The sequence below is a fragment of the Ahrensia sp. R2A130 genome, from assembly GCF_000179775.1.
GTDB lineage: Bacteria > Pseudomonadota > Alphaproteobacteria > Rhizobiales > Rhizobiaceae > Pseudahrensia.
This window is the reverse complement of sequence record NZ_AEEB01000020.1, coordinates 56,550-114,220: the sequence shown is the minus strand read 5'-3', so window position 1 is coordinate 114,220 and position 57,671 is coordinate 56,550. Positions and strand designations below refer to the sequence as shown.

52 protein-coding genes and 1 riboswitch (1 of these 53 only partly in view) are annotated in these 57,671 nt (G+C 58.5%); of the genes, 12 read left to right on the top strand and 40 right to left on the bottom strand.

The window, feature by feature from the left end; all coding sequences use genetic code 11:
- Positions 1 to 269: 269 nt before the first annotated feature.
- Positions 270 to 1,016 carry a phosphate/phosphite/phosphonate ABC transporter substrate-binding protein gene (locus R2A130_RS12925; RefSeq protein ID WP_009464951.1) on the bottom strand — a complete coding sequence of 249 codons (747 nt, stop codon included), beginning with the start codon at positions 1,014 to 1,016 and terminating at the stop codon, positions 270 to 272.
- An 18-nt stretch (positions 1,017 to 1,034) separates the two neighbouring features.
- Positions 1,035 to 2,198, bottom strand: coding sequence for a patatin-like phospholipase family protein (locus R2A130_RS12920; RefSeq protein WP_009464950.1), 1,164 nt, complete (start codon positions 2,196 to 2,198; stop codon positions 1,035 to 1,037).
- Positions 2,199 to 2,332: 134 nt separating this feature from the next.
- A riboswitch (SAM riboswitch) is annotated at positions 2,333 to 2,410 on the top strand.
- Positions 2,411 to 2,453: 43 nt separating this feature from the next.
- Here R2A130_RS12920 and metA point away from each other — a divergent pair.
- Both metA and R2A130_RS12910 read left to right on the top strand, forming a co-directional pair.
- Positions 2,454 to 3,383, top strand: a complete 930-nt coding sequence (gene metA / locus R2A130_RS12915) for a homoserine O-succinyltransferase (RefSeq protein WP_009464947.1) — start codon at positions 2,454 to 2,456, stop codon at positions 3,381 to 3,383.
- Positions 3,383 to 4,570 carry a VWA domain-containing protein gene (locus R2A130_RS12910; protein WP_009464946.1) on the top strand — a complete coding sequence of 396 codons (1,188 nt, stop codon included), beginning with the start codon at positions 3,383 to 3,385 and terminating at the stop codon, positions 4,568 to 4,570. Before metA ends, R2A130_RS12910 begins: the two co-directional genes overlap by 1 nt.
- Before the next feature lie 10 nt (positions 4,571 to 4,580).
- Here the strand turns inward: R2A130_RS12910 and R2A130_RS12905 are convergent, their stop codons facing one another.
- Both R2A130_RS12905 and R2A130_RS12900 read right to left on the bottom strand, forming a co-directional pair.
- On the bottom strand, positions 4,581 to 4,850 hold the full coding sequence (locus R2A130_RS12905; RefSeq protein ID WP_040305959.1) for a hypothetical protein: 270 nt from the start codon (positions 4,848 to 4,850) through the stop codon (positions 4,581 to 4,583).
- A complete protein-coding gene (locus R2A130_RS12900; RefSeq protein WP_040305958.1) occupies positions 4,843 to 5,712 on the bottom strand; it encodes a hypothetical protein in 870 nt (289 codons plus the stop codon). The genes R2A130_RS12905 and R2A130_RS12900 overlap by 8 nt, the downstream gene beginning before the upstream one ends.
- A 553-nt stretch (positions 5,713 to 6,265) precedes the next feature.
- On the opposite strand from R2A130_RS12900, the gene R2A130_RS12895 reads away from it, so the two are divergent.
- Positions 6,266 to 6,538 carry a cystinosin/ERS1p repeat containing protein gene (locus R2A130_RS12895; protein WP_009464943.1) on the top strand — a complete coding sequence of 91 codons (273 nt, stop codon included), beginning with the start codon at positions 6,266 to 6,268 and terminating at the stop codon, positions 6,536 to 6,538.
- 111 nt (positions 6,539 to 6,649) lie between these two features.
- On the opposite strand, the gene R2A130_RS12890 is transcribed toward R2A130_RS12895, so the two are convergent.
- Entirely contained in the window at positions 6,650 to 8,047 is a 1,398-nt protein-coding gene (locus tag R2A130_RS12890) for a dipeptidase (protein ID WP_009464942.1), read from the bottom strand.
- A 138-nt stretch (positions 8,048 to 8,185) separates the two neighbouring features.
- Between R2A130_RS12890 and polA the strand changes: the two genes are divergently transcribed.
- Positions 8,186 to 11,122: a DNA polymerase I gene (gene polA, locus R2A130_RS12885; protein WP_009464941.1), complete on the top strand. Its 2,937-nt coding sequence runs from the start codon at positions 8,186 to 8,188 to the stop codon at positions 11,120 to 11,122.
- 89 nt (positions 11,123 to 11,211) lie between these two features.
- The gene (gene betC / locus R2A130_RS12880; RefSeq protein WP_009464940.1) at positions 11,212 to 12,753 is read left to right on the top strand and encodes a choline-sulfatase; all 1,542 of its coding nucleotides are present in this window, start codon (positions 11,212 to 11,214) and stop codon (positions 12,751 to 12,753) included.
- Between the two features lie 87 nt (positions 12,754 to 12,840).
- Here the strand turns inward: betC and R2A130_RS12875 are convergent, their stop codons facing one another.
- The 3 genes from R2A130_RS12875 to R2A130_RS17695 all read right to left on the bottom strand — a co-directional run bounded on the left by R2A130_RS12875 (position 12,841) and on the right by R2A130_RS17695 (position 18,179).
- The gene (locus R2A130_RS12875; RefSeq protein WP_009464939.1) at positions 12,841 to 16,041 is read right to left on the bottom strand and encodes a bifunctional cytochrome P450/NADPH--P450 reductase; all 3,201 of its coding nucleotides are present in this window, start codon (positions 16,039 to 16,041) and stop codon (positions 12,841 to 12,843) included.
- Positions 16,042 to 16,130: 89 nt separating this feature from the next.
- Entirely contained in the window at positions 16,131 to 17,378 is a 1,248-nt protein-coding gene (locus tag R2A130_RS12870; protein ID WP_009464938.1) for a M24 family metallopeptidase, read from the bottom strand.
- Positions 17,379 to 17,648: 270 nt separating this feature from the next.
- A complete protein-coding gene (locus R2A130_RS17695; RefSeq protein WP_009464937.1) occupies positions 17,649 to 18,179 on the bottom strand; it encodes an EF-hand domain-containing protein in 531 nt (176 codons plus the stop codon).
- A 246-nt stretch (positions 18,180 to 18,425) separates the two neighbouring features.
- Between R2A130_RS17695 and R2A130_RS12860 the strand changes: the two genes are divergently transcribed.
- Complete coding sequence (locus R2A130_RS12860) at positions 18,426 to 19,139, top strand: response regulator (RefSeq protein ID WP_009464936.1); 714 nt, start codon at positions 18,426 to 18,428, stop codon at positions 19,137 to 19,139.
- On the top strand, positions 19,136 to 20,479 hold the full coding sequence (locus R2A130_RS17690; RefSeq protein WP_009464935.1) for an ATP-binding protein: 1,344 nt from the start codon (positions 19,136 to 19,138) through the stop codon (positions 20,477 to 20,479). Before R2A130_RS12860 ends, R2A130_RS17690 begins: the two co-directional genes overlap by 4 nt.
- Here R2A130_RS17690 and R2A130_RS12850 read toward each other — a convergent pair.
- From R2A130_RS12850 to R2A130_RS12830, 5 genes are read right to left on the bottom strand one after another with little or no spacing between them, the layout of a single operon-like run.
- A complete protein-coding gene (locus tag R2A130_RS12850; protein WP_009464934.1) occupies positions 20,476 to 21,798 on the bottom strand; it encodes an FAD-binding oxidoreductase in 1,323 nt (440 codons plus the stop codon). The two genes, R2A130_RS17690 and R2A130_RS12850, sit on opposite strands and share 4 nt — an antisense overlap.
- The gene (locus tag R2A130_RS12845; RefSeq protein WP_009464933.1) at positions 21,795 to 22,931 is read right to left on the bottom strand and encodes a Gfo/Idh/MocA family protein; all 1,137 of its coding nucleotides are present in this window, start codon (positions 22,929 to 22,931) and stop codon (positions 21,795 to 21,797) included. The genes R2A130_RS12850 and R2A130_RS12845 overlap by 4 nt, the downstream gene beginning before the upstream one ends.
- Before the next feature lie 9 nt (positions 22,932 to 22,940).
- Complete coding sequence (locus R2A130_RS12840; protein ID WP_009464932.1) at positions 22,941 to 24,302, bottom strand: L-fucose/L-arabinose isomerase family protein; 1,362 nt, start codon at positions 24,300 to 24,302, stop codon at positions 22,941 to 22,943.
- A complete protein-coding gene (locus R2A130_RS12835; protein ID WP_009464931.1) occupies positions 24,302 to 25,330 on the bottom strand; it encodes a tagatose 1,6-diphosphate aldolase in 1,029 nt (342 codons plus the stop codon). The genes R2A130_RS12840 and R2A130_RS12835 overlap by 1 nt, the downstream gene beginning before the upstream one ends.
- Before the next feature lie 19 nt (positions 25,331 to 25,349).
- Complete coding sequence (locus R2A130_RS12830) at positions 25,350 to 26,693, bottom strand: cytochrome-c peroxidase (RefSeq protein WP_009464930.1); 1,344 nt, start codon at positions 26,691 to 26,693, stop codon at positions 25,350 to 25,352.
- Between the two features lie 69 nt (positions 26,694 to 26,762).
- On the opposite strand from R2A130_RS12830, the gene R2A130_RS12825 reads away from it, so the two are divergent.
- Together R2A130_RS12825 and R2A130_RS19095 are read left to right on the top strand one after the other, a co-directional pair.
- The gene (locus R2A130_RS12825) at positions 26,763 to 27,296 is read left to right on the top strand and encodes a tetratricopeptide repeat protein (RefSeq protein WP_009464929.1); all 534 of its coding nucleotides are present in this window, start codon (positions 26,763 to 26,765) and stop codon (positions 27,294 to 27,296) included.
- A 19-nt stretch (positions 27,297 to 27,315) separates the two neighbouring features.
- On the top strand, positions 27,316 to 28,227 hold the full coding sequence (locus R2A130_RS19095; RefSeq protein ID WP_083804314.1) for a GGDEF domain-containing protein: 912 nt from the start codon (positions 27,316 to 27,318) through the stop codon (positions 28,225 to 28,227).
- 67 nt (positions 28,228 to 28,294) lie between these two features.
- On the opposite strand, the gene dctP is transcribed toward R2A130_RS19095, so the two are convergent.
- From dctP to R2A130_RS12805, 3 genes are all read right to left on the bottom strand, one after another.
- On the bottom strand, positions 28,295 to 29,356 hold the full coding sequence (dctP, locus tag R2A130_RS12815) for a TRAP transporter substrate-binding protein DctP (protein WP_009464927.1): 1,062 nt from the start codon (positions 29,354 to 29,356) through the stop codon (positions 28,295 to 28,297).
- Between the two features lie 90 nt (positions 29,357 to 29,446).
- On the bottom strand, positions 29,447 to 30,931 hold the full coding sequence (locus tag R2A130_RS12810) for a TRAP transporter large permease (RefSeq protein WP_009464926.1): 1,485 nt from the start codon (positions 30,929 to 30,931) through the stop codon (positions 29,447 to 29,449).
- Complete coding sequence (locus tag R2A130_RS12805; RefSeq protein WP_009464925.1) at positions 30,931 to 31,551, bottom strand: TRAP transporter small permease; 621 nt, start codon at positions 31,549 to 31,551, stop codon at positions 30,931 to 30,933. The genes R2A130_RS12810 and R2A130_RS12805 overlap by 1 nt, the downstream gene beginning before the upstream one ends.
- A gap of 201 nt (positions 31,552 to 31,752) precedes the next feature.
- Here R2A130_RS12805 and R2A130_RS12800 point away from each other — a divergent pair, with 201 nt between their 5' ends.
- The gene (locus R2A130_RS12800; protein ID WP_040305999.1) at positions 31,753 to 32,130 is read left to right on the top strand and encodes a rhodanese-like domain-containing protein; all 378 of its coding nucleotides are present in this window, start codon (positions 31,753 to 31,755) and stop codon (positions 32,128 to 32,130) included.
- A 77-nt stretch (positions 32,131 to 32,207) separates the two neighbouring features.
- On the opposite strand, the gene deoC is transcribed toward R2A130_RS12800, so the two are convergent.
- Genes deoC through R2A130_RS12740 form a run of 12 tightly spaced genes read right to left on the bottom strand, consistent with a single transcriptional unit; the run spans position 32,208 to position 41,321 of the window.
- Entirely contained in the window at positions 32,208 to 32,966 is a 759-nt protein-coding gene (gene deoC, locus R2A130_RS12795) for a deoxyribose-phosphate aldolase (RefSeq protein ID WP_009464923.1), read from the bottom strand.
- Positions 32,963 to 33,754, bottom strand: a complete 792-nt coding sequence (locus R2A130_RS12790; protein WP_009464922.1) for a purine-nucleoside phosphorylase — start codon at positions 33,752 to 33,754, stop codon at positions 32,963 to 32,965. The genes deoC and R2A130_RS12790 overlap by 4 nt, the downstream gene beginning before the upstream one ends.
- A gap of 2 nt (positions 33,755 to 33,756) precedes the next feature.
- Positions 33,757 to 34,143 carry a cytidine deaminase gene (gene cdd, locus R2A130_RS12785; protein WP_009464921.1) on the bottom strand — a complete coding sequence of 129 codons (387 nt, stop codon included), beginning with the start codon at positions 34,141 to 34,143 and terminating at the stop codon, positions 33,757 to 33,759.
- A gap of 2 nt (positions 34,144 to 34,145) precedes the next feature.
- Positions 34,146 to 35,108, bottom strand: coding sequence for an ABC transporter permease (locus tag R2A130_RS12780; RefSeq protein ID WP_009464920.1), 963 nt, complete (start codon positions 35,106 to 35,108; stop codon positions 34,146 to 34,148).
- A gap of 56 nt (positions 35,109 to 35,164) precedes the next feature.
- On the bottom strand, positions 35,165 to 35,515 hold the full coding sequence (locus R2A130_RS12775) for a DUF1428 domain-containing protein (protein WP_009464919.1): 351 nt from the start codon (positions 35,513 to 35,515) through the stop codon (positions 35,165 to 35,167).
- 22 nt (positions 35,516 to 35,537) lie between these two features.
- Positions 35,538 to 36,650, bottom strand: a complete 1,113-nt coding sequence (locus tag R2A130_RS12770; RefSeq protein WP_009464918.1) for an ABC transporter permease — start codon at positions 36,648 to 36,650, stop codon at positions 35,538 to 35,540.
- Positions 36,647 to 37,546 carry a hypothetical protein gene (locus tag R2A130_RS12765; RefSeq protein ID WP_009464917.1) on the bottom strand — a complete coding sequence of 300 codons (900 nt, stop codon included), beginning with the start codon at positions 37,544 to 37,546 and terminating at the stop codon, positions 36,647 to 36,649. Before R2A130_RS12765 ends, R2A130_RS12770 begins: the two co-directional genes overlap by 4 nt.
- 39 nt (positions 37,547 to 37,585) lie before the next feature.
- Positions 37,586 to 38,173 (bottom strand): cysteine hydrolase family protein, encoded by a 588-nt coding sequence (locus R2A130_RS12760; RefSeq protein ID WP_009464916.1) that lies wholly within the window; start codon positions 38,171 to 38,173, stop codon positions 37,586 to 37,588.
- Entirely contained in the window at positions 38,170 to 38,622 is a 453-nt protein-coding gene (locus R2A130_RS12755) for a VOC family protein (protein ID WP_009464915.1), read from the bottom strand. The genes R2A130_RS12760 and R2A130_RS12755 overlap by 4 nt, the downstream gene beginning before the upstream one ends.
- A 9-nt stretch (positions 38,623 to 38,631) precedes the next feature.
- Positions 38,632 to 39,549, bottom strand: coding sequence for an SDR family oxidoreductase (locus R2A130_RS12750; RefSeq protein WP_009464914.1), 918 nt, complete (start codon positions 39,547 to 39,549; stop codon positions 38,632 to 38,634).
- Between the two features lie 10 nt (positions 39,550 to 39,559).
- Entirely contained in the window at positions 39,560 to 40,627 is a 1,068-nt protein-coding gene (queG, locus tag R2A130_RS12745) for a tRNA epoxyqueuosine(34) reductase QueG (RefSeq protein WP_009464913.1), read from the bottom strand.
- A gap of 10 nt (positions 40,628 to 40,637) precedes the next feature.
- The gene (locus R2A130_RS12740; protein ID WP_040305956.1) at positions 40,638 to 41,321 is read right to left on the bottom strand and encodes a glutathione S-transferase family protein; all 684 of its coding nucleotides are present in this window, start codon (positions 41,319 to 41,321) and stop codon (positions 40,638 to 40,640) included.
- Positions 41,322 to 41,398: 77 nt separating this feature from the next.
- Here R2A130_RS12740 and R2A130_RS12735 point away from each other — a divergent pair, with 77 nt between their 5' ends.
- Positions 41,399 to 42,298, top strand: a complete 900-nt coding sequence (locus tag R2A130_RS12735; protein ID WP_009464911.1) for an undecaprenyl-diphosphate phosphatase — start codon at positions 41,399 to 41,401, stop codon at positions 42,296 to 42,298.
- A gap of 164 nt (positions 42,299 to 42,462) precedes the next feature.
- Positions 42,463 to 42,861 (top strand): hypothetical protein, encoded by a 399-nt coding sequence (locus R2A130_RS18705; RefSeq protein WP_009464910.1) that lies wholly within the window; start codon positions 42,463 to 42,465, stop codon positions 42,859 to 42,861.
- 126 nt (positions 42,862 to 42,987) lie between these two features.
- Here R2A130_RS18705 and R2A130_RS12725 read toward each other — a convergent pair whose 3' ends face one another.
- The 12 genes from R2A130_RS12725 to R2A130_RS12670 all read right to left on the bottom strand — a co-directional run.
- On the bottom strand, positions 42,988 to 43,965 hold the full coding sequence (locus R2A130_RS12725) for a DMT family transporter (protein ID WP_009464909.1): 978 nt from the start codon (positions 43,963 to 43,965) through the stop codon (positions 42,988 to 42,990).
- Positions 43,931 to 45,481 carry a UdgX family uracil-DNA binding protein gene (locus R2A130_RS12720; protein ID WP_009464908.1) on the bottom strand — a complete coding sequence of 517 codons (1,551 nt, stop codon included), beginning with the start codon at positions 45,479 to 45,481 and terminating at the stop codon, positions 43,931 to 43,933. The genes R2A130_RS12725 and R2A130_RS12720 overlap by 35 nt, the downstream gene beginning before the upstream one ends.
- Positions 45,482 to 45,628: 147 nt before the next feature.
- A complete protein-coding gene (locus tag R2A130_RS12715; protein WP_009464906.1) occupies positions 45,629 to 47,197 on the bottom strand; it encodes a sodium:alanine symporter family protein in 1,569 nt (522 codons plus the stop codon).
- An 11-nt stretch (positions 47,198 to 47,208) separates the two neighbouring features.
- The gene (locus R2A130_RS12710; RefSeq protein ID WP_009464905.1) at positions 47,209 to 47,646 is read right to left on the bottom strand and encodes a universal stress protein; all 438 of its coding nucleotides are present in this window, start codon (positions 47,644 to 47,646) and stop codon (positions 47,209 to 47,211) included.
- Positions 47,647 to 47,944: 298 nt separating this feature from the next.
- The gene (locus R2A130_RS12705) at positions 47,945 to 48,715 is read right to left on the bottom strand and encodes a MauE/DoxX family redox-associated membrane protein (protein WP_009464904.1); all 771 of its coding nucleotides are present in this window, start codon (positions 48,713 to 48,715) and stop codon (positions 47,945 to 47,947) included.
- Positions 48,712 to 49,776, bottom strand: coding sequence for a Gfo/Idh/MocA family protein (locus R2A130_RS12700; protein WP_009464903.1), 1,065 nt, complete (start codon positions 49,774 to 49,776; stop codon positions 48,712 to 48,714). The genes R2A130_RS12705 and R2A130_RS12700 overlap by 4 nt, the downstream gene beginning before the upstream one ends.
- Before the next feature lie 27 nt (positions 49,777 to 49,803).
- A complete protein-coding gene (locus R2A130_RS12695) occupies positions 49,804 to 50,547 on the bottom strand; it encodes a pentapeptide repeat-containing protein (protein WP_009464902.1) in 744 nt (247 codons plus the stop codon).
- The gene (locus tag R2A130_RS12690) at positions 50,544 to 52,355 is read right to left on the bottom strand and encodes an adenylate/guanylate cyclase domain-containing protein (protein WP_156798516.1); all 1,812 of its coding nucleotides are present in this window, start codon (positions 52,353 to 52,355) and stop codon (positions 50,544 to 50,546) included. The genes R2A130_RS12695 and R2A130_RS12690 overlap by 4 nt, the downstream gene beginning before the upstream one ends.
- Complete coding sequence (locus R2A130_RS12685) at positions 52,352 to 53,728, bottom strand: adenylate/guanylate cyclase domain-containing protein (RefSeq protein WP_009464900.1); 1,377 nt, start codon at positions 53,726 to 53,728, stop codon at positions 52,352 to 52,354. The genes R2A130_RS12690 and R2A130_RS12685 overlap by 4 nt, the downstream gene beginning before the upstream one ends.
- A gap of 48 nt (positions 53,729 to 53,776) precedes the next feature.
- Entirely contained in the window at positions 53,777 to 54,631 is an 855-nt protein-coding gene (locus R2A130_RS12680) for an MBL fold metallo-hydrolase (RefSeq protein WP_009464899.1), read from the bottom strand.
- Positions 54,632 to 54,634: 3 nt separating this feature from the next.
- Positions 54,635 to 55,114: a cyclic nucleotide-binding domain-containing protein gene (locus R2A130_RS12675; protein ID WP_009464898.1), complete on the bottom strand. Its 480-nt coding sequence runs from the start codon at positions 55,112 to 55,114 to the stop codon at positions 54,635 to 54,637.
- A gap of 175 nt (positions 55,115 to 55,289) precedes the next feature.
- On the bottom strand, positions 55,290 to 57,671 hold the 3' portion of the coding sequence (locus tag R2A130_RS12670; protein WP_156798515.1) for an ABC transporter transmembrane domain-containing protein. It continues 423 nt past the right edge of the window; the window shows 2,382 of its 2,805 coding nt (coding positions 424-2,805); its start codon lies beyond the right edge, outside the window — the gene reads right to left on this strand; its stop codon occupies positions 55,290 to 55,292.

The following is a 57,671-nucleotide window of genomic DNA, read 5'->3' as shown; positions in this document are numbered from 1 at the left end:
GTCCCGAACAAACAAGCTACAAGATGCGTGAACACGGTTGTGTTGTGCCAAATGTGGCATGCGCGCCACGGTTTCTCGCGCTGACGTGAGATCAAAGCGATGCAAAAAAAGTAGAGGGATACATATAGAAGGATTTACATGACGCTGTTCACCCACGACACTGATCTACAATCTGCAACACACTGATATGTTTGTAGGCGGACGAAATTTTGGCGATGAACGTGTGACATTGAACCAGGAGTAAATTCCGCGATTGGATGTTCTGTTGATCATAAAACGGCAGCGTAGCGAGACGCCGGAATGTCGACCATTCCGCGAATGAGCAAGGCTTCGCGATCATCAATTGAAAGCGCGTCGATGCTTTGGCGCACCGCGTTCAGGATCGTTGTGCGGGGCGCGTCCAGCGAACAGATGTAAGGCAGTCCGGGCGTTGGCGGCGTGTGCGTCAAAATTCGTAGCTTTTCGGTCCAGCTGCGGTATCTGCACAGATGCTGGAAAGTCACCGCGTCAATGGCGGCAACGTCTTCGCGGCCCTCAGCTACCGCGAGGGCGGAGTTCTCGTGACTGCCCGTTATCTGCGGAATACGCAGCGAACTTCCGATATTTTCCAGAGCCTTGGTCAAAGCCTTGTAGCCTGACTGACTACCGGTGCTGTTGACCGCAAAGCGGGCGCTTGCGAAATCAGCGAACGTTTCGCGCTCATCATCGGCTCGTATGACGATTGCGCTGTGGTAATAGCCCGGCGGGCAGCTCTCCACCCCATAGTCCGGCGTGCCGACAAGCTGAACCTTTCCATGCAGGTCGCGCGCATAGGGCAATCCGCAGGTTTGGGAGAGGATAAGGGCCGCGTCGGTCCAATGGGACATCGTCTCGCCACCAAGCGAGAGACTATCTGGCGCATTGACACCTTCAGCGTGAATATTGTCCCGAATGGCGACCCAGAACCGATCATGCGCTTCACGCAGTTCGGGGAAGTCGTACATTGGCAGACTGGCAACCGGTGATGAGTGTTCCATCACTGCAACCTTGCTTTGCTAACGCTGCGCACTCCGCGCCGCCAGATCCAGTCCGGGCGGTGTTTTCTGCCAATCGTAGCCTTTTAGGCCTTGCAGATAGCCGACCGCGTAAAGTGCTTTCATATATTTTGGATCGAAAGGCTCATCTTCGACCTTGTCAAAACTCGACGGCACTGTAGCAAGGTTGTAGTCGATCTTGTCGCGTTCGGCTGTCGCGTAGAGACGGTAAAGATCGCCAATGCCCTGGTTCTTTGTCAGCGTACCAATTGTGCGTGACAGGATTTGCCCGAAAGTTTCGGTGACCACATATTCCGGCGACACCTTGCCGTTGCGAATGACGTAGAGCGTGCGGGTAACACCGGCGCGCTTGTCGAAATCTTGCGGGCGCACCTGCGGTGGATAAAGGAAAACCTGATTGGTAACGCCACCGTCGACGTGGAGTTCATCGAAGCTCCCGTTGACACCATCAACCTTGATGATGACCGGCTCGAATGCGCCGGGAATTGCAGCAGATGCGAGAAGAATGTCGCGGAAAAGCTGAAGCTTCTTGGGGTACGTAGAAATCGCCAACGCCCCGATATCCCAAATGATGGGCCGCTGCGCATCAAGCTGCGTGGTGCCAATCAACAACTTGCGCCCCTTGCGGTGTTCGGTCGCGATAGCCGCCAGCATTTCTGCGTCGGCATAACCGGCAATAAGCTTTCGGAAGGGTTCACTAGACGCGATGGATCCACGCCCAAAAGCGCCTTTAAGGTCGATGGCGACGAGGTCTTTGGCCGAAATAGTGGTGAAGATGCGCGATAGCTGCACATCATATTTTCCGCCCAAGAACGCGAAGGGCGCGGTGATCGCTCCAGCAGAAATACCGGTCACCAGAGAAAATTCAGGCCGCGTTCCGGACTCGCCCCATCCCTTAAGCAACCCTGCGCCAAAAGCGCCGTCGGAACCACCACCGGAAATCGCAAGGTAATACTGCTTCTTCGGCGCGCCCGCTGGTGCCCGTAATGTCTTGCGGATTTGTTCCCAACCCTCGGGCGCTTCATCGCCGAAATAGCGCACTTGTTGACCACCGATCACCTGCTGCGAACCCAAAAGTTCGATCGGTAGCGGCTGGCGTGCAATCGTCGGCACGCAACCGGCAAGCGGAAACAGCACAAGCAAAATGAGCGTCACGAGGCGCATGAAAGGCTGCCGTTTTGGAGAAGCGGGAATGAAAACAGACTATGCTTGTAGGCACAGCTCTGCAATGGCCGTGAGTAATCGAGAATTGTCCGACGTACTTTATGCCGATTGACGAACGTGAGCGACACTCCTAATTTATTGTTTGTGGTGATTTGGCCGGTCGGCTTGCAGCCACGTTAAACAAGTCGCTAAAGGGCCGTTTCGCTGACAACCAGTGATGCACACCCCGCGCGACCCGCTCGCGAGGTTTTTCATATGCCCATCCGTATCCCCAACCGTCTGCCAGCTCGCGCTCAATTGGAAGCGGAAGGTGTGATGGTGCTGAACGAGCGCACCGCGAACCGACAGGACATTCGGCCCATGCGGATCGGCCTGCTGAACCTGATGCCCAACAAAATCCGTACAGAAACGCAGATCGCGCGGTTGATCGGCGCGACGCCATTGCAGGTGGAGATGACCCTCATTCGCATCGGCAGCCACGTTTCGCGCAACACCGAAGAAAGCCACCTCATCGACTTCTACCGCACCTTTCAGGAGGTGAAGGACGAGAAGTTCGACGGCTTCATCATCACCGGTGCGCCGATCGAAAAGCTGGCCTTCGAAGACGTGACCTATTGGGAAGAGTTGCAGGAGGTTTTCGAATGGACGCGTACCAACGTGCATTCGCTTTTCAACATCTGCTGGGGTGCCATGGCCGCTGCCTATCACTTTCACGGCGTGCCGAAGCACGAGTTGGAGACGAAAGCATTCGGCGTTTACCGCCACCGCAATCTCGTGCCAACTTCGCCATATCTCGCGGGCTTTTCCGACGATTTCTCCATTCCCGTATCGCGCTGGACGGAAATGCGGGCTGCCGAGATCAAGGCCGCGCCCGGCCTCGAACTTCTCATGGAAAGCGACATCACCGGCCCATGCCTGATCTCGGAAGAAGAGGGCAACCGCCTCTACATCTTCAACCACATCGAATACGATTCCACGTCGCTGAAGGAAGAGTACGACCGCGACATCGCCAACGGCACACCCATCGACGTTCCGCACAATTACTACCCCGCCGACGACCCCACCATGCCCCCCTCCAACCGCTGGCGCAGCCACGCGCACCTGCTGTTCGGCAACTGGATCAACCGGATGTACCAGACCACGCATTATGATTTGGCCGAGATTGGCCATGCGAAAGAAGACTGATGTTCCTAGACCTCTTCACCGGCTTACGCGCTGCCCATGTTCCTGTTTCGCTGCGTGAATATCTCACCCTGCTGGAAGGCATGGAACGGGGCGTGGCCATGTGGGATGTGGAGGCGTTCTATTTCCTTGCCCGCGCCGCGCTGGTGAAGGACGAGCGGCATATCGATCGCTTCGATCAGGTGTTCTCCCAGGTCTTCAAAGGGCTGGAGGCTGTGTCCGGCGCGGGGGACGAAATCGCCCAGCAAGAGCTGCCGGAAGAGTGGCTGCGGAAGATGGCCGAGAAGCATCTCACGCCGGAAGAAAGAGCCGAGATCGAGGCTGCCGGTGGGTTCGAGGAATTGATGAAGCGGCTGGCGGAACGCCTCGCCAATCAGGACAAGCGCCATCAGGGTGGATCGAAAAATATCGGCACGGCGGGCACCTCTCCCTTCGGGGCCTATGGCTACAATCCCGAAGGCGTTCGTATCGGGCAGAATGAATCCCGCCACCGCCGTGCGACCAAGGTTTGGGACAAGCGCGAGTTCAAGGATTTTGACGACACCCGCGAGCTGGGCACCCGCAACATCAAGGTTGCGCTTAAACGCTTGCGCCGCTGGGCGCGGGATGGCGAGGCGGAGGAGTTCGACCTCAACGGCACCATCCGCGCCACCGCCGAGAACGGCTATCTGGACGTCAAAACCCGCCCCGAGCGGCGCAACGCGGTGAAGCTGTTGCTGTTTCTCGATGTTGGCGGGTCGATGGACGGCCATATCCGCGTGGTGGAGGAGCTGTTTTCCGCCGCCAAAGGCGAGTTCCGGCAGATGGAGTATTTCTACTTCCACAACTGCCTCTACGAAGGCGTGTGGAAGGACAATTCGCGCCGCCGCACCGCGCAGCTGGACACCCACGAGGTGCTGCGGACCTATGGCCCGTCCTACAAATGCATCTTCGTGGGCGATGCCGCCATGAGCCCCTACGAGATCGCCTATCCCGGCGGCGCGGTGGAACACTGGAACGCGGAAGCCGGCGAGACTTGGCTACGCCGCGCCACCGCCCAATGGCCCAGCACCGTCTGGCTCAACCCCACCCCAAAGGACTACTGGAACTACACCCAATCCACCGCAATGATCCGCGAGATCATGGACGAGCGCATGTTCCCACTGACGTTGGCAGGGCTGGGCGATGCGATGAAGGAGTTGGTGCGGTGAGGGGCTTGGTCTAAAATTCAAACTTTGAGCGGTTATTGTCCAACCAATTCATCCAAAGCTTACGGCGAATTTCTATTTCAGACTTCAACAGCATCACGTAGTTTTTCCCTCGGTCAATTTTCAATAAAGCTTCGACCTCCCACGTCGCACTCTTTATAAAGTCTGATCCGAGCTTGAAGCCTCGTTCGTTTTCTGCAAAATTTTCATCTGACGAATTAACCTTACCCAATTCGTCAACAATTTTTTCTGCTTCATACAAAAAATAACTATCTTTAATCAATACTATACTTCCTACTAATAATCGAATTTTTGTTGTTGATTTTCCCGCCGTCCTCAGACATCCAAGGAAGCGGATCTATAAATTCTTCTTTGGTTAGGCCAAGTTCCCCTAGGCATATATCTATTGATTTTCTGCCTGACTGCTTCTTTATGGTCTTCCACTCATCATCGCAATCAATTTTCCGAAGGAAAAGTCGGGCTAATGTTGGGGTGTCATCGGATTCAACGAGACAAATGCCGTGACGATAAGGTCTATCATCCGAAGGCTTTCGAATTGAAAGAATGTTAATGTATCTTCGGTCTCTTCTGCGCCCAAAAAATAGATAGTCACTACCGAATGGAACGATTACCCCATAATAAAACTGAAAAGGTTCACTTTCGTAAACGGAATGCACGTTGGACCAAGTTAAAATTCTACGATCCTCGTCATAGACCACATCAATTGCAGAGACATAGACATGGTCGTCGTTCGGCAGTCGTCGAAACGAGACATATCGGCCTTCGATTTTATCAATCTCGTCTTGTAGTGGTAAATGAGACTCGATCATCGAGGTTATTTCGAATGGATAAAGGGCATGGTCAGGTGAATCGCTACGCGTAATGCTCGCCGAACGGACTAACTCGACATACATCGCTCGCTCCGCAAGCGTGAATTGTGAGTTTTCTGCAAGCATGTCAACAGATTCGATAAATTCAAAAAGCTTGATCAACTCAGACGCTCGGAGATCTGCTGTAGCGCGTAACACTCCATCACCTCTTATGCCAGGTACGCCGACGAACGACTTGACCTTGTCTCGACCGACTGAAGTGTTTCGAGCGATCCCAGAAACTGTCGCATTCTTATTTTCAATCATCGCGGTCATGAGATCTCTCATTTGCGAAATTAGCGACTCAAAATGCGAAGAAATATTAGACAAAATGCCAGCTTGATGTTGAATGCAGTCACAATTGCAGACCACATAAACTACGGCCAAGCAATCCAGATTTGTGTGAAAATCACGCTTCTCTGTGGAATTCCGCCTCTGCGTTGGTAGTTTCCCCCACGCCATAGGCCAAACACACGTTGCCTAAGTTTAACGGAGAATGGTTGGGTAGTTGCCGGGAGCTCTGCTTTGTGGGTCGAGACTCCCGACAACCCAGATGCGCTTTGTGGCGCGGCCTCGCCGTATACGCGATTTAGTCAAGCCGCAATCACGCGCCTCTATAGGAGGAGACTAAAGTGACGTATTCGAACCCAAGGCAAGGTAGTTGTTGTAAAACCGCAACACATCAGCCTACCATTATCCATATTCACATTCATGTGTTCTGCCCGGATGGCGAGCAACTCAAAGAGACTGCAGCAGCCGACGAACAGGACATTTGGTCAGGATTGTCAGGTCCAATAACATGGCCAAAAAAGCCGCCATATGGTGATGCATGTTGAGCGTCGTTTCGTTGATTGGAATTTCTGCTGGTGCCATCAATGTTGCTAGTTCAGCTCCTCAGATTCTGCAAAACATCAAACAACCATTGAAAGCGGCCCACCAGAGCCCGCTGCGCAATGCAATGCAAATGTGTGGAAATATACTTTGGCTAACCTATGGCCTGCTTCTTGATGCGCCAGTTTTGATAGTTTTCTCGACGTTTGGAGCGGGGTTGGCATTCATATTGCTTCTCCAGGTTTTGAACGCTCGTATCAAATTCGGTTAAATGTCGAAGTGAAAAACAGGATGAGCATGGGCGGGTATGTTTATGTACCCGCCCACGCTTCAACAAACGACTAATTGTTAGGATCGGTGAGTTCTATGAATTGCACGATGCTCACCCCGCCAACGCATCCATCACCCGTACCCAGCTTCGTATCCCTTTCCGAAAACTCTTCATCTGATATTTTTCATTCGGTGAATGGATTGCGTCGCTGGCCAGCGCGAAGCCTATGAGCAGGCTGTCCATTCCCAGTTGGCGTTTGAAGTTGCCGACGATGGGGATGGAGCCGCCGCCGCCGGTTAGTGCGGCTTGTTTGCCCCATTCATCGGTGAGCGCGGAGGCTGCTTTTTGCAGTTCGGGCAGGTCCCAGGCCAGTTGGGTGGCGGGGTTGCGGCCGTGGGGGTGCCAGTGGGCTTCGCAATCTTCCGGCAGGCGCTCAGCCACATGTTTGCGGAAGGCGGCGGCCACCGCGTCCGGGTCTTGCTGGCCCACGAGGCGGAACGACACTTTGGTGGATGCCTTGGCGGCGATCACGGTCTTGAAGCCTTCGCCCGTATAGCCGCCGGTGATGCCGTTGATCTCTGCCGTCGGGCGGCTCCACGTCTGTTCCAGCACCGAGCGGTTGGCCTCGCCGGACGGCATGGACAGGCCGACTTCGCCCAAAAAGTCCTTGGCGGAAAAGTCGAGCTTTTCCCAAGAGCGTTTCACGTCTTCCGGCACGTCTTCGACGCCATCGTAAAAACCGTCCAGCGTCACCGAGCCGTCTTCGGCGTGCAGGTCCGCGATGATTTTCGACAGCACATGGATGGGGTTGGTGGCGGCGCCGCCGTAATAGCCGGAATGCAGGTCGCGGTCGGCGGCCACCAGCGTCAACTCGTCCGACGACATGCCGCGCAATGTGGTGGTGATGGCGGGGGTGTTCTCGTCCCACATGGAGGTGTCGCAGACGAGGGCGAGGTCGCAGGACAGCTCTTCCTTGGCAGCTTCGAGGAAGGGTTCCAGCGAAGGTGAGCCGCTTTCCTCTTCACCCTCGAACAACAGCGTCACCTTCAACGGCAGATCGCCTGAGGTCTCGATCCAGGCGCGGCAGGCTTCCACGAAGGTGAGCAACTGGCCTTTGTCGTCGGACGAGCCGCGGGCGTAGATTTTCGCGTCATCCCCATCGCCAACCACGGTGGGTTCGAACGGGTCGGTGTTCCACAATTCGATAGGGTCCACCGGCTGCACATCGTAGTGGCCGTAGAACAGGACGTGGGGAACTTTGTCCGCGCCTTCTTTCGGGCCGGGATGATGCGCGACCACCATGGGATGCCCCGGCACCTCGCGGGCGCTGGCGTCGAAACCGAGGGCGTTCAACTGCTCCACCAACGTGTCGGCTGCGCGCTTGCAGTCGTCTTTGTAGGCGGGGTCGGTGGAGATGGAGGGAATCCGCAGCAGGTGGAACAGGCGGTCCACAGAAGCGTCGAGATTGGTGTCGGCCTTATCGAGGGCTGCATCTAGCTTGTCGGTCATGTCTGAATCGTCCTGATCGCGTTTGCGCCACCGTCGCGCAACGGGCAGTGGGGATGCAAGTCTATTCACCCTTCCGCTGGCGCGCCGGTCGTGCGAAACCGATGGCGAAACGAACAATGAACACACGGAACGGCGGCCATGAAGAAGGGCGATCATCTCTACCTGGTGGACGGCTCCGCCTACATCTTCCGCGCCTACCACGCGCTGCCGCCGCTGACGCGCAAGAGCGACGGTCTGCCCATCGGCGCGGTGTCCGGTTTCTGCAACATGTTGTGGAAGCTGCTGGACGAAGCCCGAGACACGGCACGAGGCGTGGTGCCGACGCATTTCGCGGTGATTTTCGATTATTCCTCCACCACGTTCCGCAACGAGCTTTACCCTGAATATAAAGCCAACCGCTCCGAGCCGCCGGAGGATTTGCGCCCGCAATTCGCGCTCATCCGCCAGGCCACCCGCGCCTTCGATGTGCCGTGCATCGAGACGGAAGGGTTCGAGGCCGACGACATCATCGCCACCTACGCGAAGCTTGCGACCGAGGCCGGAGCGGACACAACCATCGTGTCGTCCGACAAGGACCTGATGCAGCTCATCAACCCGCAGGTGGTGATGTACGACACGATGAAAGACATCGTGGTTGATGAAGAGGGCGTGTTCGCCAAGTTCGGTGTGGACCCGTCCAAGATGATCGACCTGCAGGCGCTGGCGGGGGATTCCACGGACAACATTCCAGGCGTCCCAGGCATCGGCCCGAAGACGGCGGCGCAGTTGTTGGACGAGTACGGCACGTTGGAAGAGCTGCTGGAACGGGCAGGCGAAATCAAGCAGAACAAGCGCCGCGAGAACATGATCGAACACGCCGATCTGGCGCGGATTTCCAAGCAGCTTGTGACGCTGCGCGATGATGTTCCGCTGGATATGCAGTTGGACGAATTGGCGCTTGATACGGTGAATGGCCCGCGGCTCATCGCGTTTCTAAAAGGTATCGGCCTCAACTCGCTCACCCGTCGCGTGGCCGTCGATACAGATACGGATGCAGCAAATGTCGAAGCTGAAGAGGTGGGTGTCGAAGGCTACGAAATGCGCGGGCCGGATATGGACGCGCCGCAGAGTATCGACGGCGATCACACTCAACCGCAAGATGACAATGGCGACGGCCCGCCCTACCGACCGTCGAAGCTGGTGGAAGAACTGACCGCCAAGGTTGCTGCCGAGAAAATCGAGCATTCCGCTTACGAAACCGTTCGTGATGCCGAAGCTCTCAAGCGCTGGATCGCTGAAGCCCACGATCTCGGTCACGTCGCGGTGGACACGGAAACCACATCGCTGGACGCCATGGCCTGTGATCTCGTGGGGGTGTCGCTCGCCACAGGCCCGGGCCGCGCGTGCTATATTCCACTGGCGCATCTGAAAGATGGTTCATCCGACGACGGCGACATGTTCTCGGAAGGGCTGGACCCCGACCAGATGGATTTGAAGGAAGCGCTGGCTCTGCTCAAGCCCATGCTGGAAGCACCTAGCGTGTTGAAGATCGCGCAGAATTTGAAATACGACTGGCTGGTGTTGTCGCGTTACGGCATCGAAGTCGGCCCCTTCGACGACACGATGCTGCTGTCCTATGTGCTGGATGCCGGTCGTGGAAAACACGGCATGGACGCACTGTCGCTCGCCCATCTCGACCATACACCGATCCCGTTTAAAGAGGTCGCCGGTTCCGGTAAATCCATGGTCACGTTCGACAAGGTGAGCATCGAAAAAGCGTCTGCCTACGCGGCAGAAGATGCCGATGTGACGTTGCGGCTTTGGACCTTGCTGAAGGCGCGGCTGGTGGCGGAAAAAATGGTCACCGTTTACGAACGCCTCGAACGCCCGCTCGTGCCGGTGCTGTGCCGCATGGAAGCGCGGGGCGTGGAAATCGACCGGCAAATCCTGTCACGCCTTTCCGGCGAGTTGGCGCAGAAGGCCGCCGGTATCGAAGCTGACATTCACGAGATGGCGGGCGAACCCATCAACATCGCGTCGCCCAAACAGTTGGGCGAATTACTGTTCGGCAAGATGGAACTGCCCGGTGGCAAAAAGACGAAAACCGGTCAGTGGGCCACCGGCGCGCAAGCGTTAGAAGACCTTGCCGCCGAGGGCCACGAATTGCCCCGCCGCATCGTCGATTGGCGCCAACTGACAAAGCTGAAGAGCACCTACACCGACGCGCTGCCGACCTTCATCAACAAGACCACGGGCCGCGTTCACACGAGCTACGCCATGGCCTCCACGACAACGGGGCGCTTTTCCTCGTCCGAACCGAACTTGCAGAACATCCCCGTCCGTACCGAAGCCGGTCGAAAAATCCGCACGGCGTTCATTGCGGCTGACGGGCATAAACTCGTCTCCGCCGACTACAGCCAAATCGAACTTCGGGTGCTCGCCCATATGGCCGACATCTCGCAGCTAAAGCAGGCGTTCGCGGACGGCATCGACATTCATGCAATGACGGCAAGCGAGATGTTCAACGTGCCGGTGGAAGGCATGGACCCGTCCATCCGCCGTCAGGCCAAGGCGATCAATTTCGGCATCATCTACGGCATCTCCGCCTTCGGACTCGCCAACAATCTTGGCATCGATCGCGGCGAGGCGTCGGACTATATCAAGATGTATTTCGAGCGCTTCCCCGGCATCCGCGACTACATGGACGAGACGAAGAAATTCGCCCGCGAACATGGCTATGTGGAAACCATATTCGGTCGCCGCGCCCACTACCCGGAAATCAAATCATCCAACCCGCAGATGCGCGCCTTCAACGAACGCGCCGCCATCAACGCGCCCATTCAGGGTTCCGCGGCAGACATCATTCGACGTGCCATGGCGCGGATGGAGGGTGCGTTAGCAGCGGAAAAGCTGTCCGCGCAAATGCTGCTGCAAGTGCATGATGAGTTGATCTTCGAGGTGCCAGACGACGAGGTGGACGCGACGATTGAAACGGTGGTGAAGGTGATGGAAGACGCGCCGATGCCTGCGCTATCGCTGTCCGTGCCGCTGCAAGTGGATGCGCGGGCTGCGGAAAACTGGGACGAGGCGCATTAAGTTCAACGCATTCGCCCGTCGCATTTGAGATGACGCAATGGCAACTTGCGCTGTAGTGTTCCCACACGCTTTTCGGGGGAACTCCGCGCATGACCAAACCCAACATTCTCATCATCATGGCGGACCAGCTCGCCCCGCAATTCACTGGCGCGTATGGCCACCACCAGGTGAAGACGCCGCATATGGATGCACTCGCGGCGCGTGGTGCGCGGTTCGATGCGGCTTATTGCAACGCGCCGCTTTGTGCGCCGTCGCGCATGGCGTTCATGACCGGCCAACACGTCACGCGCATCGCGGCTTATGACAACGCGTCGGAGTTCAAGGCCTCCGTTCCATCCTTCGCACATTACCTGCGCCGCCTCGGTTACACGACCTGCCTTTCCGGCAAGATGCACTTTGTCGGGCCGGACCAGATGCACGGTTTCGATGAACGCATCACCACAGATGTCTATCCCGCAGACTTTGCGTGGGTGCCGGATTGGGAAGCTGCCGACGAGCGCATCGACGACTGGTATCACAACATGGATTCCGTGCGCGAAGCGGGGCTGGCGGTGGCCTCGGTACAGATGGATTTCGATGAAGAAGTTGCTTTCCACGCCAAACGCAAGCTGTTCGATTACGCCCGAAAGGGCACTGCGCCGTTCGCCATGGTGGCCAGCTTCACCCACCCCCACGACCCGTATGAAGCGCGGCCGGAATTCTGGAACCTCTACGATCACGATGCCATCGACATGCCGAAGAATGTTCTGGCACCCGAAGACCAGGACCCTATGTCGAAGCGCTTGATGGACGGCATCGAAGCGTCGAAAGTCGAAGTGACCGAAGAGCAAGTCCGTAACTCGCGCCACGCCTATTTCGCCAACATCTCCTATTTCGATTCCAAGGTCGGAGAGTTGGTGCAGGTGCTGGAAGAGAGCGGGCAGTTGGACGACACGGTGGTCATCATCACCGCCGACCACGGCGATATGCTGGGCGAGCGCGGCCTGTGGTACAAGATGAACTTCTTCGAACATTCTGCGCGCGTGCCGCTCATCATGGCCGGTCCCGGTATCGCCAACACGACCGTTGCCGACCCGTGCTCACTTGTGGACATCTTGCCGACCTTGCTCGACCTTGCAGGCGAACCGAGCCCCAGTTACGGCGAGCCTATAGATGGCCGGTCACTGGCCCCACAGGCGCGCGGCGAAGCGGCCAACGAGCAGGCAACCGCAATCGGTGAATATTGTGCCGAAATGACGCCGTGGCCAGTGCTGATGATCCGGCGCGGCCAATACAAGTACATCCATTGCGACGTAGATCCGCCGCAGCTTTTCGACGTTGTGGCCGACCCCTATGAGATGAACAATCTGGTCGATGATCCCGCCCACACCGACCGCGCTACAGCGTTTGCTGCAGAAGTTGCCGAGCGTTGGGACAGTGCCGCAATCCGTGCCGACGTGATCGCCACGCAGCACCAGCGGCGAGCGGTTTATGAGGCGATGCAGAAGGGCCAGCCGAAGCATTGGGACTACACGCCACCGCGCGATGCGAGCGATGAATATGTTCGCAATCACATCACCTGGGTGGATGCAGCGGTGAAGGCGCGGGTGATGCCCGGTGGTGTGCCGAACCCTTATCTGGATAAAGAGTAGGCGGCTCGGCCTACATAAAACCGGTTGTCATCCCCGCGCGAATGCGAATGACAACCGAGCTTTCGGGATGGCTGTTTGCGTCAGCGCCTAGTTGCTCACCCAAACGTCCATGACGTAATCCTGCTTCGCTATCATGTCTGCGAACCATGCGTCTGCTTCATCGCCCGACACGTCTTTCTCTTCCATATAGATTCGGGTGAGTGCGCGGCGCACGTCCGGCTCCATGTGGCCACCATCGCCGCAGACGTAGATTTTGGCTCCGGCTTCGATCATCGGCCAGATGGAGGCGCGTTGTTGGCGCAACACGTCTTGAACATAGACGCGTTCCTTGTCGGCGCGGGAGAAGGCGGTGTGGAGATCGCAGACACCTTGCTCGGACCAAGCTTCCAGTTCCTGACGGTAGATGAAGTCTTGGTCGGGATGGCGGCAGCCGAAGAACAAAGCTGCGGGGCCGAGGTCTATACCAGCTGCCATGTCGGCAGCACGGTCCTGCAGGAAACCGCGGAATGGCGCGATGCCCGTGCCGGGGCCGATCATGATGACGGGGCGCAGCGGGTCTTCCGGCAAGGTGAAGCCTGCGGACGGCTGGCGGGTCGCCGCATGGAAGGACGAGCCTTCCTTCAGCCCTGCCAGATAGTTGGAGCAGGTGCCGAGATAACGGCCCTTCCCGTTGCGGGCCACATCATCCACCACGGCGACCGTGATGGAGCAGCGGTCGGAACCGGCCTTGGGCGACGACGAGATAGAATAGTAGCGCGGCACCATGTTGGGGCACGTTTCCAGATAGACCGCGAAGGGCAATTCGCAAGCTGGAAACTCCTCCAGCAGATCGAGAATGCTGGTGCGTGTGCCCTGCACTTTGTCCTTGAAATCGTCCCCCGCCAACGCTTCCAGCTTCGGTTTGGAGTCAGGGCATCTTGTGTGTTTGACCAGAAGCTGAACATCGCGACGGCTGGCCGGGGACTGCAGTTCCACAAGGTCTTCCAGCAGCGTGCGAAGCTCGATGGGCCGACCGGTGGGCAGCGCGGAATGGCCTTCGTTGGCGCTGTTCAACCGCACGAGGCTGGCCGATTGCAGGCCGAAGCGAAGTTCGACACGGCGCACCAGATCGGGCGAGTTGCGCGGAATGACCGACAGATGATCGCCTGCAGTATAGCTTTGGCCCGGCGCAAGTTTCACGCGGATGTGGCGGGTCGAACGTTCGGACGGCACGGGGCCGGATTTGGAATGCAGTTCGCGGGTGCGGCGCACGACGACCGGCTTCGCGCCCATCTGTTCGACCAACGGATTCTGGCTGGCATCCTTCAAGAACGTGACTTCGTAGAGCGGTGCATCGTCCAGCGTTTCTTCAAAGTCCACATCGAGGCCGAGCGCCTTGCCCGTGTGCTGCCAGACGGGGCCGAACCATGTGTCGAATTCCGCGTCGAGGTCTTCCTTGGCATCGCCCTCGCCGGTCTCGACATAAGCGGTCGCACCGGCGCGTTTCATGTGCTCGTCGATGATACGTGGAGTGGCCTGGAACGTGGCGGACCAGTCGCTGTGGCCGCAGCCGAACAGCGCATAGTTGATACCGTCCATCGAGCCTGCGGGTTGCTCCTTCACCCAGTCCACGAACTGCGCGGCGTTGTCCGGTGGTTGTCCGTTGTAAGACGCACAAGCGAGCAGCAGTGCGCCTTCCTTCGGCATGTTCCCGACAAGTTCATCGAGCGTCTTCAGCTTCACATCGAAGCCGTTTGTCTCGGCAGAACGGGCCATATCGCGGGCAATTTCTTCTGTGGTTCCGAGGTTGGAGCCGAACGCAATAGTGACCTTGCCGCCGTGTTTCTCACGGTTGTTCTCGCCAGGCTTTTTCGCATCTGTCGTGTCAGCGTCAGCGGTGGGGCCCTTCGCGGAATACATGACATCAGGGCGCAGCTTCACCTTCATGGTGAAACCATCGGGCTTGATGGACAGCGATTCCTTGATCTTCAACTGGTAGTTCTTGTGATCGTCCAACTGGAAGCGCTGCAGGATCATGCCGATAACGAGGTTGGCTTCCTGCATGGCAAACTGGCGGCCGATACACGCCCGCTGACCGTTGCCGAAGGGCTTGTAGGCGTTGAACGGCCGCGCCGCGATGGCTTCCTTGGTAAAGTGTTCGGGATTGAACGCTTCGGGATCATCTCCCCACACGCTCTCGTCCCGGTGTAACATGAGGGACAGAACGGTGGTGAACGTGCCTTTTTTGATCTTATATTGGCCGCCGACGATTTCGTCTTCGTATGGCGCAAGACCAAGCGCAGGTGCGGTGGGCCACAGGCGTAGCGCCTCCGACAGAACCTGATTGATGTAAGTCAGCTGGTTGACCTTGGAGAGATCCGGCGGGCTGGAAATATCGCGGCCCAAAACACGGTCCACCTCTTCGTAGCAGCGGTCCAGAATGTCGGGGTGCTGCAGAAGGTAGTAAAGCGTGAAGGACATAAGGCCGGATGTCGTCTCGTGGCCCGCAATCAAAAACGTGTTGATCTGGTAGCGGATATTTTCATCCGACAGGCTTTCGCCCGTCACCTTGTCGACACCCGCCAGCATGTAGTTGAGCAGGTCTTTCTGGGACGTATCGCCCCGCCCGGACCGGCGCTCGCGGATGATGTCATCCACGAGATTGTTCATGAAATCGACATCGGTTTCCATCTGGTGCAGGCGCTTGCGAAGGAGTGTCTCCTCGAAGGGCAAGCCGCGCTGCATCATGCAGGTTTCCAGCGTGCGGTTCAGGGCGTCGATGAAGGGGTGGTAGTCGCGGCGGTAGAAGGAGTTGAAACGATAGTCGAAGCCGCAAATGCCGATCGTATCCAGCGCCACGGCTGTCATGTCGTGAACGACGTCGATCTCTTCATCAGCGTTCATGCGCTCCCACTTGGTGCACAGCTGCGTCGCCACATCCTGCATCATGGGCATATAGCCCTTCATGGCGGAACCGGCGAAGGTGGGCAGCAGAATGCGGTGGGCTTTTTGCCAGTTGTCATCGCTGGTGTTGGCGGTAAACAGCGCGTCGCCACCAACGGCACGAATGCGGCGCAGCGAACCGCGCACGGCCTTGTCGAAACGGGCCTCGTCGCAAAGTTCGTTGACGATATCGTAGCCCGACGCGATGACCATGGGTGTGCCCATCATGTCCATTCGGAAGATCGGCCCCAGTTCCCGCGTCATTTCCATCAAACCCTGCAACGGCTGGTTGGCGTCGATGGAGAGCATGTTGCCGATGAACGGCTGCTTCTTCGGTGTCGGAATGCGAACGGTGGTCTGGCTCATGCGCTTGGTGCCCCTTGGCAGTGGAAGGCTTACCTTAAGGTCAATCCCCGCCACCGCAAGGGCACCTGTGTACCCTTGCGGTCCTGCCATCATGCAGAAATGACATTGCTTTCCGGCCCATATGGAAAGCCGGTGATGTTGTGGGCACCGTTTTCATCAATCACCACGATGTCGTGCTCACGATATCCACCCTCGCCTGCCATACCCTGTGGTATGGTGAGCATCGGCTCCATGGAGACAACCATGCCGGGCTTTAACACGGTGTCGATGTCCTCGCGCAGTTCGAGCCCCGCCTCACGGCCATAGTAATGCGACAGCACACCGAAGGAGTGACCGTAGCCGAAGGAACGATATTGCAGCAGGTTTTCAGAGGCGAAAAAGCGGTTGATCTCGTCGCAAATACCGGAGCACGTCGCGCCTTCCTTGATGAGCGACAGGCCCAACTCGTGGGCAGCGACATTGGCCCTCCAGATGCGGAGGCTTTCCGTATCCGGCTCGCCGATGAACAAGGTGCGCTCCAACGCGGTGTAGTAGGCGGAGATCATGGGGAACGTGTTGAGTGACAGAATATCACCAGCTTTCAGCGCCCGTGTCGTGACCGGATTATGGGCACCATCGGTGTTGATGCCGGACTGGAACCAGACCCAGGAGTCACGAATTTCACTGTCGGGGTGGGAACGGGCGATTTCCAACTCCATCGCATCGCGTCCGGCCATGGCGACGTCGATCTCGCGGGTACCAACGCGAATGGCATCGCGGATAGCTTCACCGCCATGGTCGGCAATGCGCGCACCTTCGCGGATGAGGGCAATTTCCTCGGCGGATTTTATCATGCGTTGCGTCATGGAAGCCTGCGCGCAATCGGTCAGGGTCGCGTCCAGCGCGGTGGCAAGACGGTCGTGCATGGCAAGCGTCAGGTGATCGCGCTCGACACCAACCGTGCCACCGGTGCCGATGAGATGGCGGATGGTGGCTTCGAAATTATCGCGCTGCCAGTCGGTATAGGTGATGTTGTCGCCAAAGCTGCGCCGCCACGGCTGGCCCGCATCGATACCGGCGGAAACCGTGGTGCAGGCGTCTTGGGTAACAACGCAGGCATAGGGGCGACCGAAGCTGCAATAGAGAAAGCCGCTGTAATACGCGACGCCGTGCATGGATGTGAAAACGCAGGCGCGCTGACCAGCAGCAGCCATATCTTCGCGCAGCCCAGCAAGGCGGCGTTCGTATTCGGCATGAGAGAACGGCAACGGCGCTTTTTCGCCCGCCGCGCTATTGGCATGGGAGCTGACCATGCGTGTGGAATTGAACTGGGTGGTATCGAATTTGATGGCTGACATGATGTCGGGCCTCCGGTTTGCAGCCGGACCGACAATGCGAGCCCGGACGAAAAATCCGGGCGTTCAGGACGTGGCGGCATATAGGCCGCACGAAGGGCAACATGGTGTTGTCCGGGGCCACGCCATGGCCCCGCTCGCAGAAAGAGAATTAGACCGAAATTCGAACTTCGCCAAGCCCCATTCACGACACGAAAAAGGCCCGCATCCGACAGGACACGGGCCTTGATGCAGTGTAGCTGGGGCAAGCTACGCTACAAACCGATCGACGGCTTAGTCGTTGTTGCGGTCCCGGCGGCGATCGCCTTTGCGACCACGACGGTCCTCGCGGCTCAATTTGCCGTCGCCGTTGCGGTCCATCCGCTCAACCAGCCCGGCAAAACGCTCGTCGCGTTCGGCCTTGGTGATGACGCCGGAAGCGTCAGTGTCGAGGCGCTGGAACATCCGCACGGTCTGGCGCTTCATCAGTTCGGCATAAACTGTCTTGAACTCTTCGACGGTCAAATCGCCATCGTCGTTGGTATCCGCTGCGGAAACCTGTTTGGCTATGAAGGCGTCGAGTTCGCCCTGCGTCAACGCACGGTCGTTGTCGGTATCGGCCTGACGCAGAAACTGCATCATGGCGCGGCCACCACGGCGGCCCTGTTTGCGCTTGCCGTGAAAGGCCGCATCGACAACCGGCACATCGCCGATGGATTGCGATGCCGTAAACGGCGCAGGCACTTTCTGAGCGAAAGCGGCAGGGGCCATGGTGGCAACGATTGCGGCACCGGCGGCGAGTGAAATGAGAGTGATACGGGTCATATGTTTTCCTTCGGGTGAGGGTCGTTGATGTGAAAACCGCTTCGGAGGAAATGAGGCGGGTCGGGAACACCCCTCATTTGGCACGCCGCTTTCGAAAATGTTTGTCGGGATTGGGCGCGATTGTCGCGCCGCGTCGCAGGGTGGGGTTTGTGATACATCTTGCGACAATTGCCGTGTTCGGTAGCTCTTCGTGCGGTGAAAATGACAGGCTAGAACTGCCGCACAGCAATAAAGACAGGCCGACCCATGGGTGAACCACATATTCTGATCGTCGATGATGCCCGCGATATTCGCGAGCCACTGTCGCAATATCTGCGCAAGCACACATTCCGCACCAGCCTTGCAGCAGATGCCGCGCAGGCGCGGGCTGCCGTAGAACAGGGCGCTGTGGATCTCGTGGTGCTCGACATCATGATGCCCGGCGAAGACGGCCTGTCCGTCTGCCGGTGGTTGTCGGATCGTGGAGGCCCGCCGGTCATTCTGCTCACCGCAATGGCGGATGATGCCGACCGCGTCATCGGGCTGGAACTGGGGGCGGATGATTACGTCGTCAAACCCTTCAACCCTCGCGAACTGCTGGCCCGCATCCGTGCTGTGCTGCGCCGCGCGCCGCCAGCACCCGCCAAGGTGGAAGGCGGCGCACGCAGTTTCGGCCCGTGGACGCACCGCCCGGACACCGCGCAGCTGGCCCACGAAGACGGCTCGAAGCTCGCACTGACCTCTGCTGAAAACCGCCTGCTTGGTGTCTTCCTCGACAACCCGCGTACGGTGTTGTCCCGCGACCGCTTGCTGGACGTTACCGCCGGACGTGAGGCCAAGGCCTATGATCGCGCCATCGACAACCAGGTCTCCCGCCTGCGCCGTAAAATCGAAGTCGATCCGAAAAAACCGACGCTGCTGATGACAGAATGGGGCGGTGGGTACCGTCTCGCAGCCAACGTTGAAACGGCTGGCGCATGACGCAGCCTTCCCGCCCGAAAAGATTTCGCATCGGTTGGCCGCGTTCCATGGCGGCGCAGCTCATGCTGCTTCTCGCCGCCGCGCTCATTCTCGCCAACATCGTGACAATGATTGTTCTTGGCTTCGAGCGCGGCCGTGCTCTGCAAGATGTCCAACGCGATGCCAAGCTGGCCCGTGTTGCCGATCTTGTGGCTACGCTGCAAAAAGTGGACCGTCCGCAACGCGAAGCCATCGTTCGCGAAGGGCGCAACAAAGGGCTTCGCCTGCGCCTTGCAGAGCGGCCTATCTGGGCGCGCCGCCGCGTTTCCGAAATCGATCTTCCACCGAGAGAACGCGCCCTTGCGGAACGTTTCGCCAGCATCGCCGGTGTAACGCTGCGCGATATTCGCGCCCGTCCGCGTGGGCCACGACAGTTCAATTTGGCCATTCGTTTGAATGACGGGCAATGGCTCAACGTCCGCCTCACCCGTCCGCCCGGTGCTGGCACAGGCGTTGCGGTGTTGGCAGCCTTGATCCTGTCATTGCTCGCCGTGTTGCTGGCCGCGTTCCTGTTCGTGCGCCGTATCGTGCGTCCTCTCAACGCCCTCACCACCGCGATGGAAGGAGCTGGCGCTGGAGACCGCGAAGTTCGTGCGCCGGTGGCAGGAACCTTGGAAACGCGAACGGCCGCCACGACCTTCAACGCCATGCAGGACTCCATCGCGGCTTTCGAAGCAGAGCGCGCCCGCACGGCTGCCGCCATCGGCCACGACCTGCGAACCCCGATCACCAGCCTACGCATCCGTGCCGAAATGCTGGACGACGACGCCCTGCGCGACCCGATGATTTCCACGCTGGACGACATGCGCGTGATGGCCGATGGCCTGCTGGGTTGGGGGCGCAGCGGTGGCGAGCGTGAAGACAGCGTCGATGTAGATCTGACCGCCCTCGTGCGCGATCTTGCTACGAGCAATGGCAATGCATCGGCGGTGTCGATTCAGCTCGATGACATCACCGTTCGCGGCCGCCCCGTGGCGTTGCGGCGCGCGATCGGCAATCTCGTGGACAATGCGTTGCGCCACGGCGGCAGTGCTGAGGTTGTTGTTGCTCAAGACAACAATCGTGCGGTCGTTTCCGTTTCCGACAATGGCCCCGGCCTGCCGGACGACATGCTGGAGGCGGTGTTCGAACCCTTCATACGTGGCGACGTTGCCCGCTCACCGCAAGAAGCGGGCGAAGATGGCGGCACAGGTCTCGGCCTGTCCATCGCTCGCACAATCGTGCGCGCACACGGCGGAACGCTGGTGTTGGAAAATCGTGAAAGTGGCGGATTGATCGCCCGCATTGAACTTCCGCTTTAACCGCGACGGTCCCGCTCGATCTGCCGTGTTTCCAAACGGTCGACCACATGGTTCCACCACGGACTGGCCAGCTGCAGGAACCACGGCTTGCCGCCGCGGTGGTAAAACCGGCTTTCCAATCGCGTGCGGGCATATGCGGTTTCACCTTCGGGATCGCCCAGCGCACGCAACGCAATTTTGCGTCCGAGCCATGGGGAAAGTGCCACGCCATTGCCACAATAGCCGTAGGCGAAATGCGCTCCTTCATGTTCGCCAACGTGAGGGATACGGGCAAAGGTGAAGCCGGTGCTGCCCTGCCAGCAATGGGTGATGCGCCACGCCTCCGCCTCCGGCCAGATGTCCGCCATTGTATCGTGCAGCCGCCTTGCAGCACGTGCCGCGTCAGTGGGCACCATCGAAGCGCGCCCCCCGAACAAGATGCGTTTGCCGTCCGGTGACGGGCGGAAATAGCTGTGGCGGGCGCGGCTTTCCACCATCATGTGCAGCCCCGGCGCGACACGGCGCACTACGTCTTCACCCAGTTCTTCAGTGGCCACCATGAAACTGGTGAGCGGAAAGATACGCCGTGCCAGATGGCGGGAAACGGAGGGCGTGGTATAGCCGTTGGTGGCGATGACGAGGCGCTTGGCGGTGAGCTTGCCTTTGATGGTCGCCAGTTCGAAACCGGTCGCCGTGCGCGTGATGTTCGTCACGGCGCAAGGCGCGCAAACGGCCGCTCCAGCGTCCATCGCCTTTTGCAACAAACCGCCATGAGCTTTGGCCGGCTGGATGCTGCCATGGTCGGGGTAGAGCAGCCCACCATGATAAATGTCCGATGCGATATGCTGCGGCAGTGCATCGCGTTCCACTATTTCCACCTGCCCCGCGTCAATGCCGTTCAATATTTTCGCGCGGTCCTTTTGCGCTGCAAAATGCGCTCGCGAGTTGGCCAGTTGAATGCGCCCGCTTTCGCGGAAGCCTGCATCGAAGCCGCTGTTCTCGTAGAGATCGCGGCTAAAGGCGTAAGCCTCCATCCCCTCGTGGGCCAGCGAGTAGCCGGTCTCTTCGCCGTAGGTTTTCAGCTCTTCCACGAAGCCGGGGCGGTGGGGCGCACCGATCATTCCGGCATTGCGGGTGGATGCGCCATGACCAGGCAGTTGCGCGTCCAGCACCGTTACCTGCGCGCCACGCTCGGCGGCGGTCAGTGCTGCGGACAATCCGGTGAAGCCTGCGCCGATGATGGCGAGTTCGGTTGTTTGCGGCAAGTCACGGTCAGTGGCAGGCGGGGTGGACGCATCCTCCCACCACCACGGGTTGGTGTTGAGCGGAAGGTTCTTCACAGATGCACGGACTCGCCGGTGCGGGCGGAACGTTCCGCCGCCTCACCCACCCGCAGTGACCACAAGCCATCATCCAGGGAGACGTCCGGTTTGCCGGAACCTTTCCTTACAAGATCGCAGAACGCCTTGTGCTGGTAGAAAGTCGAGCCGTGATGATCGCCCGCTAAGAGCAGCGTGGTGTCCACTGGAATTGGACGTTCGGTCTCACGCTTCGTCGCGCGATCTGACACCACCAGTTTCGCCTCGTGGGGTCGGCCATCGGGGTCGAAGCGCGCGGGGCCGGGAATGAAGGCTTCCACCCGCGCCTTGGGGCCGGTGACGGCAAGTTGTTCCTGCCAGCGCGAGCCTTCGGCGAACATGCAAAGGTCCAACATGCCCCGTGCGCCGTTATCGAAATCGACGATCACATAAGCGTTGTCGATGATGTCCGGCATCTTGCCATCGTAGCGTTCATCAAGGTGGTTCGCATCCATGGCAGCAGAGGCGAACACGCGAACGGGGTCGGCTTGGAGAACCAGCCGCATGAGATCCCAATAGTGACAGCATTTTTCCACCAAGGTGCCGCCGGTGCGCTGTGAGAAACGGTTCCAGTCGCCGACCTTTTCCAAAAACGGAAAGCGGTGTTCGCGGATGGCCATCATGCGCGGCGCACCCGTGACGCCCTCACGCACGGCTTCAAGCAGCGCCTGCACGGGGGGCATGTAGCGGTATTCCATGGCGACCCAGACCGAGTCCTCGCGGCCATCGGCCAACTCGATAATCTCTCGGGTGTGCTCGACTGTGGTGCAAATGGGCTTCTCGCAAAGCACGGGTTTGCCGTCGGCGAACACGCGTTCGAGAATAGCGCGGTGGGTGTCGTTGGGCGCGGCAATCAGATGAACATCGTAGCTGTCGCCAGCCACGAGATAGGCGTCGAGCGAGGCGAAGCCCCGCACGTTTTCAGCAGCGCCCGATTGCAGTTTGCCGAACAACACGCCTTCGCTCGGGCCTTCCGCGGCCAGACACGACAGGCGCAACTGTTCGGCGTCCGGCTCGCAGATCGCTGATACCGTTGCACCTTCGAGCAGGGCGATGTTGGCGATGTGCTCGCGGCCCATCATGCCGCAACCGATGATGCCGTATCGAATCGTCATGCCGCTATCCTAAGCAAGCCGCGTGACGCCAAGACCCAGCGTTTTCGCAGCAGCCTCCAGCGCATCGGCGTGGTCGCCGTAAGCGAGCGCCATGTGGTGTTCTAATCCGCAACCGATCATGGACGGCAGCACATCGGTGATTGGCTTGTCGAAACGCACGACACCTGATGTGCCGGTATAGGCCATGGGCCGTTCCAGCATTTCGCCGGACGCCAGCACCATCGATGTTTCACCAAACGCCTGGCTGATGCGGACGAAGGTCACGCGACCCGGCTTCAGCGCGAATTGCGCCAGCAGCGGCATCTTGCGGTTGGTGTGTATGGTGGCGGATGGCGGGGTCTCTTCCGCCGCCATGGACAGCGGCGCCTGCCCGCAATGCCACACGACGCCGGTGTCGTCGGCCTCGTCCATGTCCACGATGTCGGTGAGAAAGACAGGCGCTTCGGCCACTTTCTGCAACAACAGTTGTGTCACCGCGCCATAGACGTCGGCCTCGCAGGCACACGGCACGCGGGCTTCGCCAAGTAGCGAAACCGGGCCACAAACCGCGCCGCCATATTCGGTGAACGTCTCCGGCCAGCAGCGGATGGCGAAGGCGTCGTAGCCGTTCTCTTCGCGCAAGCTGTCGAGTGCGAGTTTCAGGCGCAGCGATTTGTCGAGCTCGCCAGCATCCACATCGTCCATGCCACCAATGGCGTAACGTGCCGTTTCATCCAGCGCGGCAACCTCGTGGGCGGGCTGTTCTTTGGCGCGGGAAAACAGGTCGTCGAGTTCCAACGCGTCAACTTTCACGCCAGCCAGCCCGGACAGTGCGTCATCGTCATAGGCGCAGGTGTCGAAGCCGTCGGGATGTGCGCCGATGCGGGCGATGCGACGGCCTTCCAGCGGACTACGGCCTTCGGCTTTCGGCGCTGTGGGAGCAGCAATAGGCGCGACCCAACAGGTCTCGTCCAGCAGCGCGTCGAGATCGGCTGCGCCGCCTTCGGCATAGGCCCAGCCAAAGCGGCGGTGGTTGAGACCAAGTGCGTGGCTGGCGAGGTTCAGCCCGCAGAAAGCGTTCAGCCGCAAGCGTCCACCGGTGCGGGGTTCCGGCACGGCCCAGATCGCCATGGGCGAATCCACATTACGTGCCGCTTCCACGGTCATGGCCGCGTCAGTGAAAGTGATCTGCAGGATGAGCAAGCGGTCGGGGTTGGCGTCCGCCGCGTCGCGGATGGCAGTGAGCGTGGCTTCACCATCCAGCAACAGTTCGCGGGAGCCAATGATCTCGTGCTCGCTCGAATCCAACTGCGCCAAGACGGCGTCTAGCTTTTCGCGGGCGTAATCGACATCGAAGGTCGGGCGACCCAGCGGCAGGATGGCGATACGCATCAGGCAGAATACCCTTTGCGGAAAGACGCATCGCGGGGCGCAAATTGTGCGCCACCTTCGCCATAGACCTCATGGGTGTTCCACGCGGTTGCCTGCGCGTCGGCCATGGCGGAAATCTTCGCCATATAGTCGGCACTTTCGCCTTCCAACTCGGCGCGCATCTTGTCCCAATCGGGGTAGGCCTGAAAGGCATCTAACCAGATGGCGCGGCCAGCAAGGAAGCCGGAGGCACCGGCCTTGAAGGCGTGGTCCAAGACATTCGCAAATTCCGCCTTGCCCGCACCTGCTGACAGCATCACCCACGGGCGACCGGACAGGCGGCCCATCTCATCGAAAAGCGCCTGTACATCGGCGGAACCATCGGCATCTGCCGCGTTGACGGGGCTTTCCAGTTTGAAGACGTCGACGCCGTAATCGGGCTTGGCGAATTCTTCGACCGATTGCAGAACGTGGTCGGCCTTTTTGCCCTTCTGTTCTACGTAATCGGTGGTCTGGTTAGCGTCGCCCGCCAGCGGATAGACCAGCAGCTCGAACAGGAAGGGAATGTCGTGCTTGGCGCATTCTTCGCCGATGCGCTTGGTGTAGTCCTGCTGGGCCTGACAGTTTTTCGGGTCGGCGTCGGGACGATACCAAGCCAACACTTTGACGGCATCGCCGCCCATACGTTTGATCTTGGCGACGGACCATTCGTCGATGTCCGACGACAGGCGACCGCCGGGCGTTTCTTCGAACAGCGAGTCTTCCAGCGTGACGATCAAACCCTTGGTGGGAGACAGGGCGTCGATGGCGTGAGGGATGGCGTAATGGGGGTCCAGCAGCATGGCGGTGGATTGGTCCTGCAAAGTTTCCACCAGCAGGCGCTTGAAGCCTGCGACCTCTTCCCACGGCGCTTCCGCAGTTCCGTGATGGGCAGCGATGGGGTTCTTGATCGGCGGGCGCTGGTCCACGGCGGTCATTTTGAACAGGCCGTTTTCATCGGCCATGCGGCGCATACCCCAGAGTTTTCCGGGCGTCAGTTGAATGGTCATATCGTATCCTTTGTGCCGCTCAATCGACGGGCAATCCGCTTGGCACCCTTTTAGGCTTACCAAGACGACCTGCAAGGGCTGTCGGGTCATCAAGCGTTTTTAGGAATTCCACAAGCGCTGCAATTTCCGGGTCCGTGAGCCAAACGGGTTCGATATCGACGCTCCGTTTCAACCGCGCCATCTCGCGGGCATCGTCCCAGATCGCGAAGTCACCGGCAGTGAAGCGGGCTTGTTCCGGCAGAACGACTTGGTCGCGGTTCCAGCTTTCCAGCGCAGCGATCGGGTCGAGATGATGGCGAATAATACCATCCAACGTGGCGTAGGCACCGTTGTGACCGTAGGGGCCGGTCCTGGAAATGTTGCGGAGTGACGGCGTACGGAAGCGGTAGGCGTCGGCAAGATCATCCGTCTCTGCCATGCGACCAACGTCGCGGGCATAGGGGTCGAAGGGGCGAATGCGGCCAGGGCCGAAGGGCGGCAGGGCGAGGGCATAGAATTTCTGGTTCGTCAGCAGCGCGCCGGAGTGGCACGAGGCGCAATTGCCCTTGTCGTAGAAGATATCCGCACCTGCATTCTGCTGTGGCGTGAAAACGGTTTTGTTGCCCTTCAGCCAAGCGTCGAACGGCGCGGTGTCGGAACGCCATTCGGAGATGATGAAATCGCCGATGGCGTTGGCGATATGCACCATCGTGATGTCGCCACCCTGCACACCGAACGCGGCTTCGAACCGCTTGCGGTATTCAGGAATGGTGGACACGCGCCGCGCGATTTTCGGCCAAACATGGTCGATGCGCTCGCGGCGGGACGCGGCGATGTCGTTCTCGGCTGGGTCGCCTGCCATCTCCACCCGCGATGTGATCGGGAACATGGCCTGCGCCGCCGCGATGCTGGTCAGCCCTTTGGGAAACCATTCTTCGGCGGGGGTGTTGAAGCGGTTGCCGTAAGTGTCTTCCGCCGACAGCCGCCCGTCGTGAAACAACACGCGAAAGTCCTTGTGGCCAAGATTGAACAGCGCATTGGCGTTGCGTGGCACGCGCTTGATGGCAAGATCGCGCCCTTCGCCGAAGCGCCGTTTCGGCCCTAGCCCGATACCACCCTCGCCTACCCCCAAAGACAAACCGTCGGCAGTGGCGTGGTCATGGCTGTGGCAGGTGCCGCAGGAGATGTTGCGGTTGCCGGACAGGATTTTATCGTAGAACAGCAGTTGGCCGAGTGCAGCACTTTTCGGATCGACCTTGCGGAAGTCCCCATCAACGATTGGCGACGGCTTTACGATCTCACTCGCATGGACAGGCAGCACCAGCATCGTTGCCGTAACAACAGCGCAAACCTGCTTCCAAACTGACCGGCAAGCGTAAAACACGCAGCTCTCCCTCTTCATCCGCACGGCGCTGCTTGACAGAACCGGGCCGTCGCGGTGTCTCATGTCGCCATGATTTATGCACCCGAACGAACCAGCACTGTAGCTGCCCATCTGCGTGCGGCAAGTCTTGCAGTGGTTCTTCTTTCCGCTTGTCTGATGCCCGGACCAGCCCATGCCAATAGCGCGTTGGAAAAGGCGCGCGATCTGATGGAGGCCAGCCAATTCGAAGACGCCCGTAAGCTGATGTTGCCGCTCGCCCGCTCCGGCAATGCCGATGCCGAAGAGCTGATCGGCGTTATGTACGCACTTGGTCTTGGCGTCGAAAAAGACGACCGTCGCGCTTTTGAGTGGTATCTGCGCGCTTCGCTGAAAGGCCACCCCGGGGCGCAGTCCGGCATCGGCTGGTACTACGAAGTAGGCCGCGGCCTTCCCGCACCCGACAAAGTGCGCGCCCACATGTGGTACACGCTGTCATCCATCGGCGGCGACGTGGATGCGCCGGATTCCCTCGCTTCCATTGAGCAGCGCATGACCCGCGAGGAAATCAACCAGTCGCTCGAACTGGTAGCCGACTACAAGCCGTGGCTCTATCCGTTCCGCTAATGAGCCAACTGACTGGGTTATGGTTAAAGCAGCCTTGCTATCGGCTCCCCTATATTTAGCCTTTCAAAAACCATTTTTCTCAAAGGTTTCGGGTTCACTCTGGAGATTAATTCTTCCGGAGACCGTTCTATTGTCTACGATTATGACAGATTGGTTGGCACGCGCTAGCCGCCATAATAGTTTCGGCGTGGCGGCGGCGATTACGCTCGTTTTGATCTTGGCGGCAGAGGTCGTCGTAACACAGACGTTGGGATATTTTGATCCGCACCACATGGAGGAACACGGGTTCGCGGTTGTGCTGGCCACCGGAGGAACCACCGCCTTACTGGCATTTCCGACACTTATTATTCTAATGAAGATGACACGGCGCATCGACGCCATGCGCCGTCAGCTGGCACAGGCCGTGCAGACGGACTTTCTGACCGGTACAATGTCCCGCGCGGCCTTTATGGAAACGTTTGAACGCCGCCAGTCCAAGGCGAGAGAGCGTCGAACAGAAGGCTACAACGTTAATTGTCGCGATGCCTTGCTCGTAGTGGATGCCGACCATTTCAAATCGATAAACGATCGTTTCGGCCATTCGATCGGTGATGCCGTGCTAACCATGATGGGGCGCGTATTGCACACCTCCGTGCGCCCCGGTGACCATGTGGGCAGACTGGGCGGCGAGGAATTCGGCGTTTATCTGATCGGCTGCAGCGAACAGGATGCACTTGATGCAGCCGAGCGGCTACGCGCTGCCATCGCCGACAGCGGTCGGCATCTGAATATTGAAGGGTTGTCCGTCACCGTCAGCATCGGTGCCGTGATGTTCGAGCCCGCTTGCGAGTTCGCGCGCGTATTCGAAAAGGCCGACGAAAATCTTTACGCCGCAAAGGACGCCGGCCGTAACAAGGTCATCTTCGACGACCGCCAACCGCTGGCGGCATAAGCCTAACGGACGACAAAAAGGCCCCGACGTTTCTGTCGAGGCCTTTTGTGTTCATATCGTCAGCCGATTAGTTGATATCGGCATCCGTGGAAGCGCCGACGCTCTTTTCAGCTTCGGCCACGGCGGATGTGAGTGCGTTGAAGACTTCTTCGCCGCCTTTCACGTTGCTTTTGAACCAGTCATAGACCGGCGTTGCGGCTTCCTTGAAGGCTGCTTTTTCAGCTGGTGTTGGGACATAGAGATCACCGCCGCCTTTCACGAAGTCTTCGTAGGCCTGGATCGACTTGCGCTTTGGCGAGGCGAAAGTGGCCTGCTGCAAAGCAGCGAAGCCATCAACGACGACACGGCGCATGTCTTCCGGCATACCGGCGAACTTGTCCTGGTTCATCCACCACAGCGCGCCCATATAGGCGTGGCCGTCGAGGGTGACGTATTTCAGCCCAGCATCAGGGAATTTCATGCCCATGATGTCGGTGATGCCGTTCTTGGAACCTTCCACAACGCCCGTCTGGAACGAGGTGAACAGTTCAGGCCACGGGATCGGCGTAGGCGAAGCACCCAGCGCTTTGACCAGTTCCTGCGGCAGGTCTGCGACCACGGTGCGGATCTTCAGTCCTTCCATATCTTTAGGCATGGCGACGCGGCGTTTGGTGTTGGCGAAGTTTCTCCAGCCACCGGTGTTGCCCACCGTCATGAGGCGGATTTTGTTGTCGGAATCAGCCAGTGCCATTTTACGAACGGAGCGGGTGAATTCGGTATCCGTGAGCACTTTTTCCGCTATGCGGTCGTTGGCCATCAGGTAGGGCAGATCGAGAACCTGCACGTATGGGAAGATGCCGGCAGCACCACCAGATGTGGAGATGTAAACGTCGATGGAACCATCAGCGACGCCCTGCAGGCATTCCGCGCCCTTGGAGCAAAGCTGTGTGCCGATGAACAATTCCACGGCGATCGCGCCGTTGGAGGCTGCTTCCACGTAGTTTTTGAAGACGACGAGACCGTCATAATCTTCGTCGTTTTCGTTGGAGTTGGCGGTCGCGCGGATCGTGTAGTCGGCAGCAAATGCCACCGTCGACATTGCAACTGCTACGCCCGTGAGCGTGAGTGTTTTGAGAATTTTCGAGACCATTTGGTTCCTCCCGGTTGGTCGTTGAATGTTCGCTCACACGATTGGCCATTCAGCCTGCGATGCGTGAGCGTCGATTGTCCTATTGGAGTCTTATTGCACGAAGCCCGTCAAGCGCGGAATCGTCATGGAGATTGCCGGAACGTAGGTGATGAGAAAGATCACCATGATCTCGACAGCGAGAAATGGTAAGATGGCTTTCGAGATGGTTTCCACCTTCTCGCCACTGACCGACGACGCCACAAATAAGACCAGCCCCATTGGTGGCGTGGCGAGGCCGACGGTGAGATTGACCGACATGATGATGGCGAAATGCACGGGGTGGACGCCAAGGTCGAGAAAGATCGGTGCAAGAATCGGTCCAAGAATGATGATGGCCGGTCCCGCATCGAGGAACATGCCCACCACGAACAACAGCACGTTGATGAGAAAGAGCAGCATCAACGGATCATCCGACAGCGACAGGATCGCTGCGGCCAATGTCTCCGGAGCATGGGACAGGCTGACCACGGTTTTGAACGCGACGGCTGCACCCACGAGCAGCAACACCGTCGCAGAAGCCAGTGCCGATTTCATAAAAATACCGGGCAGATCGCCAAGCTTCATGGTGCGCAAAACGAAGAACGAAATGACCAGCGCGTAGGCAACGGCGATGGCTGAAGCTTCCGTCGGTGTGAAGACGCCCACGAGAATACCACCCATAATGATGACGGGGGTCTGAAGCGGCGCGACCGCTTTTTTCACCACCACGCGGAAGTCCGCTGAGACCTGCTTGCGCAACGCATTGACGATGAAATGGGAGATCACGAGGAAGATCGCAAAAACGATCCAGCCGCTAATGGCAGGGACCGTAACCAGCGCTTTGACGATGGCATAGACCGCATAGAGCAGACCGGCGACGTTGATGCGCAGCAGAACTTTGGAGACCCAGTCTTCAACCGGCGCTACGGTTTGCCCGCGTGTGACGATGCGTTCGGCTTTCGGCAGATCGTATCGGTCGGCCAGCAAGCGCACCATGACCATGAGGCCCACACCCACCAAAACGCCCGGCACGATACCAGCGAGGAAGAGTGCTGCGACCGACTCGCCCATGACATAGGCATAGATAATCATGATGCCGGAAGGCGGAATGATGGGGCCTATAACCGAAGACGCAGCGGTAATGGCGGCAGCGAATTTGCGGCTGTAGCCGTTCTTTACCATCGCCGGAATGAGCGTTGAACCAAGCGCCGATGTGTCAGCCACGGCCGAACCGGATAGGCCCGCAAACAGCATGGAGGACAGGATATTCACATGGGCGAGGCCGCCGCGCAGATGGCCCATTAAAGCTTGCGAGAATTCCACCAGCCGCGTGGTGATGCCGCCGCGGTTCATCAACTCGCCCGCCAGCATGAAGAAGGGCAGCGCCATCAGCGGGAAAGAATCCATCCCATTATAAACGTTGCGGTACAGCAGCGCGACGTCACGCTCCTGCCCGGCCAGCCACAGCAGCGCGCCCGGCGCGAACAGCAGAGCGAAGAAAACCGGCATGCCCAACATGAGCAAGACGAGAAAGACGGGAAGGAACCAAACCAGCATCAGTCTATCCTTGCCGCGCCACCGGCAGCTTCTATCTGGCCCGTCTCGGCCAAGAAGTCGGCAGAACCATCATCGGGAAGCTCCGCATCGGGGTCGAAGAACAGAATAATCTGGCGAAGGATCAACTCAATGTTGATGACCAGCAGCATGACGAGGCCCAGAAAAAACGCGCCGTACATATAGCGCAACTTAACTTTGATCGATTCACCGCCCACCCAATCCAACGGAATACGAAGCGAAGAGGAATCGAAGTTGCCGCCGAATCCAAATGTGTGGTTCCAGCCGAAGGAAATGGCCACGCACAACACCGCTGTTGCGGCCAGAGTCAGCACCAGCATCAGGATTTGCGCCACCCGCGTGGGCATCATCTGCGGGATCATGTCGATGGCAACGAACCCGCCCCAGCGATAGGCGCTGGGCGCGATGAGGCCCGTCATCCACAACATCAAAAAGCGTGCTGCTTCATCCGGCCAGGGCAGGGCGGAATTGAACACATAGCGGAACACAACCTGCAACAGGATCACTACCACCATCAGCGCGAGCGCGATCCAAGCCAGCTGCCGCGTGATACGCAACACCACGCTGTTGAAGCCAGCGAATATGGTCAGGATTCCCATCATGTCGTGAGGCTGGCGCAGGCAGACAGCCGCGTCAACCGGACGCAGGCTCCCGAAGAGCGCAACTACGGGCCACGACAGACATCACCATCATGTTTTCGGTGGCCCGGTTGTAGGCGCTGTCACGTAGCATTACTTCTGTGTTCCGAAATGCGCATGCAATCCGGCGCTTTGGTGCGCCGGTTTCAAACAAGGATTATCTTCATGAAACACGCAGCTGATTATCTCGAAGAGGCCAATAAGGTCGTTCCAAAATTGTCCTTCGACGAAGCCAAGGCCAAGCACGACGCAGGAACGCTGTTCATCGACGTTCGCGATTCCGGCGATGTGGCAAAGTCGGGCACGGTCAAAGGTGCTGCCCGCATTCCCCGTGGTATGATGGAATTCCGCGCCGACAGCGACATGGAAGCCTTTTACGACGAACGCCTGCAGAAGGACCAAGAGATCGTGCTAATCTGCGGTGTCGGCGGACAGGCTGCCCTGTCGGGAAAAACGCTGCACGACATGGGTTACAAACACGTGTTCAACGCCGGTGGCGTGCCTGCGTGGAAAGAAGCTGGCGGAGCTATGGAAGACGGCTAAATTTAGCTCCCAACCAAGTCAATACAGCCATCCTCGCATACGCGGGGATGGCAACCGAGTGATGGCGGCTTAAAGACCTAATACCCCTCGCCGACCTCACTCTCTTTACCATCCAACACCGCCAGCAAATCATCCAACACCCCGGATGCGCCAAAGCGGAACGTGTCTGGTGTCGCCCAGCCCTCGCCCACAATCTCATCGGCCATGGCCAAATAGGCGGCAGCGTCTCGCGTAGAGCGGATACCGCCTGCGGGCTTGAAGCCCACCGTTCTGTTGCCGTCAGCAATCACCGTCATCATCACCTGAGCAGCGTCCTTCGTGGCGTTGATCGCAACCTTGCCAGTGGAGGTCTTGATGAAATCGGCACCCTTGGAAATCGCCAGTCGCGAGGCTTCTGCAATCAAACCAGCTTCTACCAACTCGCCTGTTTCCAAGATGACTTTCAGCAAGGCCTTGCCGTTGCAAACAGCAGCGACAGCGGACACCATCATGCCCGCGCGATCGTGGTCGCCGTCAGCAAATGCGCGGTAGGGCAGCACGAGGTCGATTTCGTTAGCACCGTCTGCGATGGCTTGTGCGGTCTGCGTGACCACCGAGTCTTGCGCCTCGTTCCCGGATGGAAAATTCACCACCGTCGCGATGTTGATTTCGGCATTCTTGGCGCGAGCGTGAGCGACGAAACGGGGCCAGATGCAGATGGCCGCGACCGGCCCGTGGGGGGTGTCGGCGCGGGCAATCAAGGTGTCGATGTCGTCTGCCGTGCAGTCATCGTTGAGGTTGGTGAGGTCCACCATCGCCAGCGCGCGGGCTGCAACCGCCCTCATATCGTCGCTCATTCATCCAACCCCTTTTCAAAAGCCGTCTGCAGGATTTTCGCCAGCTTGAGACCGCCCTCCGGTGCCATGTCCTGCGTTTCCTGATGAGACAGTTCGTCCCCCGTCATACCGGCCCCGAAATTCGTGATGACGGAAAAGGCCGCACATTGCAGGCCGAGGAAGCGAGCCAGAATAACCTCCGGTACGGTGGACATGCCCACAGCATCCGCGCCCAACCGTTTCGCCATGCGAATTTCTGCCGGCGTTTCAAAGCTGGGGCCGGAGAACCACATATATACGCCACGGCGCATTTCGATGCCTGCGTCCTTGGCCGCAGCGCGGAAGCGTTTCCGCAGTGGTTTGTCATAGGCCGATGTCATGCCGACGAAACGCGCGTTGGACGGCTCGCCGATCAACGGGTTGGTGCCGGATAGATTGATGTGATCCTTGATCGACATGACCGAGCCGGGCGGCTGGTCGGCATCGAGCGAACCCGCCGCATTGGTGAGGATCAACCGCTTCACGCCGCAGGCCGCGACGGCTTCCAGCGGGCCGCGCATGGCGGCAGCGTTGCCGTGTTCGTAATAGTGCTGACGACCTTTCAAGATGAGCACGTCGTGCTTGCCGAAGCGGGCTGCAACCACCTCGCTGACATGGCCTTCGACGCCGGATTCGGCAAAGCCGTCGAGATTGCCATAGGCGTGGCGAGATACTTCTTCATAACCGGTGAGCGCATCGGCAAGGCCGGAACCCAGCACGAGCGCGGTGTCGGGGCGGAAGTCGCCCAATGCGTCTTTGAGTGTGGTCATGCTCACTCCACGATTTCAAAAGCTGCGGGCAACAGGTCGCCCAATGTCACGGTCTCGACGATGCCGTTCGCGTCGCACAGATGCACCGGCGTATCGCGCTTGCCGAACTCCATCAGCCGCTGGCGGCAACCACCACAGGGCGTGGCGCGGGTGGCTTTTTCAGCAAAGACGCAGACCTCTGCGATGTCGTGTTCGCCGTTCATCACCATGTGGGCGATGGCCGATGTTTCCGCGCACCAGCCTTCCGGCGACGACACGTTTTCGATGTTGCAGCCGGAATGGACGTGGCCTGCTTCGGTCAGGATCGCAGCTCCCACGGGATATTGCGAATATGGCGCGTGGGCGATTTTCGCAGCGGCCCTTGCGGCTTCAAAAAGTTTGTCGCGCAAGATCAGCGCTCCTTCACATAGGGCCGACCAGCAGCCTTTGGTGGAATGGCCTTGCCGATGAAACCGGCCAGCAAAATGACGGTCAAAATATAAGGCAACGCCTGCATCAATTGCACAGGCACCTGCCCGATGATCGGCAGCGCCACGCCCTGATAACGGATTTCAATCGCGCCCAAAAAGCCGAACAACAGACAGGCCCACATGGCCGCAACCGGTTTCCACTTGGCGAAGATGAGCGCGGCCAACGCGATGAAACCACGGCCTGCCGTCATGTCTTTCACGAAACCAGCCGACACACCGATGGCGAGATAAGCGCCCGCCACGCCGCACAGCGCACCACAGCAAATGACCGCACGATACCGCGCCCACGCGACGGAAATGCCTGCCGTATCGACAGCCGCCGGATTTTCACCCACCGCCCGCAACCGCAAACCAAACCGCGTGCGGAACAGCACCCACCACGTCACCGGAACCATGATGAAGGCGACGTAAGCCAACAGATTATGGCCCGATATTAGGCCGGAATAGATGGGGCCGAGCAGCGGCACGTTCTGCACAGCATCGGCAAATGGCAGGGTGATTTCGGTAAAGCGGGCGTCTTTTGGCAATTGTGGTGTGCGGCCCCCTTGCGAAAACCACGCCTGCCCCAGCAACGCGCAAAGCCCTGCCGCGATGAAGTTGATCGCAACGCCGGACACGATCTGGTTGCCGCGACTGGTGATCGAGGCGAAGCCATGGATCAGCGAGAACATCGTCGCCACGGCAATGGCCGCCAGCAGTCCAAGCCATGCAGACCCCGTCACCGCAGCAACCGCACCAGCGGCAAACGCGCCGCCCAGCATCTTGCCCTCAAGCCCGATATCGACGATGCCCGCGCGCTCCGAATACAGGCCTGCCAGACAGGCCAGCAGCAAGGGCACAGCGGAGCGGACGGTGAGGTCCAGAAGCTGGATGATGGTTTCCATTACGCGGCTCCGCTTATCATTTGTATTGCGCCGCTCCGCTTGCCGGGACCAAAATCCTAGGCCGCTTCGTCGAGAATGTTGGTGAAACCGCCGAAGATGATGCGGCTGCCGTCGAAGGGCATTGTGCCCAATTCATTCATCGCTTCCATAGCTTCGCCCCAGCCCTTATCCCGGCTTGCCTTGTCGGCCCACTCGACCGTGGAGAAAACAACGGCTTCGCCTGCTTCGCGTTTAACGGCCATGGGTAGGGACGTAACCTTTCCTTCGGACACATCGTCCTGCCAGTTTTCTGTCACGCGCTTTGCTCCGCAGCGTAGAAAAATTGCAGCCGTTTTATTTGAGAATTCGAGATATGTTTCGCGCGCCGTTTCCGGCACGGCGATAATGGCAAGATCGGTATAGGACATTCCAGATTCCTCCATTTTGTGGTTACCCCACTTCCGGTTTCGCTATCGCAGCTTTTGGCTGGCGCGCGAACAAGCGGGCGAAGGCGGGACGGAACATGTATTCCATCGCGCCTGCAAACAGGATCACCAGACCCTGAATGAGAATGATCATATCGCGGGTGATGTTGGGCATGTCGAAGGCGAGCTCCGCGCCGCCCTGATACAGCGCGCCGAACAGGATCGCGGCTGGTACGATGCCGGCAGGGTGCGAGCGACCCATCAACGCCACCGCAATGCCGACGAAACCTGCCCCTTCAACGAAATCCAGTTGCAGTCGTGTCTGGTCACCCATCACAGGATTGAGCGCCATCATGCCGGCAAGGCCGCCGGAGATCATCATGGCTATGACCACGAGACGAACCTCGCTCATGCCCGCATAGTTGGCAGCGCGGGGCGACAGGCCGAGCGTTCGCATTTCAAAGCCCAGTCGTGTGCGCCAGACCAACACCCACACGACGAACGCCATGACGAGTGCCAGCAGGAACGTAATGTTCAGCGGTGACGAGCCGACATCCACACCGAAGGGCGACATCAGCCAGTCCATCTTCGGGATCGTCACCTCGAAGTCGCGGGAACGCGGACCAAGGTTCGCGCTTTTCTGTAGCGGGCCACCGAGCAGATAAACCATCAAAGCGGACGCGATGAAATTAAACATTATCGTCGTGATGACGATGTGGCTACCGCGCGTGGCCTGCAGATATGCGGGGATGAAGGCCCACAGAGCGCCGAACAAAGCAGCGCCAATGACCGCCAAGGGAAACAGCAGATACCACGGCAGCGCGAAGTCGAGCGACAGCACAACAAGGCCGACGCCAAGTCCGCCAATATAGGCCTGCCCCTCGCCGCCGATGTTGAACAACCCGGCATGGAACGCCACGGCCACCGCCAGGCCGGTGAAGATGAATGTCGTCGCGTAGAAAAGCGTGAAGCCGATATTGTAACCGGAGCCGAAAGCGCCCTTCACCAAAAGCTGCGCCGCCTCGACAGGGCTTTCCCCCACGAACAGCACAACCAACCCGGAAATGAGGAATGCCACCGCCACATTGACCAGCGGCATAAGGCCGATATCGACCCATCTGGGCAGGGCGTTGTTCATTGGGGTGGTACCGCGTAGCCGATAGAAATCAGGAACTCCCGTAGCACATCGCCATAGGGGCGTGTCACTTCGGCGACAGGGCATTCACCCGTGGCAGAAGTTTTTTGCGGACATTCGGTCAAACCGCCGGTTGCCTTCGGGTCGTGGCGGGTAATTGCTTCTGCCAGGCCCTTTTCGCCTTCACCCTTCAACGCCATCACAGCAGCGCGGGCAGCGAGATAGGAATTCCGGCTTTCGCCCACCCATTCATCGTCGCCTTCCGGTGGTTTGGTGGTCTCCAGCCATTCGTCCATCGCGTAACGAAAAGCAGGGTCAGCGGACCGGTTCACGACTTTGCCGCCTTCAACACCCCAGATTTGCGGAGGCGCGTAAGATCCTGCGTAGGAGGTGAAGCGGTAAAGAAAATTGTTGTCGACCGACCGGATTTCAAATCGACCATCACTGTCGATATCTTGCGGGAAGTGGCGTTCCTGATCTCCGTCGAAAGCACCGACATCTACTGTGTTCCAGCCTGACGGCGTTTTGGTGGCAACGGTGATGGCGTTGCAGCAATGCGCGCCGCCGGTCCAGTTGAAGGTGACAACTTCAGGCGTGTCGTTGGCAGGGTCCATCTCGACGATTTTTGCTGTCAGGAACGTGTTGGATGCCTCGCCACCGCTTGGGTCGAAACGTAGTTGGGGCTCCCCCTTTTCCGCTACGGAAACGGAATGTTTATAGGAGTACTCACCGTTACCCTCCACCATGGTCACGATAGAAACGTCGTTTAACGATGCGGAAGACTTGCCGATCGCGTCCATGCTGATGCTCGCCTCTTGCGCGAAAGCGGGGGCGCAAGCGATCATCGCAATGGCTGAAGACAGCGTTGCAAAAGCGCGAAAATGTCTGTGCTGATCCATGTCGTTCTCCCCTTGCCTACGCGCCTACTGGCCGCATCCTCACTGCAACGTCACCCCGTCAGGCCGCGCACCATCAGCGACGCCGATGAGTTCCAGCATGGTGGTCGTGTTACTCACCTTGACGAAATCGCCGTCGAGCACCGCTGTCATCATGGAGTGAATGTCTTCGGCGCTCCACGTCTGACCATCCTTGGTTTGGTTGGAGAGCGACGCGGTGGCGTCTGCGGCGAGATAAACGAGAAAGCCGAGATTGCCGGCCATGCGCGCGGTGGTGCCGACGCAATGTTCCAGGTGAACGCCGCAGACCACGATGGTGTCGGCGTTGTGGCCTTCCAACACCTGCATCAGGTCTGTGCCGACGAAGGCGTTGGTGGTACGTTTTTCGACGACCTCTTCATGGGGCAGCGGCGCTACTTCCTTACGGAAAGCGTGGCCGGGCTTGCCGGGCGCGTAGGGGCTGTCGGGGTTCATGTCATCGTGGCGGATGTGAATGATCGGCTCACCCGCCTCACGCCATGCGGCCAGCAGGCGACCGGCATTGGCTTCAGCTTCGGGCTGACCGCGTTCACCGAGTGACGGGTCTGACCCGGCGATCTGCATGTCGATGATGATGAGGGCTGTGCTCACTTTTTAGACTCCAACTGCATACGGCTGCCTTCGTCCAACGGAGCGAAAGGGTTGTGAGCGATTTCCCACAGGTGGCCGTCCAAGTCTGCGAAATAGCCGCTATAGCCGCCCCAGAAAACCTCTTTCGGCGATTTGATTTCACTCGCCCCGACAGCGAGCGCGTGGGCGAAGAATGTGTCCACCGCTGCGCGATCCGGTAGATTGAACGCCAGTGTTACGCCGCGAAAACCTGCAGGTGTGTTCTCAACGTTTGCATCTTCAGCCAGCGCTGCGCGGCCATAGAGGCCAAGCACGATGGAATGGCCGTCGAGAAAGCTTACGCTCTCCTGGCTGAAGCTCGTGTTCTGCCAACCCAGCTTTTCGTAAAACGCGGTGGATACGGCAATATCATCGACGCCCAGCGTGATGATGGAAACGTTAGCTGTAGGCAGATCGGAAGCTTGGGTCATAGGTGACCATCACCCATGCGGGGCGTCGCGCCAAGTGTCTTGTTTATGCATTTTTGAAAGCGCCGTACGGTAATCGGGATAAGCGTATGCCATCCCCAGCACAGCCTTGGATCGGGCGTTGGAAACGCGCTTGTTCTCGCCGTAGAAACTGCGCGCCATGGGAGAGAGATCGGCTGTCTCGAAATCCAGTTCCGGCGGTGGCGGAGTTCCGAGCAATTTGTGGGCAAAGGACACCACATCCTGCGGCGGAGCGGGTTCATCATCGGTGATGTTGAAGATGCCGCCGGTGTTTTCGGTAATCGCCGCTTCTACAGCCGCGGCAATGTCGTGGTTGTGGATGCGGTTGAACACCTGATCCTTTTTGACCAATCGCCGCGAGCGGCCTTCGGCTGCGGTCTTCAATCCATTGCGGCCCGGGCCATAGATGCCGGACAGGCGCATCACTGCCACCGGCAGGTCATGCGCGGCACCAACCGTCAGCCATTCGCCTTCTGCGCGCACGCGCTGGCGGGAACGGGCGGAGGTTGGGGCAAGCGGAGCGTCTTCATCGATCCACGCGCCATCGTGATTGCCGTAAACGCCGACGGTGGACAGGTAGCCGACCCATTGCAGTTTTGGCGCAAGGATCGCGAGTGTTTCGTCTTCCAGTGCGATCAGGACAGGGTCCACAGGTGCATCGGGGTCAGTCAGGTTTTCTTCGCGCGGCGGCGCGATGGAAATGACGAGATTTGTGGTGTCTGCGAGGCGTTCGCGCAGGTCATCGGTCAGGTCCATCCCATCAAAGATAGTGGGCGCGATGCCATGGGCACGAAGTGTCTCGAAACCGTCTGCTTTGCGGGTCGTGCCCCACACATCGTGACCGGCATCGGCCAATCGCTTGCCGATGGCCTTGCCTGAAAAGCCTGCGCCGAAAATGCCGATGCTCATAGTGCCTGCCTCAATTCTTCCGCAACTCTGCCTCGGCCCAACGGGCCGCTTCTGCAACCGTCTCGTCCGCGTCCTGCGTAAGCTGTTCCACCGCGGGCAGCAATTCGGGCAGGGCAGAATTTCCGGCAGCGATACAACAATTTCGGATGAAGCGATCGCGCCCGATACGTTTGACGGGAGAACCGGAGAAACGGGTTCGGAATGCGGTATCATCCAGCGCGAGAAAACCTGCCAGATCATCATCGCGCGGTGGTTCGGGTGATGCCAGTTTCACCTCGCTCGCCGCATGGGCGAATTTGTTCCACGGGCAAACGGCAAGGCAATCGTCGCAGCCATAAATGCGATTGCCCATAGGCTTGCGGAACTCGTGGGGGATCGGGCCGTGGTGCTCGATGGTGAGGTAGGAAATACAGCGTCGCGCATCCAGCCGGTAGGGCGCCGGGAAGGCGTTGGTCGGGCAAGCGTCGTGGCAATCCATGCAAGAACCGCAATGGTCCCGCTCCAGTTTATCAACAGGCAGCGACAGGTTGGTGAACAGGCTGGCGAGGAACAGCCACGAGCCGTGGTCGCGCGATACCAGATTTGTGTGCTTGCCCTGCCAACCCAGCCCCGCCGCCTGTGCCAGCGGTTTTTCCATCACGGGGGCGGTGTCGACGAAGACTTTCACTTCGATGTCGGGAAACGTTTCGCGGTGACGGGCGGCCAGTTTCGACGCCAGCGTTTTCACTTTGCCCTTCATCACATCATGGTAATCGCGGTGACGCGCATAGACGGAGATCGCACCCCGTTCCGGTTCGTCCAACACGGTGAGCGGATCGAACTCCGGCCCGTAATTCATCGCCAGCACGATGACACTTTGCACGTCGGGCCAAAGCGCTGTGGGGCTACCGCGGCGCTCGGCGGTTTCCTCCATCCACCCCATCGTGGCGTGATGGCCGTCCTTCAACGCCCGCGCCAATCGCTCGGCGGCTTCGGGGATAGCGTCGGGGGTGGTAATGCCAATGGATTCGAAGCCGAGTTCATTGGCGTCAGCTTCAAGGTTGGCGCGCCAGTTTTTCGGCAGGTTGGGTACGGACAAGTGTACCTACCTAAAAATCCAGATCCACGTAGTGCGCCACCGGTGGAACGCCGCGCACGCGGTCTTGCAACAGGGTGCGGAAGGCGGGGCGGGATTTTATGCGGGCGTACCACTCGCGCAGTTCCTGCCGCTCTTCCCACGGCACCTCGCCCAAATAGTCCAGAGCAGAAATCGCGCTGGCCAAAGCAATGTCGGCAAACGACATGCGGTCACCCGCCATCCAGTTGCGCGTTGCGGCCAACCAACCGAGATAATCGAGGTGATATTTGATGTTCGTGCGGGCAGCCCGCAGCGCCTGGCTGTCGGGAGAGCGGTTGCCCGCATCAGCTGGGATAATACGCTTTGTCACACGTTCATTGACAATATAGCGCGTTACTTCGTTTTCGAATTTCACCAGCGCCCAATCCACCAACCGGCGCATTTCGGCGCGCTGTATCGGGTCTTCCGAATAAAGCCGCCGCTCGCGCTTCAACGCGCCTTCCGTCTCGTCAAGATATTCGGCAATAGGGCCAACACCAATGATGACGGTTTGTGCATCGACCAGCACCGGCAAAGTTGCAGCAGGATTGATGGCTAGAAATTCCGCACGGCGTTCCCACAGGTGCTCTTCCACGAGCTTTTGTTCGAGATCGTATTCCGCCAACAGCAGCCGGATGGCGCGGGACGAAGCTTGCAGGGTCGAATGATATAAAATGACACGGTTTCCTTACGCTTGGCGTTTATGCAGGAAACAGGCCACCTGTGCGCCCGTGATCCATCGCGGTTATACGGTTGGCTGCAAATTGCGGCAAGACGGGTATCGGCTTTACCGAAATGGTGAAGCCCGACGGGGAATATGAAGTTATGAGTTTCGAACAGATTTTGGTGCTCGCCATCGTGCAGGGACTAACGGAGTTTCTGCCGGTTTCTTCATCCGGTCATCTCATTCTTATTCCAGCGTTTACGGGCTGGGCAGACCAGGGCATCGTCACCGACGTGATGGTGCATGTGGGGTCGCTCGTCGCCGTTATCGTCTATTTCTGGAAAGACGTTCTCTGGCTGGGCGGCGGCATCGTCGATCTGGTGAAGGGCCGCGTGACGTTGGCCTCAAAGCTGGCCACTTACATCGGTTTTGCCACCATTCCCGCGCTGGCCTTTGGTGCTTTGCTGAAGTTTTCAGGTATCTCGGAAGCCATTCGCGGGCCGGAAGTCGTGGCATGGGGCGCCATTATCTTCGGCATATTACTCTACGTCGCAGACCGTTTTGGTCCACGCGAAAGGGTGATGGAAGAAATGAGCTTCAAGGCAGCCATGATCATCGGTTGCGCGCAGGCCGTGGCGCTCATCCCCGGCACCAGCCGCTCCGGCATTACGATTACAGCGGCCCGCTTTTTGGGTTTCCGCCGCGATGAAGCAGCCCGCTTTTCGTTCCTGCTTGGCATTCCCGCCATCACCGCAGCAGGTGCCTTCACCGCGCTGGAAGCATGGCAGCTCGGCACACCAATTTCCGGGGACGCATGGCTAGCGGCGTTCCTAACATTCTTCGCAGCACTGGCTGCCATCGCAATATTGATGGCCGTCGTGAAGCGCACCAGCTTCGCAGTTTTCGTTATCTACCGCCTCATTCTAGGCTTGGTTCTGCTGGCCATGATTTACGGCTTCGGACCGGAATGGCTGCCGGTTCTGGACTAGGAAACGAACAGGTTAACGCCTGCTAACCATAAGCTGAAACATTCTGTTCACGAGGTGATGGCACTATCGTGAGGAGTGATTCGTAAAATTTAATTCAAATGTTCACCTCCCGTTAAGGCGCGGGGGTTGATGCTTGCCTCAACGGAACCCGAGGAGAGCATGTTATGTCACCTGCACAAGCGCATTCATTGAACGAAGCCACTGCCCCAATCCCTCAGGATCTGTTCGGCCAGCTGGCCAATGCAGAACCAAAGGATGCCGTGGCCATCGCTGAAAAGCTGCCGCTGGAAAATCGCGCCAGACTTGCCGCGTTTTGTTATTCCCGCCGCCACCTGAATCATCTTGGTTTGCTCATCGCTTCTACCTGTGACCGTATGGCCCTGCGCCGCGCAATGGGTTCTGCCGGCGACGTCTGCTTCCAGCAGTCACGCAATGTGGAAAAGACCATGGCCGCAGACCGCAGCCGCCGTTCCGGCAAAGGCATCACGCTTGCTACCGCTGCCAATGTCGTGCCGCTGCGCCGCGAAATCATCGCGGATATGGATGCTGCCGAAAAAGCCTGACCAGTTCAGCCTGTCGATCAAGCCGAACACAACGTTTGAGCATGCCAAGGCGGGCAAGCCCGCCCGGCGCTAGATGCGCCGCCCCCCGCGGAGTGATTGGTGAAGCCAATCTGCGTGAGCGCGAACTCAAGCGGAAGCGCTGCGCGCTTCCCGCCACATCATATACAGACCGGACGCCATGATGAGCGCGGCCCCTGCCCATGTGGCAGCATCGGGTCGTTCACCGAAAAACGTGATGCCGATAGCCATCAAAAAGACCAGTCGCGAATAGCGGAACGGCGAGACCACCGAAACCGGTGCCATGCGGATCGACGCGATCAACAGCATGTAACCCGTCGACCCCAGCGCGACGGTGAGCGCCATGATCCATGGGCTGCCATCCCACGCGACCACAGGTTCGCCACGCATCAGCACCCAGCCGATTGCGACGGGCAATGCAGCAAGCATTGTGTAACTGGCCAACGCAGACGATGCGACGCCGGGGGGCGTAATACGGGTGACGAGGTCGCGCACCGACAGGCCCGTCATCGCCATGACAGCCCATAAAAGTGATGGTTCGAAGCTGCCGGTGCCGGGGCGAAGGATCAGCAGCACACCCAAGAAGCCGACGATAATGGACGCCCAGCGGTGGATACCCACCCGCTCGCCGAGAAACAGCACCGCTCCCAGCGTAACCACCAGCGGCGAAGCCTGAAGAATGATGCCCACCGTAGATAAGGGAGCCGTCGCAAGCGCCGTGACCATGCCGATCATGCCGATGATTTCAGCCCCGTAGCGAACCAGCAATGGCTTGGCGAAAACGACGCGGTCGAACAGCTTCGCACGCTCCCAAAGCGCGATTGCCACGAAAAACAACAAGCCACCGCCCGTAAGCAAAATGAGCACCTGCGGCGGTGACATTGTGGTGGACAGCACTTTGATGAGCGCATCGGAGCACGCGAAACCGGCCATGGCTGCGATCATCAAAATGATGCCGAGGGGTGTGTTCTGTTTGATGGGATGGCTCGAATTTGGTGGCTTACCCCACCGCCCTATCGCAACGCAGCGGACAGTAACAGTGCTTCTAGCTTCACGCCGCGAGTTCTTTCGCCAAGCGTAAACCATCCAGCAGTGCGGTGCGGGCATCAGCGCGTGCTTGCTCGTTTGGGACACGCAAAATGTAAGACGGATGGTAGGTAGCGACCAGTTGCACGCCTGTGTCGTTTGCGCCGTTGCCGCCTAAGCCGGACAGTTCTAGCGGTAGTTCACGTCCTTTTTTCATCAGGCTTGCTAATGGAGTGGCGTTCCCTCGCAAGTCACCCAGTTTGTGGGTTTTGCCGGTCAAACCGCGCACTGCGGATGCGCCCAGCGCGACCACCACGCGGGGCTGCACCAGTGCCAACTCGCGTTGCAGCCACCATGAGCAATGATCGATTTCGCCAACGCTCGGGTTCTGGTGGATGCGCCGTTTGCCGCGGGGTTCGAATTTGAAGTGTTTCACCGCATTGGTGAGCCACGTATCCGCCCGGTCGATGCCGACTTCCTCAAAAGCTGCCTCTAAAATCTTGCCCGCCGGACCGATGAAGGCTTGTCCTTGCAAATCCTCATTGTCGCCCGGCTGCTCTCCCACCAGCATGATCGATGCGCGTTGCGTGCCTGCGCCGCAGACGGTTTGCGTTGCCGGTTGCCATAGCGGACAAGCGCGGCAGTTCTTCAGCATATCGTTCAAACTGCCCAAGTCGTTCAGCGGTGCTTGCGGGGGCAATTCATGGATGAAGCCATCGGTCGGCACCGGCATTTCCCGGTTCCGCATCAAGGCTGGATTTGGCGCTGTCGGTTCGGATTCGACCATCATGTTTTCGCGCTCTCGTGCCGATTTTATCAGGTCCGGAATCAACGCAGCCTCCGGCAGATTCTTCCAGTATTTCTTCGGCATTTCCGATTGCATGGCCTGGGTCTTCAGCCGTGCAGGATTGAAGATCGAAGCGTAATAGGTGCGCCAGTAATCCTCCAGCGCGTCATCGGCGGGCGCTTGCGATTTATCGACGGCGGGTGAGAACGTCAGCGCCTTGCCATCCCAATGGGCGCAGCCGCGCGGTGTCAGGATCGACCAATCCATACCGGTGAAACGGCGCATGAAGAAGCCGGATGTGTGACGCACGATGTTGTGGGTGGGCTCGAACCACGCCACGAATTGCTCACGGGTGGAGCCGGTGCCGAATTCGACCGTCTCGCCGGTTTTGCGAAAGCGCACGAAGGCTTTCATCTTGTGGGCGTCGCGGCGTATCTCCTTTGCCAGCCTGCTGGCGCGCCACACGTCGGGGTCTGAAGGTTGCGCCATCAGGCTCCGCTCGCTCTGCAATCTCAGCAGCAGACGATAGAGCAGGGCGAAGCGTTCGGAGTCGCTGTGACAAACGACATTGCGGGCAAGGTCTATGAATGCCTTTGGCACTGTGGGTGTCGTGGTGGCCACGGTCGGTGTTGAAGGTGTTGCGGCAGGCGGTTCACCGAATAAATCATCCTCGCCACCATCCACCTGAAACAGCACATCGGCAGATGACAGACCTTGAGCCAACGCCTGCTTGGCACCGGCGCGCCAGCCTTCGAAATCATCAGGAGATTGCAGGGGAAGAGTGAGCATGAATTGAACGGAAAGGAATCGAAATGTTCCTCTATTGTTCACTTTGAATGGCCGCTTGTCACCAGCGCAAATCGTGTTCGGTGTCGCACCACAAAACAAAAAGGGGCGCCCCGAAGGACGCCCCGATTCAACTCGTATCGGCGGTCTTTAGTGCTTGAACTTCTTGATCTCACCGGAGGCGAGACGGGAACTGTAAGATGCCAGCTCCTTTTTCACCAAACCCATGAGGAAGTAGAGGCAGAAGATGTTGACCACAGCCATGGCGAAGATCGCCGCATCGGAGAAGTCGATGACCGGACCAAGGCTGGCCGCAGCACCGATGACGATGAAGATGCAGAAGATCACCTTGAACGTCATTTCAGAGGCTTTGCTTTCACCGAACATGTAGGTCCAGCTTTTCAGCCCGTAATACGACCACGAGATCATGGTCGAGAAGGCGAAGAGCACAACCGCGATGGCCAGCACATACGGGAACCAAGAGATCGATGATCCGAAGGCTGCCGAAGTCAGCGCCACGCCGGACGTGTTGCCCACGGTTGCGATTGCCGTACCAGCTTCGTTGAGCACGAAGTTGCCGGTTTCCGGGTTCATGATCAGCTGACCGGAGATCGTGATCACCAACGCGGTCATCGTGCAGATGACGACAGTGTCGATCAGTGGCTCGAGCAGGGACACGAAACCCTCTGTGATGGGCTCTTTGGTTTTCACCGCAGAGTGCGCGATTGCTGCCGAACCCACACCGGCTTCGTTCGAAAACGCTGCCCGTTTGAAGCCCTGGATCAACGCACCCACAAAGCCGCCTGCAACACCGAGACCGGTGAAGGCACCTTCGAAAATCTGACCGAAAGCCCAGCCAATTTTGTCGAAGTTGACCAGCAGGATGATAAGCGCTGCGCCGACATAAAGAAGGCCCATGAACGGCACGATTTTTTCCGTGACGCTGGCGATGGACTTGATACCACCGACGATGACCGCAAACACGACACCGGCAAAAATGATGCCCGTGATCCAGCCTGGATAGTCACCCACAATGCCGGAAATCTGTGCATGTGCCTGGTTGGCCTGGAACATGTTGCCGCCGCCGAGGGCGCCGAGAATACAGAAGATCGAGAACATGATGGCGAGAATTTTACCACCCGGCAGGCCGAGTTCGTCAAAACCCTTGGAGATGTAATACATCGGGCCACCGGAAACGGTGCCGTCTGGATACTCATTGCGGTATTTCACCCCCAACGTACATTCCGTAAATTTTGACGCCATGCCGAGAAGACCCGCAAGGATCATCCAGAACGTTGCGCCCGGTCCGCCGATACCGACAGCGACCGCAACACCTGCGATATTACCGAGGCCGACCGTACCGGACAGCGCAGTTGCCAGCGCTTGGAAGTGACTCACCTCACCAGCATCGTTCGGGTCGGAATAGTCGCCCTTCACGAGGCCGATGGCGTGGCCGAAAAAGCGGAACTGCACGAAGCCGAAATAGATGGTGAACACGCTGGCCGCGATGACCAGCCACATGACGATCCACGGAAACGATGTGCCAGGGAACGGTGCGAAGATGAGGCTGACGAAGGGGCCGGTAACGGCGGCAAATGTTTCGTTGACCTGCTGGTCTAGCGTTAAAGCTTCCGATGGCGTTGCGGTCTGCGCGAAGGCAGCGCCTGACATGCAGGCACCGATGATGGACGCGAGAGCGAGTTTTGCTGTATTTTTCATAAATCTGTTCCTCAGCTCACGACCGTGACGGGCACGCTGGCGCTCATGACGAGATTGGACACTGCGCTGCCGAAGAGGCGTTGCGAAAAGCCGCCATCAGATGACCGTGCGACGATGATCTGGTCTGCCTTGTGCTCTTCGGAAATGGCGTTGAGCGTAGCAGCAACGTCGCCGTGGCGAACGAGGCCACTTGCTTTGAGGCCTGCTGCAGCCAGCTTGGCGACTGCAGGATCGATGACCCTTTGCGTAGCGACGGAAATTTCTTCTTCGCGGCGTTTGTGGCGCTGGGCGTTTTCTTCAGCCGTCTGAAACGAGAATGGCGACCATTCCACGACATAGGCCACGATCAATTCACAATCGCCGATGAGCTTCGATAAGTGCTCTGCATGGGCAAGGGCGCGTTCGCCCGAGCTGTGGCCATCAAGGCCGATTACCAGTTTTGCTGTCATTTTTAGTCCCCCTTCTATCGGTCGTTGCCGATGTCCTCGATATGAAAACGCGTCAGCGCACCGATCCGAATTCGGGCCGGTGCGAGAGCGTTTTTCAACTTTAGTCTAGGAAATTAGGGGGAGGCTGCGAATCTGTAGTCGCGGCCATACAAGGTAAATTCACTAAAAAAGTTCTGTTTAGCAAGACTATGCTCTGAATCTGGCCAGATTGTCGCAAGAGCAATAGTGGTGATCAATTGCGAGTGAGCGTGATTTCAATCAGGAATACGGGCAATTTTCCACTGCCCCAGGCAGGCCGCTACCAGCCCAATAAATAGATTTTCACCGGCATCCAGATGCCCATGGCCATCATCATCAGGTTTTCTGTCAAGGACACGAAGCCCAACGGCACATTGCTGCCGCCGCCTGTGCAAGCGCATTTGATCTCGCGCTTGTCGATATAGACAGCCTTGAACACCGATACTGCACCGATTGTGCCGATGAACAGCGCGACGGGGGCCGACAGCCAAACCAGCGCACCAGCGACCATGAGGATTGCCGCGCCAGCTTCAAGAAACGGATAGGCATAGCCGTATGGCACATAGCGCCGCGCCAGCAGGTCGTAGTTGAGGAACATGGTCGAGAACTGCTCGACATTCTGCAGCTTCTGGATCGCCAGCACGGCCATGGAGAACCCAATGAACCACTCAAAGGCACGAAGGGTGAAAATGCTGCCGAAGGAGTGCCAGCTTACTGCCATAGCCAGCAGCGCGCAGACTGCGAAGATGGCGATGACAGGCCTGTAAGACGTTGCGTTTTTGTCCTTGGGTGCATCACCGAAATGCACGCGCAGAGCATCGTAGCCGCCGATGCGCTCGCCACCAATCCATATTTGCGGCGTGGTCTTCACATCATGTTTGGCTTTGAAAGCGTCGGTTTCGGCGCGTGTTTTCAAGTGATGGTCTTCGATGGTGAAGCCGCGACGCTCCAGCAAAGCCTTCGCCTTCAAGCCGGACGGACACAGGTGCTTGTCCATCACCATGCGGTGGAGAGTGGCGGTCTTGTCTGCAGATGCGTTTGCGATGCTCATGTGGCTTGCCCCTCGCGCCAACTCGCAAGATCGAGACGACGGCCTGTGTGGTGCGAGGCGTAGGCCGCCTCCATCCACTCTAGGTTCCAGATATAGTCGCGCACCTCATTTTCCAATGGTGCATCAGAAATCATGTGATCGATCACATGGGCCTGAAGTGCCGCAACACAGCCACCGCCAAAGGTTTTCGGCCAGTCCGGCATATCCACCTCTTGAGCTTGCGTATCGCCGTGACGTCTGAAGAACAGCTGGCCGGAACCGAACAGTTCCAGCGTGCCTTGCGAACCTTCGATCAGCGCTTCGCCCATGGTGCAGCGCTGGTCTTCAGCGGCATGGTCGGCCAGCCGATTGCCGTCGAAAAGCGCGCGTTTGCCGTCCTCATAACCGAACACCAAAAGACCTGCATCTTCGGCAGCAATGGCGGGGTTCAGGCGACGCAAGTCTGCCCAGATCGTGTCGGGTTCGCCGAGCAAATAGCGGAACGTATCAATGAAATGCAGGCCGGTTTCGTAGATGAGCAATCGCTCCATCTTTTGAAAATACGGCTGGCGATCAAGATAGGCATTCGGCCCCTGCCCGTCGCCTGGGCGCAGGCGAAAGGTGACCTGATAGATGTCGCCCAACCGGCCCTCATCCATCATCGCCTTGGCTTTGCGATACCACGGCTGGAAGCGGAAATTCTCGTGCACCACAAGGAATGTATCGGCGCGCGCTGCCAGATCAGCAGCAACCCGTGCGCCATCCAACCCACCGCATAAGGGCTTCTGGCAGATGGTGGGAATGCGCTGCTCCATCGTCCGCTCGATCAAGCCCAGATGGGCAGGCGGCGGCGTTATAATGTCCACGAGGTCGGGCGTGCAGGTCGACAGCGCCGTATCCATATCGGTGAAGTGAGCGCCAGCATCATATTGCTGCGCGGTAACCTGCGCCTTTGCCTCGTCAGTATCGACGACGCCCACAAGCTCGACACGCGGATCAGCCTGCCAGGCTGCGTATTGGAACTGGCTGAAATAACCCGCGCCAACGCCCAAGACACGAATGGGCGCGCTTCCTGTTGTCATCGTGCTGGGCCCGTCAGTCGTGGCCGATCACTCTTGATCTTCGTCGATGCAGGGCCAGCCTTCCGGCGCGGTCAGACCTTCCGGCAATACGGTCGCGTCATCTCCGCAGGTCAGGTCCACCTGTTCCTGAGTTAGTCCCTTTGTGGCGGACATATCTACGCCAGCGACCTTGGCCAGATACATCCAGGAGCTACTGAAGTCGGTGCCGTCGAGCTTGGCATCTGCCAGATTAGCGCGAGAGATATTGGCGAATGTGATCATCGCTCCGCTCAGATCTGCGCCAGTGAAATTCGCGCGACTGAACTCGGACTTGTTCATGTTGACGTTCTTCAAAATCGAGCCGGAAAAATCACTGCGGAACATTTCCGCTTTGGTGAAGTCGGTATCGGTAAAATCGCTGTTTTGCAGAACCGTGCGGCTTCCTTCGACCTTCGACAGACCGACGCCTTTCAACGAAGAATTAGAAAGATTAGCGCGGGTGAGAATGGACTTGGTCATGTCCGCGCCGTCGAATTTGACGTCCCGCAGATCGGAACCGAACAGATCGGTCTGGTTGAGATTGGCGAGTGAGAAATTGTAGCCGGACAGGATCACATTTCTCTTGCGGCAGTTGGACCAATCCACTTCCGCTTGAGGCTTGTCATCACAGGCCGCCATAGCAGGCATCGTGCTGGCAAACAGGGCCACAAAGCCTGTACCCACAACAGGAAGAGCAATGGTGGCCGCCTGCAGGGCGGCGGCAGCGCAGGCTTTAACAAGGCGCAGTGTCATGGAGCTATTTCCTCTTGAACTTCAGCGGATTGGGTAAAATTGGGTGATGATTCAGCCGAATTTGCGACCAGAACGGCGGGATCGTCGATGGCGTGAATAATGACAGGTTCGTCGCGTCCGCGCACCTGAATTTCGCGTCGGGTGGCGGGCGACGGCGCTACGCCCGCAAGCTTTGTGGTCACGGCAGAAACACAAAGCACGCAGCCTTCTGTTTTGGTGGCGGCTTCCAACCGGCTGGCAGTGTTTACCACATCGCCGATGGCGGTCAGCCCCCGCGACGAGCCATAACCCATGTCGCCCAGAATTACCGAACCTGTATGCAGGCCGATGCCCATGCGCAGCGGTTGGTCGAGGTCACTTGCCAACCTATCGTTCAAATCTTTTAGCGCAGCCATCATGGCAGCCGCAGCGTCCACGGAACCTCGTGCACCTTTGGCAGCCGTGGTTTCGATCCCAAAGATAGCCATGAACCCGTCGCCAAGAAACTTGTCGATGCGACCGCCTTCAGCTTCCACCGCCTCGCCCATGGCACGGCTGAACTGATTGATGAGATAGACCACATCGAAGGGCAGGCGCTTTTCTGCGGTGGCCGTAAAATTGCGAAGATCAGCGAACATGACCGTTACCGTTTGCTCACGGCCCGATGACCAGCTTTCCTGTCGTGCAGCTGCGCGAATGGAAGTGTCGGATGGTAAGAGGCGCAACACGCGCATCTTGCCTTGCGGGCGCAACTGGCAGGCAAGGCGCACGTCGCTTTCAGCGCGGATACGCGACAACACACGGGCCTCGTTTTCATCCGGCGGAGGCAGCGGCATATCGTTTTCCACCACGCGCACACGGCAGGTGGAACAACGGCCACGTCCGCCGCACACACTGGCATGGGGAACACCGGCCATACGGCTGATTTCCAGCAGGTTCGGCCCGCGCGTTTCAACCACATCGGGACCGTCCACATAGCCGATACGCACCCGTTCGCGCCGGCGGTCTGCGATCGTGCGGGCGATACGGGCAATAACCAGCGATATAATAACGGCACCCAACACCCAACGGGTGTTGCTTATGTCTCCGAAAAGGCTGGCCAGCATTTCGTCATCAGGCCACCGCAACCGCTCGTAATACTCCCCCATATACTCGCCGTCTTGCGACAGCGGAATGATCGCCCGACCAGCGGAGAGGAAACCGCCCAGCGCCAGCAGGGGCCAAAGCGTAGCAAGCACCAGTCCCACATCAGCAACCTTGCGGGTGAACCATGGCTTTAACCGCACCCAGAAATACAATCCTATACATCCGTGCAGCCACGCCGCGACCAGCCCTGCCGCATCCATCCAGCCCGCCACGTAATCGAAAACGAAAGTCGACATCAGCACATAGGAATAGCTGTCACGAATGCCGTAGAATTCGTGCGCGTAGCGCGTGCCCATAACGTGGGTGAGCAGCAGGAAGGGGATGGCGAGTCCCAGCGCGAGCTGCAGCCACTCTGAAGGTTTCATCCGCATGGAGCGACGCGCGTAGACCGTCCAAAGTGACGTGCCGGTATGGGCTATAAGTGAGCCGTAGATTGCCACTGAGCCAGGCCACGACCGCCAGATTTGCTGTACAATGGAAAGCCAACCTTCCATGGCCGCAATCGACCAAAGACCAAGCATGTGGTTGAACAGATGGGACGTGACATAGACGAACAGCACCATGCCGCTCCAAAGCCGGACGCCACGTTGCTCCATCCACCAATGCCTGCGCCGCCACCAGCTGGCCGGGTGTCGCTCTATCCGTTCAAAGCCTGTGCGCTCTGGGTTAGCCTCAACGCTCACGCCAACACCACCATTTCCATCTCGGCCGTGCGGTCGTCCATGCGCGACATTATGTAAACTGGCTCACGTTTAGCTTCATAGCCCTGCGCCAGCGCTGTCTCGTAAAAATTACGGCTGCACAATGCGCGTGTGCCGAGCTCCTTGTTGTGCTTTTCCAGCTTGGCCGAAAGGTTTACGCTGGGGCCGATGACGGTGAGCTCCAGCCGGTCCTGATCACCCACAGCGCCGAAAATAACGGGTCCTGCGGCGACGGCCAAATTGACCTCAAGTTCGTTTTGCGGGGCCCGCCAATTGGGAAGGTCTTCCAATACCGCGTCTATGCAGCGCAGCGCATCAGCGCACTGGGTTTCATTGGCCTTTGAGGCACCGAATGTCGCCATGATGCCGTCGCCCAAATATTTATCGATCACGCCACCGTTGTTGTGCACCAGCGGCACAATACGTGCCTGATAGCCGGACAAAAGTTCCACGGTTTCTGCAGGCGGGCGGTTGGCGACACGAGCGGTAAAGCCGCGAATGTCGATGTTCAAAATTGCTGCCTGCCGCCGCACACCCTTGCCCGCTTCTACCGGCTCTTCGCTGTCACGCACCTGTTCAGCCACCGAGATCGGCAGAAAACGCGACAGATCGTGGGCTGCTTCACCTTCCGTCACAGAAGCCACAAGGAAGCTCTTGGCGCGGCGCACAGCGATGGCAAGAATGACGGTGAGCATCAGCATCGAAATGATTTTCGACACTTCCGCCCCCACCAACACCGAGTTTGATGTGAGATAGGTGACGTAGTCCCGCGTGATCATCGGGTCACCGGGAACGGTGCTCACCACATAGATAACCAACGCAGTCCAGCACGTTATTGCAGCAGCGCCTGCCGCAATAACGTAGCGGGCTTCAAAACGCAGCGCGCGCAATGCGATGAGAACGCAGAAATTCATCACCTCCACGGTCTTCAGTGAAAACGAAGCGGGCTGCATATATTGAATGTGGAAGGAGTAGATCAGCATTGTCAGCAACACCATGTCGAGCACGGTGGACAGATAGATGAGCGCTGACGGCATGGTGCGCCGCATTGCCATTAAGAGCAGAATTCCGGTGAAGACTAGATAGGCACCGATGATCCACGGCACTTGGGATACCGTGTCGGGCTCCGGTTTTGGCGATGCCAACCACGCCAATCCCCACAGCGCGAAGATGATAAACTGGATCGCTTTGACCAGAATTTCCGAGACGTATTCGTTCTCGGCAATTGCCTCGCGAACACGAGCAGGAAGACCGCCTTTACCCTCACGCGGCCAAATGTGCCGAGCAGGCTGTGCCAGCAGGCCGGCCACAGATGCGGTGTTACGGGCGGTGGTCTGTGGCCGCGTTTCACTCATGGTGAAACCTGCCGGTAGCGGTGGACACAGCGACGCTTACGGCGCGCGTCATACTGCGATGACCAGACCTTCGCGCCCCACCTCGCATTTTCGAAATTCCTTACGCGCCTGCTTGCCGATTTCATCCAACGCATCATCGGTGCGGCTTGGGCGGTGGTGGAACAGGCAAAGCCGTTCCGCGCTTGCCGCTTTCGCCAAGCGCACACCCTCTTGCCAGGTGGAGTGGCCGAAATTCCAGAATTGCGGAAACTCTTCATCCGTATAGGTGGCGTCGTAGATCATCAGATCGGCATCGCGGCAGGCTTCGATGATGTTCTGATCCGGTTCGCCGGGAATGTGCGTTGTGTCGGTCATGTAGCAAATGGCGCGATCATCAAACTCGACACGGTAGCCAATGCACTTGTCGTGGTGATTGAGCGAAATTGTTTTGACGGTCACGTCGGGAATTGGCTCCAGCTCATCGCCGGCTTCAAAATCGCGATAGGCCAGCGTTGCAGAGAAAACTTCGGGACCGACAGGGAAATAGGGCGGTTTCATATAATTCTCGACCATCTTGCGTGTTTTATCCGGACCATCGAGATGGCCGGACCACAGGTTGACGGTCACAGTGGGGTCGAAGAATGGCCCAAAAAAGGGAAGCGCGGAAATGTGATCGTAGTGGCAATGGGTGAAAAACAGATGGATCGGGTCCGGCGTCGCGTCCTCAGACATCATGGCCCGCTGCGCCATGATTTCATCGCCCATCATCCGCAGACCGGAACCACCGTCAAAGATAAGGCGGTGCTTGCCGCAGGTAATCTCGACGCAAGCCGTGTTCCCGCCATAGCGGCTGTTATAGCCGGACAGCGAAGCCAACGTGCCGCGCGCGCCCCATATGCGGGCAGAGAAAGGACGTTTTGCCATGGTTCAGGAGGCCTTTTTCAGGCCCGCCAACTCGCTTTTCGCTTCAGATAGATCATGAGTGGTACGAGCCAGACGCTCAACCAGTTCTTTCAGCACTGCCAGTGCCAGTGTGGGAGAATCCTTGACCATATCCATCATGTGATCGCGGCTGATTTTGAGAATTTCCAACTCGCCTTCCGCACGTACAGATGCGGTGCGGGGAATGTCAGCCAAAATGGCCATGTCGCCGATCACCGAATTGCGTCCAAGCTGGGCCACGCGGCTGGGTTCTGCACCAGCTTCCGAGGCCACCAAAACATCGGCCGCACCCTCGATTACGATATAGGCAGCATCAGCATCATCGCCCTGGTTGAACAGCATGTCGCCGTCAGCAACCGTGATGTGGTCGGACGCGAAGGCCAGCAGTTTGAGCTTGTTGGCGGGCATTCCCGCAAACATCGGAATCGAGCGCAGAAGATCGACCTCTTCCGTAAGTTTGCTCATGATCTTGACCCCCACATTGTTCGAACGCCCGTTCTACGGAGCTTGCGATCAGCTACAGAACTTCGGCAGAAGCCAAAGCTCGTTTTCTTCTTATTTGGTTTCACAACAAGCGCCAAGCCGACGCAACAGGCCTGTGTCATCGTGGTTTCCATTGCCGGGTTCAGGTGTTGCTCCATCACGACACCAATGACCGGTACAGATCATCATTTTCCTGCAGTGCCGATGGCTCGTCGTAGCTTTTCAGCCGCTGCCGATCAAACACCATGACCTTATCGAATTCCGTTGCGATGTGTGGCGCGGTGAGGATCCACAACAGGCCAAACGGACGACCCAGCCCCTCATCACCACGGGCGCGGGCGAGCACTTTCTTGACCAAGCGCTCCTGGCTGCGTTGGTCGAGCGAATTGAGGCCGCGATTTACGATGAACAGGTCGGACCCTTTCAACAGACCGCGCGCCAAAATGATGCGCTGGCGCTGACCTTCCGACAGGCGCTTGCCGCCGGTGCCAATATCGAATTGTAGGCCGATGGAGAAAATCTCTTCCTCCAGCCCCATTTCTTTCAGCAGATCGGTGATCGCTTCCTGCACTTGTTCCTGCGCGTTCTGCACACCCTGCGCGATGCGACCGAACAGGATGTTGTCCTGCACAGACTCCATCGGGCTGTAGAGCGTGACATCATATGCGGTGACAGCATCGGTGAAGTCTGCCGGCGGATTATCGTGCAGCATCTTGCGCGCTTCAAGAATGCGCGTCTGTGTGCTCGCGTCCATCAGCTTCAAACGGTTGCGTTTTTCGATGTAATTCATCGGCAATTGCAACAGCATGTTGCGGTCAGTCGCGCCCAGTTTGTCGAAGCCTTCTTCTTTGGCGCGCAATAGCACAGGCGGATATGCCTCCAGCTCTTCGGGCGTCATGAAGTTGAGCTGCTCGAAGAACGGGTTGTCCGGGGACAGGTCGGCGAAGAGTTCGATGGCCGTATCCGCCAGTTCGATACCCATCTCGAACATGTCGCGGTCCAGGCCGGTTTTGGACAGAACCTCGCGCACATATTCATTTTCCACGATGCCCGCCGCTGTCAGCTCATCGGCCTGTGCTGCGGTTCCAAAAATCAGGTTTTCGGCCAGCGTGGCATGCTCGTTATACGTCTCGCGGTCCCAGACCTCCACCAGATTGGCGAGTTGTGATCCGTCGATGCGTTGGCGCAGGGTGGAACGAACCTCTACCAATTTCTCACACAATTGCGGCGTCTCTTCCGGGTCGAGGCGCTGGCGCATCGCGAGGCCGGTGACGACCTCGTCCATCTCCACAAGGTCCAGCACATCACGCAGACGTGGTAGTACCTCGTCCGGGCCGGAAATGCCCATGGCATCGTAGTCCACCCAGTCGGAATAATAGTTCAATAGCGTGTTGCCCGCAGCCTTCGCCTCAAGCTCGGTGCGCGGATGCAGCGGCTCTATGAGGCAGGAATAATCCGGCTCCGTCAGCGGCGCGTGCTTGTTCACATAGAGCAGCGAATCCAGCAGCGTCATTTGCGGCAAATAGCTTTCCGACCCCGCATAAGCGAAACGGCGGCCACGCACGGATTGGGGAAGATCGGTGAGCGAGGAACCGTTGATCCGCAGGCGGCCAGCACTCGGGTTGACCAGACCGGCCAGCGCGTTGGCCATCACGCCTGCGCCGGAACCCAGCGGGCCAATGGCGGCGGTTATGCCATCCACCGGCAGTGTAAAATCAGCGTCCTGCAACAGCACCGAACCGGTATCGTCGGTGACCTGCAGATTGGAGACTTCGATGGTTCCGGTGAGCGGCTCCACTTTTTCGGTGGTAGCGGCCTGCAAGCGGGAATCGCTCATGCCCGTAACGTTGAACTGCTCAACGATCTGCGCGTATTTGATGTCGATATCGACGCGCTTCTGGTCCCACTGGATCAAGCCGTTGATGGGCGTCGGCAAGTCTTTGTAGGCGTTGATGACGCCGAGCAGCTGGCCGACATTCAACGTGCCGCGAATGGCGAAATAACCACCCACAACATAGAAAAGAAACGGCGTTAGCTGGGCGAGAAAATTGTTCAGGAACTTGATGAAGAATTTTCGCTGGTACAGCTCGTAGCGGATGAAGAAAATCTTGCCCAACCGGTTGGCAAGTTCCGAACGTTCATAGTTCGACGTGTCGTTGACGTGGACCGAGGTGATGCCCTCAACAATTTCGCCGATGCGGCCCGACAGCAGTCGCGCGGTCAACTGGCGTTGGCGACCCAGTTCCAGCACACGCTTCCGCAGCCACGGGATGATGACCATCTGAACCGCGATGATCGACACGGCAATCATGCCCAGCCACATGCTCTGCTGCAGTATGAACACGAAGGCCACCAGCGCCTGCCCACCCAGATAGACCGGCTGAACGTAAGCATCACCGATGAACTCGCCGAAAGGTTCCACCTCGTCCTTCACCATGGAAGCGACTTCGGAACCCTTCACCCGCTTGAAGTGAGAAATCGGGAAGCGGAGCACGCGGTCGACCAGATTGTAGCGCATGCGGCGCAACATCCGTTCGCC

Excerpts from the sequence above, each read along its gene's own strand:
- R2A130_RS12925 (WP_009464951.1), bottom strand. The coding sequence starts at position 1,016 with ATGGAACACTCATCACCGGTTGCCAGTCTGCCAATGTACGACTTCCCC.
- R2A130_RS12920 (WP_009464950.1), bottom strand. The coding sequence starts at position 2,198 with ATGCGCCTCGTGACGCTCATTTTGCTTGTGCTGTTTCCGCTTGCCGGT.
- metA (WP_009464947.1), top strand. The coding sequence starts at position 2,454 with ATGCCCATCCGTATCCCCAACCGTCTGCCAGCTCGCGCTCAATTGGAA.
- R2A130_RS12910 (WP_009464946.1), top strand. The coding sequence starts at position 3,383 with ATGTTCCTAGACCTCTTCACCGGCTTACGCGCTGCCCATGTTCCTGTT.
- R2A130_RS12900 (WP_040305958.1), bottom strand. The coding sequence starts at position 5,712 with ATGACCGCGATGATTGAAAATAAGAATGCGACAGTTTCTGGGATCGCT.
- R2A130_RS12895 (WP_009464943.1), top strand. The coding sequence starts at position 6,266 with ATGTTGAGCGTCGTTTCGTTGATTGGAATTTCTGCTGGTGCCATCAAT.
- R2A130_RS12890 (WP_009464942.1), bottom strand. The coding sequence starts at position 8,047 with ATGACCGACAAGCTAGATGCAGCCCTCGATAAGGCCGACACCAATCTC.
- polA (WP_009464941.1), top strand. The coding sequence starts at position 8,186 with ATGAAGAAGGGCGATCATCTCTACCTGGTGGACGGCTCCGCCTACATC.
- betC (WP_009464940.1), top strand. The coding sequence starts at position 11,212 with ATGACCAAACCCAACATTCTCATCATCATGGCGGACCAGCTCGCCCCG.
- R2A130_RS12875 (WP_009464939.1), bottom strand. The coding sequence starts at position 16,041 with ATGAGCCAGACCACCGTTCGCATTCCGACACCGAAGAAGCAGCCGTTC.
- R2A130_RS12870 (WP_009464938.1), bottom strand. The coding sequence starts at position 17,378 with ATGTCAGCCATCAAATTCGATACCACCCAGTTCAATTCCACACGCATG.
- R2A130_RS17695 (WP_009464937.1), bottom strand. The coding sequence starts at position 18,179 with ATGACCCGTATCACTCTCATTTCACTCGCCGCCGGTGCCGCAATCGTT.
- R2A130_RS12860 (WP_009464936.1), top strand. The coding sequence starts at position 18,426 with ATGGGTGAACCACATATTCTGATCGTCGATGATGCCCGCGATATTCGC.
- R2A130_RS17690 (WP_009464935.1), top strand. The coding sequence starts at position 19,136 with ATGACGCAGCCTTCCCGCCCGAAAAGATTTCGCATCGGTTGGCCGCGT.
- R2A130_RS12845 (WP_009464933.1), bottom strand. The coding sequence starts at position 22,931 with ATGACGATTCGATACGGCATCATCGGTTGCGGCATGATGGGCCGCGAG.
- R2A130_RS12840 (WP_009464932.1), bottom strand. The coding sequence starts at position 24,302 with ATGCGTATCGCCATCCTGCCGCTGGGTCGCCCGACCTTCGATGTCGAT.
- R2A130_RS12835 (WP_009464931.1), bottom strand. The coding sequence starts at position 25,330 with ATGACCATTCAACTGACGCCCGGAAAACTCTGGGGTATGCGCCGCATG.
- R2A130_RS12825 (WP_009464929.1), top strand. The coding sequence starts at position 26,763 with ATGATTTATGCACCCGAACGAACCAGCACTGTAGCTGCCCATCTGCGT.
- R2A130_RS19095 (WP_083804314.1), top strand. The coding sequence starts at position 27,316 with ATGGTTAAAGCAGCCTTGCTATCGGCTCCCCTATATTTAGCCTTTCAA.
- dctP (WP_009464927.1), bottom strand. The coding sequence starts at position 29,356 with ATGGTCTCGAAAATTCTCAAAACACTCACGCTCACGGGCGTAGCAGTT.
- R2A130_RS12810 (WP_009464926.1), bottom strand. The coding sequence starts at position 30,931 with ATGCTGGTTTGGTTCCTTCCCGTCTTTCTCGTCTTGCTCATGTTGGGC.
- R2A130_RS12805 (WP_009464925.1), bottom strand. The coding sequence starts at position 31,551 with ATGATGGGAATCCTGACCATATTCGCTGGCTTCAACAGCGTGGTGTTG.
- R2A130_RS12800 (WP_040305999.1), top strand. The coding sequence starts at position 31,753 with ATGAAACACGCAGCTGATTATCTCGAAGAGGCCAATAAGGTCGTTCCA.
- deoC (WP_009464923.1), bottom strand. The coding sequence starts at position 32,966 with ATGAGCGACGATATGAGGGCGGTTGCAGCCCGCGCGCTGGCGATGGTG.
- R2A130_RS12790 (WP_009464922.1), bottom strand. The coding sequence starts at position 33,754 with ATGACCACACTCAAAGACGCATTGGGCGACTTCCGCCCCGACACCGCG.
- R2A130_RS12780 (WP_009464920.1), bottom strand. The coding sequence starts at position 35,108 with ATGGAAACCATCATCCAGCTTCTGGACCTCACCGTCCGCTCCGCTGTG.
- R2A130_RS12775 (WP_009464919.1), bottom strand. The coding sequence starts at position 35,515 with ATGTCCTATACCGATCTTGCCATTATCGCCGTGCCGGAAACGGCGCGC.
- R2A130_RS12770 (WP_009464918.1), bottom strand. The coding sequence starts at position 36,650 with ATGAACAACGCCCTGCCCAGATGGGTCGATATCGGCCTTATGCCGCTG.
- R2A130_RS12765 (WP_009464917.1), bottom strand. The coding sequence starts at position 37,546 with ATGGATCAGCACAGACATTTTCGCGCTTTTGCAACGCTGTCTTCAGCC.
- R2A130_RS12755 (WP_009464915.1), bottom strand. The coding sequence starts at position 38,622 with ATGACCCAAGCTTCCGATCTGCCTACAGCTAACGTTTCCATCATCACG.
- R2A130_RS12750 (WP_009464914.1), bottom strand. The coding sequence starts at position 39,549 with ATGAGCATCGGCATTTTCGGCGCAGGCTTTTCAGGCAAGGCCATCGGC.
- R2A130_RS18705 (WP_009464910.1), top strand. The coding sequence starts at position 42,463 with ATGTCACCTGCACAAGCGCATTCATTGAACGAAGCCACTGCCCCAATC.
- R2A130_RS12725 (WP_009464909.1), bottom strand. The coding sequence starts at position 43,965 with ATGGTTTACGCTTGGCGAAAGAACTCGCGGCGTGAAGCTAGAAGCACT.
- R2A130_RS12720 (WP_009464908.1), bottom strand. The coding sequence starts at position 45,481 with ATGCTCACTCTTCCCCTGCAATCTCCTGATGATTTCGAAGGCTGGCGC.
- R2A130_RS12715 (WP_009464906.1), bottom strand. The coding sequence starts at position 47,197 with ATGAAAAATACAGCAAAACTCGCTCTCGCGTCCATCATCGGTGCCTGC.
- R2A130_RS12710 (WP_009464905.1), bottom strand. The coding sequence starts at position 47,646 with ATGACAGCAAAACTGGTAATCGGCCTTGATGGCCACAGCTCGGGCGAA.
- R2A130_RS12705 (WP_009464904.1), bottom strand. The coding sequence starts at position 48,715 with ATGAGCATCGCAAACGCATCTGCAGACAAGACCGCCACTCTCCACCGC.
- R2A130_RS12700 (WP_009464903.1), bottom strand. The coding sequence starts at position 49,776 with ATGACAACAGGAAGCGCGCCCATTCGTGTCTTGGGCGTTGGCGCGGGT.
- R2A130_RS12695 (WP_009464902.1), bottom strand. The coding sequence starts at position 50,547 with ATGACACTGCGCCTTGTTAAAGCCTGCGCTGCCGCCGCCCTGCAGGCG.
- R2A130_RS12685 (WP_009464900.1), bottom strand. The coding sequence starts at position 53,728 with ATGAGTGAAACGCGGCCACAGACCACCGCCCGTAACACCGCATCTGTG.
- R2A130_RS12680 (WP_009464899.1), bottom strand. The coding sequence starts at position 54,631 with ATGGCAAAACGTCCTTTCTCTGCCCGCATATGGGGCGCGCGCGGCACG.
- R2A130_RS12675 (WP_009464898.1), bottom strand. The coding sequence starts at position 55,114 with ATGAGCAAACTTACGGAAGAGGTCGATCTTCTGCGCTCGATTCCGATG.